The organism is Streptomyces alanosinicus (genome assembly GCF_014650595.1).
Lineage (GTDB): Bacteria > Actinomycetota > Actinomycetes > Streptomycetales > Streptomycetaceae > Streptomyces > Streptomyces alanosinicus.
Genome location: NZ_BMVG01000048.1, coordinates 1 through 51,109 on the forward strand (window position 1 = coordinate 1; position 51,109 = coordinate 51,109).

Below are 51,109 nucleotides of genomic sequence, written 5' to 3' on the forward strand. Positions count from 1 at the left end.
GCCGCCTGCCTGTGGGCCACCGCCGAAGCCGGCGCCGGCTACGGTGCCGCCGCATCCCTGCAGCGAATCATCACCCTCGGCGGACCCGCCCTTGCCATCGCCGGCCTGATCACGGCCGGGGGCGCGGCCTTGTGGATGAAGAAGCGCCACCGCTTCCCGCAACTGCAAGACGTCAGCCCCGCCCGGTGCGGACGTGACTGACCGACAGCCGGTACCTCCAACACGACACAGATCACAGGGCCGCACCATGTCGGCACATCCATCCGAGGTTTCCGGCACAGCGCCGCACTCGTCGCGCCCTGATCTTCCGCGCCGTCAGGCTCACGGAGCAGCCGGAACCGGTACTCCGCGCGCCAACCCCGCCGCGTCCACGCCGTGAGTACACGAGCGACGGGCCGGGGCCACGCGGACTGATCTCGAGCGGCACCGTCTCGTCCAGTACGCCTTCAGGGCCTTCGACAGCACCCCCGGTGCACGGGTGCGCAAGAGCCGCCAGCCGGCGTGCTGATCACAACACCTGAGATCATTTACGAGACAGTTCGTGGAGAACCTGTGCCTGTGCTGCCGTCACGGCTGACCGAACCGCTGTGGGACCAATTCGCCGCCCTGCTGCCCAAGCGGCCGACGTTCGATCCAGCCCACCCGTTGGGCTGTCATCGACGCCGAATCAGTGAGCGGATCGTCTTCGACAAGCTGCTGCAAATCCTGCGATGTGGCTGCTCCTACGAGGCGATCGCCGACTCGACCTGCTCGGCCACCACTATCCGCAACCGCCGCGACGAGTGGATCAGCCTGGGAGTCTTCTCTCGACTGAAGCAGATTGCGCTCGACGCTTACGACCGTGTCGTTGGCCTCGTCCTTGACCAGATCTCCGTGGACGGTGCCATCACCAAGGCCCCCCGGCGGCGGCGAAGCGGCCGGACGCTCACCCGTCGACCGGGGCAAACAGGGTATGAAACGGTCGGGCATGACCGACGGCTACGGCATCCCGCTCGGTCGCGTCCTGGCAGGCGCCAACCGTCACGACTCGCCACTTCTGGCACCAACTCTGGATCTCTTGAACGGACTTGGTCCACTTCCTGACCAGATAACCGTCCACCTCGACGCCGGCTACGACTCGGCCACGTCCCGCTCCGTGCTCAACGAGCGGAATCTGCAAGGTCAGATCGCACGCAAGGGGACCAAAGCGTCCGTCCAGGCAACCCGGCGGTGGCACGTCGAGCGCACCCACGCCTGGCAGAACTCCTTCCACCGCCTCGCCCGCTGCTACGAGCGCCGCACCAGCGTCATCGAAGCGTTCTTTGACCTTGCCGACACGATCATCACCGTACGCAGTCTGCTCCGCCGAGCTTGGACCACCCACCGCTCGGACACACGTCCCCGACGCCGCCCATGACCGGCCACCTATCTGCGCGGCCTCTAAAGGTAGTAACTGCGTGGGGGCATCGAGGACGAGGCCGATTCCTGGACCGCTCGCGGACGCGGTCCTGGACGGTCGAAGAACGCGTCAGCTGACCCGAAGACCGACCGCCAGTGTCAGTTCAAGGACCCGGTGCGGCGATGCGAGGTCCGGAAACAGCTCCCGTAGCTGCGACATCCGGTACCGGACGGTCTGGGGATGGACGAACAACGCGGCCGCCACCTCATCCCGCCTGCCCTGGTGCAGCAGCCACGCCCGCAACGTCTCCTCCAGCCGCCGCGCGGTTGCGACAGGCAAGGTCCGCAACGGTGCGAGGGCTCGGGCACGCAGGTCTGCGAACGCGTCCACGTCGGCGCTCAGCACCAGCTCGGGCAGGTGGTCCTCGGTGTCGCGAATATCAGAGGAGAGGGAGCGCGCGCGTACGGCGCGTGCGTACGAGGCGGACGCACGAGTCCATGGCCGGGCCGGGCCGACCACGGCGGTGCGGTCGGTCAGCCGGCGCAAGAGATGTGATCGGTCGGCATCGGGGACGAGGAGCACACCGGTGGCGTCCGGCAGGTCGTCGAGGACGAGGGTGCTCGGGTCGAGCGCGCGGTAGGCAGGCCGGGCCTGGGCGGCGGGCAGCAGGACCGCGGTCAGCGAAGCCGGAGGCTGCCACCCGGCCCGTTGAGCTGAGACGAGCAGCACGTCCGGGTTCGCGCCGGCGAGGAGGTCACGGGCCAGGTGTTCCAGGTGGCGCTCGTGGGCCCGGCCCCGGGCGGCCAGTTCGTCGGCGTGGCCCGCGGCGCTCGCTGCGGAGAGTTCGTCGATGTAGGCGAAGGTCAGCTCGGCGAACTTGGCGACCTCGGCGGCGGGCAGACCTGCGGGTACGGCACCCGCTGCCAGGCATCGCCAGGCCACGCGGGCGCCGACGCGGTAGGCGCTGAGCAGGGCGTCCATCGAACGGCCGTCCCGGACCTCGCCGCGGCCGAGCTCGTAGGCTGCGTCACCGGCGTCGCCACCTGTGGCGTTCCCGCTGGCGAGGTCCAGGTAGTGCCCCAGAGCGGTGCGGACGGCTCGGCGGATGGTGCCGCCCATGCGGCCTGAAAGGGCGCCTGCGTAGGGCGGGACCTCGTCGATGATCGCCTGGACGACCTCGTCGGCGGTGGTCTTCAGCGCGGCCCGCAGTGCGGTGACCGTCGTCTCATCCAGGGCCAGTTCGCTGGCCCTCCGGATTACAAGGCTCATGTTTTGTTCCCTGCGAACAATTCAGCCGACCAGATTTACGTCCTTCGGTCAGGACTTTACGCCCTGAGGCGCATCAAGCTGGAGCCATGACGAGTACAGCCCTCCGCAGCAGGGCCTGGAAACTGCTGGAGATGGTCACGACGCCGCTGCTGCCGTCGGACTACCTCGACCTGGTCAGCCCGCTGCGTGCGGGCGCTGACCTGCGGGGGCGCATCGAGGCCGTGCACCCCGAGACGGGTGACGCCGCGACCATCGTGATCAGGCCGGGACGGGGCTGGCGCGGCCACACGGCCGGTCAGTACGTGCGCATCGGCGTCGACGTCGACGGGGTGCGCCTGTGGCGTGCCTACTCCCTCACCTCGCCGACAAACCGCCAGGACGGCCGCGTCACGATCACCGTGAAGGCGATCCCGGACGGCAAGGTCAGCAACCACCTGGTCCGCAGGGCGACACCGGGCACGCTGATCCAGCTCGACCAGCCGACCGGTGACTTCGTGCTGCCGCAGGCCAAGCCCGCCAAGGTGCTCTACCTGACGGCCGGCAGCGGCATCACGCCCGTGATGGGCATGCTGCGCGACACCGAGTTCGACGACGTCGTCATGGTCCACTGCGCGCCACAGCCGCAGGACGTGATCTTCCGCAACGAACTGCACGACCTGGTCGCGGACAAGAAGCTGCAGCTCACCGAGGTGCACACCGACACCGACGGCATGCTCGACATCGCCCGTCTCGACGAACTCGTGCCCGACTGGGCCGAGCGCGAGACCTGGGCCTGCGGGCCCGCGGGCCTGCTCGACGCCGCCGAGAAGCACTGGAGCGAGCACGGCGTCCCGGAGCGCCTGCACACCGAACGCTTCCGCCCCAGCATCGTCGTCGCCGGCGACGGCGGCGAGGTCACGTTCAGCGCCACCGGCAAGACCGTCGACGCGGACGGCGCCACGCCGTTGCTTGACGTCGGCGAGGAGGCCGGCGTGCTCATGCCCTCCGGGTGCCGCATGGGCATCTGCTTCGGCTGCGTCTCGCCGCTCAAGGCGGGTGCCGTCCGCGACCTGCGCACCGGCGAGATCACCGAGGCCGAGCCCGGCGTCCTCATCCAGACCTGCGTGTCCGCCGCGGCGGGCCCCTGCGACATCGAACGGTAGGAGCACCTTGACCGCCATCGACCCCACCGCCCACCTGACCGCGGAGCAGATCGAGGAGCTCGGCCGCGAGCTGGACGCGATCCGCGACGAGGTGATCGCCGGCCGCGGCGAGAAAGACGCCGCCTACATCCGTAAGGTCATCTCGGCGCAGCGCAAGCTCGAGCTGGTCAGCAGGGGCGTGCTGCTGTTCTCGATCTTCCCGCCCGCATGGCTGATCGGCACCGCCGGTCTGTCCGTGGCGAAGATCATGGACAACATGGAGATCGGCCACAACGTCCTGCACGGCCAGTGGGACTGGATGCGGGACCCGAAGATCCACTCCACCACCTGGGAGTGGGATCACGTCTCGCCGTCCGAGCAGTGGAAGCACTCGCACAACGAGCTGCACCACACGTACACCAACGTGATCGGCAAGGACAACGACCTCGGCTACGGCATCATGCGCGTCGACGAGGACCAGAAGTGGCACCCGTTCCACCTCGGCCAGCCGCTGTGGAACTTCATCAACGCCTGCTTCTTCGAGTACGGCATCGCCGCGTACGACCTGGAGCTCGGCAAGAACCTGCACAAGCGCCGCCGCAAGAACCCGGAGTTCCGCGCGCGGGCCAAGGCCGTGGGCCGCAAGATCCGCAAGCAGGTGCTCAAGGACTACGTGATCCACCCGCTGCTGTCGGGCCCGTCGTTCCTCCCCACGCTCGCCGCCACGTTCACCGCGAACCTGGTCCGCAACATCTGGTCCCACTCGGTCATCATGTGCGGGCACTTCCCCGAGGGCGTACAGGTCTTCGAGCGCCGGTCGATCAAGGGCGAGACGCGCGGCCAGTGGTACCTGCGCCAGATGATGGGCTCGGCGAACATCAGCGGCAGCAAGGCCATGCACTTCATGACCGGCAACCTGTCGCACCAGATCGAGCACCACCTGTTCCCGGACCTGCCGAGCAACCGGTACGCCGAGGTCGCGGTGAAGGTGCGCGCGTTGTTCGAAAAGTACGAGCTGGAGTACGTCACCGGGCCGCTGCCCAAGCAGGTGTTCTCCGCGTGGCGCAAGGTCTTCCGGCTCTCGCTGCCGAACAAGAAGCCCAAGGTCAAGACGCCGGCCCGCGAGCAGGAGCTCGTCGCGGCCTGATTCCCGGTATTGGTTCAGATCTTTCGGCCGTACCGGCGGCACCGCCGGGTTCGGTGAGATCCGTTGCGAACAATGGGCGACCGCGACATCAGACCGTACAACACGGAATCCGGGTCAGCCCGGTGTCCGGCTGCACTGCTACCTGAACGTGCGCCAGGAGCTCAACACACAGCCCCCGGCGAGGTGTTGTAGTGCGCAGACCTGCCATGGCCGGGCCGATAGTCGGGTGCGTACGCACGCTTTGCCGACGGGCGGGCTGGGTGGAAGGCATGGGGCTGTGACGCGGGCGCTGCCGGAACCGATGCTCGCCGCCCCTGTGTCCGCCCCGGCCCTGCTGCCGGGGTGGGCGGGTGAGCAGAAATTATGGACAGGGTTTGGAATTGTCCGTTGTCCACGACGGAGACCCTGCGGAGCGTCCTCAACTTGAGGGATAGCCGGCCTGCAGCAACCGTGCGTCTTCGCTCACCTCCCCGTCCACAGCGAGTACGACGGCTGGCGCTGTCAAGTTGCTGGTGAGGTAGGCGAGTTGGGGCATGTTGATGGTGCCCGGGTGTCGTGCGGGACCCTGCGGTCAGGCGTGCGCGGGTGCCCCGGTGACGGTCTTCCAGACGCGGAACCGGTGGATCATCTCGGTGCGGTAATCACTCGCTGTGATCAGATGGCGTCGTGGGCCTTGACCGGGCACTGGGTGGTCCCTCGCCGTGGCGTGGTGTCGAGTCCTTCCATGACCGGGGCGGCGAGGATCAGCCGAGGTGCCAGCCGACGCCAATCCAACCACCGAGACCCGAGTGACCCAAAGCTACCAGCGATCGATGAAACAGGCGCGTTGGTCACCGATCTTCGTTGAGCGGTCTCAACGAAGATCGACCGCCTCGGTCTTGGGCGCAGGCAAGCCCGTATGTTGTGAAACCACGAGGCCGATCAAAGGAGCGAGGGTGTCCGCTGTGTACTTCGTCGTGCCCACCGGGTTGGACGACGAACATCGCCCGTCGGGCGGGAACCGGTACGATCGTGAGCTGGCTCGGGAGTTGGGGGAGCTGGGTTGGGACGTGCACCTGCGGCCCGTGGCCGGTGCCTGGCCGCGCCCGGCCGAGGACGGGCTACGCGAGCTGTCCGGCGTCTTGGAGGCGATCCCCGATCACTCGGTGGTGCTCCTGGACGGGCTGATCGCCTGCAATGTTCCGGAACTTATGGCCGCCCACTGCGGGAAGCAGCGCCTGGTGGTCCTGGTACATCTGCCACTCGCCGACGAGACCGGGCTCGACCCACAGGTGGCCCGGGAACTCGACCGTGCCGAGCGAGCGACGCTGGGGTACGCGTCCGCCGCCGTCGCCACCAGTCGCTGGACGGCTGTCCAGCTCACCGAGCGACACGGCCTGCCGGGGGCCCGCGTGCATGTCGCCGTGCCCGGCGTCCATCTCGCACCCCTCGCACCGGGTACCCCCAGCGGCGGTCGGCATCTGCTCTGTGTGGCCAGCATCACCGAACGGAAAGGCCACACCGCGCTCGTGGAGGCGCTCGGCTCCCTCCCGCGTGACCTGCCGTGGCATATGAAGGTCGCCGGTGCGGAGCCGGACTCCGTATACGCCGCCCGCCTGCGGGCCCTGATTGCCGAGGCCGGACTCGTCGACCGGATCTCACTGCTCGGTCCGCTGGCCGGCGCTGACCTGGACGCCGCCTATGCGTGGGCCGACCTGCTGGTACTGGCCTCCGACAAGGAGCCGTACGGCATGTGCATTACCGAAGCACTGGCTCGGGGACTGCCGGTCTTCGCGTCGGATGTCGGAGGAGTGCCAGAGGCGTTGGGCTACGCGGCGTTTCCCGGCGAGACCCATTTGGAGCGTCCGGGACGGCTTATCCCGCCGGGCGACACTACGCTCTGGGCCGACGCGCTCAGTGAATGGATGGGGGAGCGGGTGCCGCGCGACCGGCTCAGGACACTGGCTGAGCAACGTCAGCGCACGCTGCCCACCTGGCGCTCGACAGCCCTGGAAGTGGGGTCCGCGCTGCGAGGGTATCCATCCACGCCTTGGCACGATGAACCGGAGCGGATGCCAGTCAAACTTCGGTGACATCGCTCAAGGTTCAGCAAAGAGCCCCATCATTGGTGACGGTCCGTGGTGATGGCTGGGGCTAGCCTGGCGGCATGCAAGCAATCCTGGTCAGCGCGTGTCTGCGTGGGGTGCCATGCCGATTCGATGGGCAGCACAAGGCGTCTTCGGAGATCGAGGAGGCGGTGGTAGGTCGCGAAGTTGTCTCCTTCTGCCCAGAAGTGGCGGGTGGGCTCGCGACACCGCGGCGGCCCGCGGAGCTGGTGGGCGGCGACGGGCACGACGTGCTCGGCGGGGCGGCACGGGTCGTTGAGGACACTGGACGTGACGTGACAGCGGAGTTCGTGGACGGAGCGCGGCGCGCACTGGCGGCGGCACGGCACGGAGGCTGCACGGAGGCGCTGTTGATGCCGCGCAGTCCGTCGTGCGGACGTGGCGTGGTCTACGACGGGTCGTTCGCAGGGGAGCTGGTGCCAGGAGACGGGGTGACGGCGGCGCTGCTTGAGCGGAACGGGATCGTCGTGCGGCCCGCACCCGGGGTGTGAAGCGATCCCGAGCCAGCCGGATACCTCAACCGGCGTCGCGAGAGGCGCAGCGTGGCGTCTCGATTCCGTCGTGTCGTTCGTGCAGGGGTCGGGTACGGCTTTGGCATCGGTCATCTGGGAGGGGGCCACGGGGTGGGGAAGGCAAGTCGGGGCAAGCGGGAGCGGACCCGCGAGCAGGTTGGGCAGTGGACGGCAACCAGTGCAGCTGGGGCAGCGCAGCGGATGCGGCGGGTGTCGTTGACGAGCCTGTCGGGGAACTCGTGGGTGCAGATGATGCTCGCCAGCAACATCAACAACGTCCTTGGCGAGCTGCAAGGGGTGCTGCTGAACAGCAACTTCACGGACGTGGTCAAAACTGAAGGCCTGGAGTGGCAGGCGGCCATGTCGATGGTGTTGGGCAAGCTGGGGTTCAGGCCGCCGTGGCCGCGATCACCGGCTGAGGCTGCCTCGTGGCAGATGCGGCAGATCGAGAAGTTGCGGCGGCAGACGGAGGTCTTCGTCATTTGCCCGGCCGCGCACGCCGCGGTGATGGCCGCGGCCGCCACCCTCGAGCCGGCCGACCTGAGCACCTTGGACCGCAACCGCGACGTCATCGTGCCCACCGGGTTGCTGGTGTTGCCCGAGCCTGTCGTGGTGGTCAATCGCGCCGGGTCGCTGTCGGACACCGCGGCGTTCGGCTGGCAGTTCGTCACCCAGCACCAGATGTTCCCCACCGCACAGTACGCGGGCGTACGGGTGACCACGTTCATGGACCGCGACGGTCCCGTGCAGCCGGCCGAGTGGCGGCTGGTGGTATCCACGGCCCGCTCCTCCGGCGCCCCGCTTCCCCCGCTGATGCCGGACGGCATGTGCGGGATGCGCGGGGATGCCTGCCTGGGGGAGGAGAGCAGCGAGACGCTCGCCGATATGTCCGAGCAGCACCGCGCACTTGCCGCTGGACGGGGACTTGGTGACGCAGCCGTGCGCGGACAACTCCAACTCCAGCCCGACATTGCGGTCGTAGACGGCGAGCACCGTCCGGGCCAGGCAAGCACCTGCCCCGTCCTTGATCCACTCATCGCGGCGCCGCCGGATCGTGGTCGCCGAGCACGCCTCGTCGGCCACGCGCTTGCGGCCCATCCCCCAGACGAGAGCGAGCACGATCCGGTCGAACACGACCCCAACGGGCTTCTCCGCGTTCGGACGCAGCCTCGAACAGGGCCCACGAATGCGAAGGTCCCGCCCGATGAACCAGATCGGACGGGAGCCCGTCAACCTTCCTTGAGCCAACTTGAGATCAAACGATTTGACTGCACCCTTCGGGGGTTTTGTCGCAGTAGGTGGGGGCGATGCTGTGCGGGCGGTTCAGGGGGTTTTCGAATCCGCCGGGGTCGGCTTCATGTGTCTGGCGCGGTAGACGCTGCACAGCTGCATCCCGAACGACCGAAGCCGCCACATCGTCTTCGACGAGGACTTCCGGATGGTGTCGGCGTTGGGGTAGCCCTTCTCGTCGTGGGCGACGTTGTTGAGCGCGTACACCCTGCCGTCGGGTGCGATGAAGGTGATGGCGAAGCCGCTGTAGGGAGTCGTGTCGCAGCGGACGTCGCCTTCCTCGGCCGTCATGGGCCAGGCGGAGCCGAGCTGGTCGGCCGTGATGTGCTGGGGATTGCTCGTCACTGCCGGCCACTTCGTGAGGGCGTCGCCCTGCTGTGAGGGGCAGCCGGACAGGAGTAACGGGGCTATCAGGCCGGCGGCAGTCGCGAGCAGCGCGCCTGCTCGTGCCGTGCCTGTATGCGTGCGCGTAGTGGGTGTGGTCATGAGTTCTCCGCCGCCTTTCGTGTGGCGTGGGTGATGCCGATGGTGAACAGGACGGTGGCGACGAGGCTCGCCGGGAGTGTCACCGACATGCGGTGCAGGTCCAGGTAGTTGGCCCACGAGTAGGGGATCAGCGGCCACAAGGTCTGCTGCATGGCGGTTCCGCCGACGAGCACGCCGAAGAGGATGCCGATGATCCCGACGACCACCGCGATTGCCTGGGAGGCGCGGACGGTCAGCCAGAGGGTGAACGTGGTGAGCATCGCGCCCACCACCACGCCGGTGACCGCGAGAGGCCAGATGTGTCCGGGCGGGACGCCCGCCGCCAGGTAGAGGAGTGTGCCGCCGCCCATGACCGCATGCCGATTCTGCGCGACGTCCAAGGCCTGCCCTCGGCACGGTGGTCGCGGCGATGTCGGTGCCAGCCAGTAGTCTCGCTGCCCATGAACCTGACAGGCCGTGAAATCGCGCTCTCCGGCAGTTTCGACACTCTCGGGCCGGGCGAGGCCGAAAGACGCCTGGAAGCCGCGGGCGCACACGTGACGGTCGAGCTCACACCTTCGACCGCCGCGATCTTCGTAGGACAGGAGACGTCGAGGGACAAGGGCAACAAGGCGTACGTCCAGGGCATACCGATATACGACGAGGCGGCGCTCCTCGCGGCGCTCGCGGTGCTTGAGGGCCCGACGAGCGAGGATGGTTCCCTGCCCGCTCCCTTACCGGGCCTTTTCGCAGATCCTGCAGCCCTCGCCGCGGCCGGCCCGGCCGAGCTGGAGAACCTACTGACGGACGCGGACTGGACATCCTTCGTTCCCGCCCGCGACCTGCCCCCTTTGCGGGCCCGGCTGACCGCTCTTGAACGCGACCACGGCCTCACCCCGGCGCACCGGCTCGCCACGAACAGGATCCGCGTGCGGGGCACGATGCTCAGCCGCCCCTACGGACACCGTTCGAAGATCATCGCACTGGCGCTCAGCCCCTCTGGCACCCATCTGGCCACTGGGGACTGGGGGGATGGCGAGAGTGGCACCGCGCAGGTCTGGGAGGTCGCGACCGGGCGGTGCGTCAATGTCCTGAAGTGGATCGACGGCGGAGTCGGCTGGGACGGCTACGCGCGCACCATGCAGTGGTCGTCTGACGGCCGGCATCTGGGCATGGCTTTCCGCACCAACACGATCGGTGTGTGGGACCCGTTCGGCGATTCCTCTGAGCCACGTGCAGAGGCCCAGGTGACCAACGGCGCTTCCCGTCCGCCGGCCTGGGCGCTGCATCCCGATGGGCGCAGCGCCTTCGTCGCGACGGGCAACAAGGATCGGGTCGGTGTGCAGGGCTGCCTCGCCCCGTTGGAGCACGGCAAGCTGTTCTGGCTGGCTGAGCACGCCGAGATGCCGCACGAGTACATCCTGGCCAAGGGGCCCATACCGGTGAGCGTCCAGGGCTGCGGGGAGGAGCTGTGGGTCGACTGGTCGCCTGTTTGGTCTCCCGACGGAAGCCAGCTGTACGTCGCCAATCGCTCCGAGGCGTTTGTCGTCGACGTCGCCACGGGTGTTCCGCTCTGGTGCACAGGGACCAGGGTCGACTGGGTTGCCGAGTGGAGCCCGGACGGACGCTACCTTGCTCATATCCACAAACAACGGCTGCACTTCCGTGACGCGGCCACCGGCCGCCCGGCTGCCGACCCCATACCGACCGCCGGGTCGCGCTGGGATCTGTCTCTGCACTGGGGCATGTGCGGTGACACGGCCCGACTCGCCGCCGTGCTGAGTGAGAAGGCGGCTGAGCCCGGCGTGGAGGTTTACGACGACGGGCGGCTCAGCCACCGACTGGCCGTTACCCCTGCAGAGACAGCCCTGGCCCGCGAGAACAAGGACTTCGCGGTATGGGCATGGGCACCGTCCGGAGACCGGGGAGCCGTCCTCACGGCAGCCGGAGACATCGAGGTCTGGTCGCTGGGCAACGGCGAGGCGAGGCGACTGCGCACGCTAGCCGCCCCGGCCGGTACACAAGGCGTGCTGTGGGGCGTTGACGATGTGATCGTCGCGGTGGGCGAGAAGGTGCTGCGGTTCCTGCGAGCCGACAGCGACGAAATCGTGGGCGACTATACGTTTCTTCGAGAAGCGGACGCTGAGCTGCCGCTTCACGGGGACTATGTCTACGACCACTTCGACGGCAGAATCGTCGCGCTCGACGAGCACACCTGGTGTCTACCCGTCGAACCGGACATGGCGATTGCGCCACCCGAGCGCCGCGCCGACATCGAAGCGCATTTGGCCTGGATCGTCGATCGGCGCTTCGCATGGCCGCTCCACTGGGGCCGATTCGCCGTCTGGCCGGACGCGGCTACTGCAGTCGCCAATCTCCCGACGACGTCACCAGACACCGGGGCACTGCGGCAGGCCGTCAGGGAGACAGCCGGATAAGCAACTGTCGCCCGGTCAATCATGCGGACACCACGGCCACACAGCGGTACATCACCAGCAGCTGCAGGAGCTTGTCGAACACGACCGTGTGGTTGATACGCGGGGCGGTGGCAGCGCAGGGGTGGTCTGGGTGGTAGACCGTCCGCTCGGGCAGTAGTACCGCGAATTTGTCCCACAGTGGTTCGGCCAGCCATAACAGCAGTGCAGGCACAGGTTCCTCTGGTGATAACAGAGCGTCGCGACTCTGTGATGCCGGAGTGGGGGCGCGCGCCGACGACGTCGTGGTCGGCGCGGTGGCCCAGTGCGGGGAGGGTGCACAGCCGCGAGAGGCGAGGCGCGGATGGAGGAGGCTTCCTCAGCCCTGCGTGGCGTGCCGCCAGGGACGGACGACGTCGTGGAGGCTCTGCTGCGCGGCTGGCGCGATCACCGGATCGTTGACCGGCGAGCCGGCGGGGTGAAGGAGATGGTCGAGCCCGAGGAGGACCCGCAGTCCTGGGTCGGTGGTGCGAGCGGCGGCGAGGGCCGACAGGAGAGAAGGCATCGTCCGGCAGGGCACATTGGTGTCCTCGGTGCCGCAGGTGACGAGCGTACGCGTGTCGTGCGCGATGCCTCGGGCGACGGATGACGGGTAGAGGGCGTCGTCGCTGCGGACGAAATCCGCGTTGACCGGCCCGAACATGCCCTTGAGGAGGGAGGAGAGGGACGGCAGCAGCCCCGAGGTGTCAACCGGGCGCCGGGCGCGGAAGTCCGCCATGGCCCTGGCCACGCCCCGGTTGTTCAACCATGCCTGCAGCGCCGTGAGTTGCCCCGCGGCGACAGCCCGGTTCAATGCGGCCGCCAGCTGGAGGCGGACCAGGTCCAGCAGCCGCATGTCCTGCGGGGCGATGAGCGCGAGCCCGGCGGGCTTCGGCTGTACGACGCGGTCGACGAGCAATGCTTGCAGGCCGCCCTCACTGTGCCCGACCACAAGCAGCGCGTGCGGGTCGGTTTCAGGCTGGGCGCGCAGAGTGTTGTACGCGGCCACAGCCTGTCGGGTGTAGGCGCCCATGTCGGGAGCGCTGTTGCGTCCGCCCAGGCCCGTGTGCCCGGTGCCATATTTGTCGAACCGCAGGCTCATCACGCCGTCGCCGCTGAGAACGCCGGCCATGAGGGCCAGAGTGTGGGGAGTGTAGTCGGGCGGCTCGTCGCCGTTGCGGTCGGTCGGGTCGCTGCCGGGAAGCAGCAGCGCCGCGGCGAGCCTGCGGCCCGCGCGGTGGGCGGGTATGTGCACACTGCCGTACGCGGTGGTGCCGTCCGCGGTGAAGTGGACCTCACGGTCCATGGCGGATACGAGGGCGGCCCGGGGGGCCGCAGACGCCCAGGCCGTGCCCGGTACCGGCCCGGCCGTGACGAGGGCGACCGCCGCCACGAGCATGGCGATCATCCTGCTGCGCCAGGGGGTGCGTAAACACATGTGTTCTCCTCATGAGCTGAAGTGGTGAGAGAGGGTGAGAGGACCGGGGACGGTGGTTTGCCGGGTGCGGAGTAACACGCCCTGGTCGGACGCCTGAGCAATGGCCCGTTCGGCGGACGCACTTAGTGGACGAGCAGCGGTACGACGAGCGGGGCCAGAATGAGCCCGAGCAGCAGCACGACACCTCGCGGGTTGCCGAAGTTGACGGTCCAGCCGATGCCGAACCGCTTTTGAACAAGCAACGCAGGATCGGCCCGGTTGACGTATACCGTGCCAAGCAGACGCCAGTACTGGTCGTCGTCGCGCCGCACCATGCCGGTGCTCTCCTCCGCCACCGCGCCGTCTTTAGCGGGCAGCCGCAGTCGGCTGCCGCCCTGCCCGGTGCGGACGGCAATGCCGATCACCACGACCAGCCCGTCAGTTGGCCGAGTACCTGGACCGCGCTCGTCACAGCCCCGCCTGACTCGCAAGTTGCCGGCCGCAACTACCTGAGCTGCGTTGGGTCGTGATGGACCGGAATGGTCATTCCCGACTCAGGATTCCCCGGACAGTTCCGCATCCGGCCGACCCGGGGCACAAGCCGGGCTCAGGCGTGAACAACCTCAAAGACCCGGTGGAGACGAAACTGCACACTGCCGTCTGCTCCGGGAAGGTCACCCTGAAGGCGGCACAGCAGGCCATCGTCAGCGACTGGACCACCGCGCTGAGCAGTCTCGGTCTGGGCGGACGGCCACCTGGGCCGCTGTCCGTCCGCCCAGGGCCAGGTGATCTTCTGCTGTTCCGGCATGTTCCCTGCGGCTCGGTTCCTAGCCGTGGGGCAGCAGCCGTTCGTGTAATACGCGGGGTGCCCACAACCACACGTCCCTGGGACTGTCTGACGGGTCCTGTCACTCGCCCACGGGACACTCCTTAGACCGTGTCCTATGTAGTGAGGCGGACGTATCGCTTGTAGCAGCAAAGCGCGGCTGCGAGTCCCAGAAAGCCCAGGTAGTTGCGGGGATTTCGTTCATAGCAGGGGCTGAGTCGGCGGTAGCCGGACAGTCACGACATAGTGCGCTCGATCACCCAACGGTGACGCCCCAGACGCTCGCTGGATTCGATGCCCTTGCGGGCGATGCGTACGCCGATTCGCTTGCCGCGGACCCATTTACGCAGGTCGGGCTGGTCATATGCCTTGTCGGCGTGGAGCTTGCGGGGCTTGTAGTGTCGACCCCGATCGGGATCGTGTTTCGATTGGAGTCCGGCGATCATGGGCTTGAGCCCCTGGCTGTCGTGGGTGTTGCCATTTGAGATACCGACCACGAGAGGCAGTCCCGACCGGTCGGACAGGACATGCATCCTGGAACCTGGCTTACTCCGGTCCACGGGGCTCGGACCTGTGAGTTCGCCCCCCCCTTTTCGCCCTGACATGGGCGGTGTCGAGGACCACGCGGGAGAGGTCGAGCAGGTCTTCGGCCGCGAGTTTGTCGAGCACGGCCTGGTGCAGCCGGCCCCGCACCCCAGCACGAGACCAGATCAGGAACCGGCGGTGGGCAGTCGACTTCGAGACGCCAAAGCACGGCGGCAACGCTCTCCATGCGCACCCGCCAGCCAGCACGTAGATGATAGCCGCGAACAGCGTCTCATCAGGGGCGTTGGCTGTTCCGCCGCCCTGCGGCCGTGTTCGTTGCTCCGGGATCAGCGGCCTCGCGATCTCCCACAGCCCGTCCGGCACGATCCAGCTCCACGTTCCCCGCCCCATAACGGGTGAACGTCCACCTCACCACATAGGACACGGTCTTAGAAGTGATCTCAATTGGTGAGGTGCTTGTGGAGGAACGGAGTTGCTCCGAGTACAGCAGCGCAAAGGCGGTCAGCCTTTGCAGGCCCGGGTTGGGCGAGGAGGCCGCTGTGCTGAATGCGAGTAGGCCGCATACGAGTTAGCGGCGGTGTCGGTCGCCATGATGGCGCAGCGAGGTCGGCTCCGTGGTGTTTCCCGTTGAGCAGGAATGCGGCTGCGAGGGGGTCGAGGACTGCCAACGAGGACCAGTAGAGGTTGAGCCAGCCTGGTACCCAGTCGTACGGACGGCATGGATCATCCCAGTCCCGGCTGGGGCTGTGCCAGGGTGCCAGCCTGCGGTAGCAGATCAGGGCGGCGGCGATGCCGACGAAAGCCAGGAAGTGTTCGGGTTTGCACTCGTAGCGGCGCTGCCGACGGCGGCACCCGGCCGGCCACGCCACCGTCCGTTCCACGGTCCAACGGTGACGGCCCATGAGGCTCAACCCTGCCTCACCTGCGACGCGCCGGGCTGGATGACGAGGGCGGGTGGGCTGTTTCTCGTCGCGCAACTCAGCGATCGCTGGGGCACCCGCTAGAAGGGACCCACGTCAGGGGCCACCTGTGGGCGACTCACCGATGGACATCGACGGCCCCATCGAGGAGAGCCCGTCGCTGGTGGGCGCCCAACTGCCCACGGCTGGACCGGGCCCGCACCACTACGGGGCAGGCCCGTTCACGATAGGGTTCACCAGGCCACGGAGAGTTCCCGCGTCCCGTGGACGGCGCGCCCTTCGAACGCGAACTCCTCCGGGGCGGGGGCGGCGAGACGCAGTCCCGGCAGTCGGTGGAAGACCATCGGCAGCGCGATCTGGAGTTCGGCGCGGGCGAGTGACTGGCCGAGGCAGTGGTGCAGGCCGTGGCCGAAGGCCAGGTGGGGTCCGGCGTCACGGGTGAAGTCGAGCGCGTCCGGGTCGGCGAAAACGGCGGGATCCCGGTTGGCGGCCTGTAGGGCGATCACCACCCCTTCGCCGGCGCGGATGGTGACACCGCCGATCTCGACGTCTTCGGTGGCGATGCGGCGCAGCCCGATGTGGACGACGGTGAGGTAGCGCAGGAGTTCTTCCACCGCGCCCGGCACCAGAGCCGGATCGGCGCGCAGCGCGGTCAGCTGGTCGGGGTGCCGCAGCAGGGCGACGGCGCCGAGAGAGAGCATGCTCGCGGTCGTCTCGTGGCCTGCGATCAGGAGTTGGACGGCCAGTCCGGCCGCTTCCGCCGGGGTGGCCTCGCCGGTGGCGACGCGTTCGGTGGCGAGTCTGCTCATCAGGTCGTCTTCAGGTGCGCGCGACTTGGCGGCGAGTAGTTCCTGGAGGTAGCCGAACAGCGCCGCCCAGCCCGCTCGCATGGCCTCCGGTCCGGCGGAGACGGTGGCGAAGGCGGATGCCTGCTGGTGGATGAAGTCCCGGTCGCTGTAGGGCACACCGAGTAGCTCGCAGATGGTGAGAAGGGGCAGCGGCAGCGTGAAGTGCTCGACCAGGTCGGCGGGTTGGCCCTTTTCGACGAAACGGTCGAGGAGTTCGCCCGCGACACGCCGGATGGCCGGCCGCAGTTGCTCGACCCGGCGGAAGGTGAACTCGGGGATGAGCATGCGGCGCAGCCGGGTGTGTTCGGGCGGGTCCATGGCGAACAACTGGCCGGGCGTGCGCGGTGGCGTCGTCGGCTGGAGTCCGGGGAATCCCGGGCGGACGTTCTCCGAGCTGAACCGTGGATCGCTGAGGACTGCGCGGGCGTCCTCGTTCCGGGTGACCAGCCAGGGGTGCAGGTCGCCCCACAGTGTGATCCTATCCAGGGGACGTTCGGTGATCCAGCGCTTGTACTCGGCGGCGGGATCGAGAAGAGGCCGCGCGCCGGGCAGGGGCGGCGGATTGGTCGTCGAATGCACGTGGGGGGGGGTCCAGCCATGAGGGGCGTCGGGGTTGTTCAGGGCGACGGGACGCCGGCCAGCGTCAGAAGGAGGTCTTTTACCTCGGTCGCGTCGATCTCGTCGCGTGTGGGTCCGGGCCGCGAGCAGATGAGGACGGGGCTGTCCTGCGGGTCGTCGGGCAGACGGCCGTGGCTGCCGCGGACGCCGGAGGGGTCCAGGGGGACGGTCCGGATGCGGTAGCGCATGCCGAGCTTCTTGCGGGCGACCTGCGCGGCGGCGCGGGCCTTCACACCGGGCACGGTGGGGTCGTAGAGGAGTTCCGCGGGGTCGTAGCCGGGCTTGCGGTGGATCTCGACCTGGCGGGCGAAGTCCGGGGCGCGCTCGTCGTCCAGCCAGTAGTAGTACGTGAACCAGGCGTCCCGCTCCGCCACGGCGACCAGCTCTCCCGAGCGTTCGTGCGCGAGCCCGTGGGCTTCCTTGCCTGCGGCATCCAACACCTGTTCAACGCCTGGTAGTTCACCGACGACCTTCGCCACCGCGTCGGTGTCGGCGGGGTCGCGGACATAGACGTGTGCGATCTGATGGTCGGCGACCGCGAAGGCGCGGGAGGTCCATGGGTCGAGGTATTCCATGCCGTCCTGGGTGTGGACTTCGAGCAGCCCGGCCCGGCGCAGGGCGCGGTTGATGTCGACGGGCCGGGAGGCGGGCGCGATGCCGTACTCGCTGAGGATCACGACCGTGGCGTCCTCGCGGCGGAAGTGTTCCAGCAGGGGGCGCAGCGCGTCGTCAAGGCGTCGTGCCTCGCGGGCGGACCGGGGGGAGCCGGGTCCGGAGCGCTGGGGTTCGTAGTCCAGGTGCGGTACGTAGACCAGCGTCAGGTCGGGCCGGTGCTCGTCGAACACCTGCCGGGCCGCGGCCAGGATCCACTGGCTGGAGGGCAGGCCCGCGTTGGGTCCCCAGTAGGTGAAGAGCGGGAAGGGGCCCAGGCGGTCGGTGAGTTCGCCGTGCAGGGAAGGCGGCCAGGTGTAGCAGTCGGGTTCCTTGCGGCCGTCGGAGTAGTAGACGGGGCGCGGGGTGACGGTGAGGTCGACGTCGGCGCCCATGGCGTACCACCAGCAGATGTTGGCGACCTTGTAGCCGGGCCTGGCGCGGCGTGCGGTGTGCCACAGTTTCTCGCCGCCGACCAGGGCGTTGTGCTGGCGCCAGAGGAGGACTTCGCCCAGGTCGCGGAAGTACCAGCCGTTGCCGACGACGCCGTGCTCGGCCGGCGTCGTACCGGTCAGCAGGGTGGACTGCACGGAGCAGGTCACGGCGGGCAGCACGGTGTTGAGGCGGGCCTGGAAGCCCTGTGCGGCGACGGCCGAGACCGCGGGCATGTGGCGCAACAGGCGTGGGGTGAGGCCGACGATGTCGAGGACGACGACTCTCGTCATGGGGAGGGCTCCTTCCGGGTATGTGCGCTGGGTTCTTCGGCGAGGCCGAGCTTCCTGAACCGGTCACGGGCCCAGGCGAGTTCGGCTGCGATGCCGGCGACGAGGCTCTCCCGGTCGTGCGGTCGCAGGTGTTCCGGCAGGACCGACCAGGTGTAGGTCTCGACCTCGACGTGGTCACAGACGGTCTGCGGACCGCCGAGCAACTCGCGTAGACAGGTGGTCAGTTCGGCTGTGGTCGTACGTAGCGGCGGCTCCGGCTCGGCGTGCAGGGGGGCGTGGAAGTGCACCCGCCAGGCGGAGCCCGGGTCGAGCTCTGCGGCCAGCGCGTCCGGAAGGTCGTCGACGCCTGTGACGGCGCCCTGCGGTGCCGTGCGGGTCTGGTGCAGGAAGCGGGGTTCGGCGAACCGGGCCAGGGCGCGGCGCGCCGCGGGGTCGGCCGGGTCGTCGGCCTGCAGGGCGCTGGACGCCTGCACCTTGACCACCGGGAGACCGGCATCGATGAGGCGGTTCAGTGCTTCGGCCGGTTCCTCGAACTGGACGGCGAGGTGGCAGGTGTCGAGGCAGATGCCGAGTCGCTCGGGGTCCACTCCCTCGAGTTCACGGACCGCCTGAACGGTGTTCTCCACCACGCAGCCGGGTTCGGGCTCGAAGCCGACCCGGATCGTACGGCCCGTCTCGCGCTCGACGCCGGCCAGTTCGGCGGCGAGCAGGTCCAGTGCCCGGCGGGCGTGATCGCGTGCCGTCACCGGCCAAGGGGTGCGCCAGGCGAGGGGCAGTGTCGACACGCTGCCACGGCGGGCGTCGTCGGGCAGTAGCCCCGCCAGCACACGGGCACAGTCGACGGTGTAGCGCAGTCGGGCGGGATCGGTCCAGTCGGGCAGGTAGACGTCCTTCTTGACCACTTCCCGGTGGAATCCCTCGTAGGGAAAGGCGTTGAGGGTGACGGTCTCCAGGCCGCGCGCGGTCAGTTCGGTGCGCAGGCGGTGTACGGCGTCGGGCCGGGCGGACAGTTCGGTGACCACGTCGCGGGCCAGCCACAGACCGATGCCGAGCAGGTCGGTGCCCAGGGCTTCCCGGACGGGCTCGGCGTAGGTGGCGAGTTGGTCGATGACTCCCTGGAGGTCCTCGGCCTGGTGGACGTTGCTGCAGTAGGCGAGGTGGACGGTCGTGCCGTCGGTGTGCCGGAAGCGCACGGCGTGGTCACTCTCCGCCGCGCTTGATCGAGTTGCCCTCGAACAGGGCCGTGTCGTCCGGCTCGACGTCCTCTACGTCCAGTCGGCCGCTCTGTCCGTAGAAGTCCACCGGATTGCGCCACATGACCTGGTCGACGGTGTCGTCGTCGAAGCCGGCCGCGAGCATCGTGTCGGCGGTCTTCCGGGTCTTGAGGGGATCGCTGCGCCCCCAGTCGGCGGCGGAGTTGACGAGCATGCGCTCGGTGCCGTGCTCCTTCAGGATCCGCACCATGCGGTCCTCGCTCATCTTTGTGTGCGGGTAGATGGAGAAGCCCATCCAGCAGCCGCTGTCGGCGACCATGGTGACGGTGAGCTCGTTGAGGTGGTCGACGAGGACACGCTCGGGCGGTATCCCCGATTCCCGGACCACGTCGAGGGTGCGCCGGGTGCCGACGGCTTTGTCACGATGCGGAGTGTGGACCAGCACGGGCAGTTCGTGCTGGATGGCGAGTTCGAGCTGGCGGGCCAGTGCCTCGTCCTCCTCGGGGGTCATGGAGTCGTAGCCGATCTCCCCGACGGCCACCACCCGGTTCTTGGCCAGGTAGCGGGGCAGCACGTCCAGCACGCCGGCGCAGCGCGGGTCGTTGGCCTCTTTCGGGTTCAAGGCGATGGTGCAGTGGTGGCGAATGCCGAACTGCTGCGCGCGGTACGGCTCCCAGCCGAGCAGCGCGTCGAAGTAGTCGGTGAAGCTCTCGACGGATGTGCGCGGCTGGCCGAGCCAGAAGGAGGGCTCCACGACGGCGCGGACGCCGGCGGCGTACATCGCCTCGTAGTCGTCGGTGGTGCGGGAGGTCATGTGGATGTGCGGGTCGAAGATGCGCATCATGCGGCTCCTGCGGACGCGGCAAGGGAGTAGGCGGCGAGGGCCCGTGCGGCCGCGGCGCGGCGCTCGGGGACGGGTGACTGGGTTTCGGCGGGCAGGCCGGTGGCCTCCAGCAGGCCGGGGTGGGCGCGTACGACGGGCCAGATGTCCTCGGGTACGTCACGGCCGGCGACGACCCGCTCGTGGGCGAAGCCGGCCAGCATGCGGGCGAGTTCGCGGTCGGCACGCTCGGCCAGGCCCGCGATCCGGTTGAGGGGAATGTCGCAGAAGACACACTTCAGGACGGCCTGCCGGTAACCGTCGTGGTCCAGATGACGGGCGGCGTACGGACCGGCGGCCGCCGCGATCAGATGTGTGTCGTTGGCCCGCAGCGCCTCGTGCACCAGGGGCAGCCCGAGATGGGCGAAAGCGGGGTCCGTGTCCTCCAGCAGGGCCAGCGACAGCAGCACTGCCCGCTGTTCGGCGGCGTCCCCGTGGCGGTACAGAGCGATGATCTCCGCGGCGAGCGCCGCCCCACGCAGCGGTAGCGCGGTCAGCAGCCGGGCACGGGCGGCGTCCGCCACCGTCCAGCCGTCGATGAGCTTGCCGCGCCCGCAGTGGCGGCCGGCGGCCGGAAACACGGCGCGTACGGCCGTCGGGTCCTGGCCGATCCGGGTGACGGCGTCGGCCAGCCAGCGCCGCGCGTCAGCGGTGAGATGTCGGTCGAGGTCGGCGGGAATGTGTGGATCCACGGCCAGTACCTCCTTCTCGGGGTGCGTACGGCAAGGGGCCGTACCGAAGTGGGGGGTGAACGATGTGACGGCAGGCCCTGGCGTCAGAAGTGCTCGGCGGCCTTGAGGAACTCCAGGGAGCGGCGGGCGACTTCGGGAGCGTTCAAGGACGCTCCTTGGATCTCCACCGAGACCGGCCCCTGGTAGCCGGTGGCCTTCAGGGCGGCCAGGACGGGCGGGAAGTCGATCTCCCCCGTGCCGAGTTCGAGGTGCTCGTGCACGCCGCGGCGCATGTCCTCGATCTGCACGTTGACCAGGTACGGAGCCGCCTTTTCCACACAGTCGAGCAGGGGCAGGTCCTCCACGCAGTGGGCATGGCCGATGTCGAGCGTGACGCCGAACAGCCCGGGGCCGCCGAGCCGGTGCCGCAGTTCCAGCACGCGTTGCACGGTGTCGACGAACATGTACGGCTCGGGTTCGAACGCCAGGGCCACGTCGTGCTCGCGGGCGATGTCCAGGACCTCTGCACAGCCCTCGGTCAGTCGCTTCCACGCCTCTTCCTCGGACATGTCCTGCGGTGCCGGTCCGCTGCACAGATGGACGGCGGGGGCACCCAGGTCGGCAGCGATGCGCACCGCGCGCGCCAGCAGGTCGACCCGCAGCTCCGAACCCGAGGCGGACATCAGGGTGGGCACGTGCTTGTGCCAGGGGTCCAGCAGGTACGGCGCCCCGGTCTCCACCATCGCTGCCAGACCGAGGTGGTCCAGCCGTCGTGCGAGGCGGTCGACCTGGCGGGGCAGGTCCGAGGCGAACGGGTCGAGATGTCCGTGGTCGAGGGTGAGCCCGACCGAGTCGTAGCCGAGGTCGGCGAGCACGGTCAGTGCGTCGTCGAGCCGATGACAGGTGAAACCGTTGGTCCCGAAGCCGAACCGGAGCCGTCCCGCGGACACTGGTACCGGGGTCATGTGGGCGACACCTTCCGCGCGAGTCGGCGCGCCAACGGGTGTGCCACGGCCAGGACACCGGCCGCGCGCACGGCTCCACCGCCCGCGGTGAGCGCCGCCTGAAGGGGCATCAACGACAGGATCCCGGTGCCGACGGCACTCCGGACGTTCGCCGCGGAGGGATCCTGTGCCGCACGCGCCTGGGCCGTGCCGTACGAGGTCAGATAGCCGAGCGCGCCGGCAGCCGCGCCGATCCGCGCGGTGCGGCCACGCCCCCGTGTCCACGGAAGTGCTGCCGTAGCCAGGCCGGCAGCGGCACTGGAGCCCAGCGTGGCGGCGGGCACCGCGCGCGGCGCTCCCGACACCTCGTGACGGCTCAGGGCCGTGACGGTGTAGGTGTGCGCGCCGACCAGCAGCGCGGCCGGGAGGGCCGGCACCGTACCGCCGGGCGGCGCTCCGGCCAGTACGTTCAGCGCCCGCGCGCCGGCCATCGCGGCGGGGCCGGCCAAAGTGGACTTCAGACGCAGGTCGTACGCCCACACCAGCCCGGTCAGCGGGAGGGCCGCACCGAGCGCCCGCCGACCGCCGGCCAGGGCTGCGAGGCCGAGGCCCGCTGCGGTGAGCCCGCACGCGGCGGTCAGTGCCGTGCGCCGTGGAACACGGCCTGAAGGTATGGGGCGTTCGGGACGCTCGACCGCGTCGACGGCCGCGTCCGCGAAGTCGTTGAGCGCCATCCCCGCCCAGTACAGGGCGACGGACGACGCCATGGTGGCGACGATGCGCAGGCGGGGGGTCCCGCCGCCCGCGACGGCGCCGGCGAGAACGTCACCGGGCACGCTGAGCGCTGCGGGCATACGAATGAGGTCCGCCAGATCGGCGAGGCGGAGGGATCGAGGAGAGCCGTTCGGGCCGAGCATGAACTGACCCTACGGTAAATAATTGAGACTTCACATATCTTCCGGTTGTCACTCCTGTGAAGAAACTGTGCACAGGAATGCCGTCGATCCCGCCGCCGTCAATGCATGCCGCCTCCTCCATGCCGCCGGACGAACCGCCACTCCTGCGAGCCGTCTTCGGCCGCCTTCTGCAGGGTCAGTGCCGCGCCGCGGGAGGCGCCGGTCAGGTACAGGTCGGTGCTCCTGACAGCCTGGAACCTGTAGTAGCCGCCGCCGGCCCTGATGAGGTTCCACGTGCCGGTGGAACTGTTGTCGACCCACTGACCGATCTTCTGGCCGACCGTGGCGTTTCCCGTCCAGATGGCTGCCGCACGGCCGCCCGACTCGTTGAGCAGGGTGACGCCCCCGTTGGGCTCGGTGGTCACGTGCCAGTACTGGGTGTCCTTGTTCGCCGCTGCGCCCGCATCTTCGAGGAGTACGTCGGGTGCGTCCCCGTTGCCGATGTTCGCGTCGTTGGTGTGGTTTCCCGTGCCGATCACCTGGCCGGTCGCACGGTTCACCAGCTGGTAGTAAGCGCCGGCCGAGTGGCCGAGGTCGATCTCGGCATAGCGAATCGTGGAGGTGTCCTGGTTGTTGAGGACGGCGATGCGGCCGGTTCCCTGGACGTACTGCAGGTTTCGGCTGTAGGCGGCGGGCGAGGTGGTCTGGTACTCCTTCCACACGCCGTCGCCGCGTCCGCTTTCGTTGACCCATACGTCGCCGCTGCCTGCGGCGTTGTACACGAGAGGACCGTCGGGAAGCCGCACGACCACGGGGCTGCCGCCCGTCGCGAGAGGCCGGGAACCGGCGGCGACCGGTAGCGAGGTGACGGGCTCGCCCGTTGCGGAGCCGCGTCGGAAGCGGAGCGGGTCGTCGGCGAGTATGTACCTGGTGTTGGTCCCGCCACCCCAGTACTCGAAGGTGAGCAGCCACTTGCCGTCGGTTGTCGGGACGACGTCCGCCATACCCGGCCGTCCGCCACCGATCTCCGTCTTGCCGCCTCCCCTGTCCTGGGTCAGGCCCGCGACGTCAACGACGGGTTCGCTCCACTGAGCAGTGCGCCCGTTCCAGGTCCGGTGGACGAGGACCTGGCCGTGGGAATCCGGCGCGGTGTCGTTGGCGGGGTCCACGGTGGGCACGCCAGTGACAGGGTCGAAGCCCGTGTAGTCGTTCTCGTCGGAGTAGTAGCAGACGAGCATGCCCTGGTAGACCATCAGGTACGGCTCCCACAGGGGGTCCACCTGCTGGTGCGTGTTGGCCTGCGCAACGTTCCGGCCGATCGCGCCCGCGCTGCCTCCCTGCCACCCGCCTGCAGCGATGACCTCGATGACGTTCCAGGTCAGGCCCTGGTCGGAGCTGGGGTAGAGGGCGATCGCGAGGTCGCTGCGGTCTCCGTCGTCGGACGGTGTCCAGTTGGGGTCGGCTGCTTTGTGCTCGCGGTAGAAGTGATCGTCGCCGGAGACGACGCTCGCCAGGAGCAGCGTGCCCGCCTTCAGCCTGCCGACGTTCTGCGGGAGCACGTAGAGGTAGGGGTTCGTCCAGTTGCTGGTGTACTTCGCGTACCGGGGGTCCTTGGAGAGGTAGGCCGGTGGTTCGACCTCTGAGAGCGGCTGCCATGTCGTGCCGTGGTCGTCGCTCTTGTAGACGGGGAGGGTCTCTCCGTCGGCGCCATCCGTCTGCGGTACGACGGTGGCCTTCTCGAACGCGGCGACCAGGCGCCCGCTCGGCAGCTGCGCCGACTTCGGGTAGATCGCGCAGTTGCCGCGTCCCTTCAGGCAGGGTTCGTTCCCGAGCTGGTAAAGGATCCCGCCCGTCGGGTTGTACGCCCGCGCGCCGGCCATGGGCACCGCCACGATCGCGGACGCCGCGATGAGACACCCCAGGGTCTTGCCGAGTCTTCTTCCGCGCATGTCCTCTCCTTCCAGAGAGGGCCCGGCGCCCGCCCTCGTCCTAGGGCGTGTATCGGAAGTGGATCAGGTCGTAGTGGCCAGTTCGACGAGGTGCCGGGCTGTGCCAGCAGGATCGATGATCTGATGGAGGTGTGCGCCGGGCAGGTGTGCCACACGCCAGCCGCGTTCGCGCGCCTCGTCGGCAAGGTCGTCATACGGAGGACCGAACAGCAAGTAGGAGCAGGGATGATCGTCCCAGCCGTCGGGGACCGGGATGTGCTGCTCGTAGTAGGACAGCGGCAGGGTCGGCTGCTCCTCAATGACTGTCTGCCGCATCATCGGATCGGAGAACATGGGTGCGACGTCTGCCTCGTCCCACCAGTCGGTCCAGCGCGGCAGCCTGCCGTTCACGGCCATCGGGCGGAGGAACTCCATCAACTCGGGTGAGGCGACAGGGGTGGGCCCGGTTCGGGCCGGTAGCGCGGCATCGACGAAGATGGAGCTGGTCACCGGATGGTCGAGGCCCGAGCGAATCGCCGGGAGAAACAGGCCAGCGTTGCTGTGTGCCACCAACGCGAGGGGGCTGCCGGCCGGGACCTGTCGGAGGTCGTCGCGGACGGCGTTGACCATGCGGGGCCAGAAGGGCGGAGCACCGGCGCCTACGTTCAGCAGAGACGGTACCCGTACCTGGTATCCCGCCGCCGTCAGGTGTTCGGCCACAGGGTGCCAGGTCGAGGGGCCCACGGACGGGCTGTGCACGAGAACGAAGATCGGCTGCATGTGACGATCCTGTCGCCCCTGCCATCGGAGCCGCGACTGTCTTGGCTGACAGCAGAACGTTGGCTTTGAAGAAGCTCACGCGCCGCCACGACACGGCCGTTTACAACCATTCGTTGATGGCGGCGACGAGGACGGTGGCCTCGTAGCGGACGGCGAGCCTGTCGTACCGCGGTGGCCACGGCCCGGTGCCGTTTGAGGCGGTTGATGCCGCACTCGACCGCGTGCCGAGCCTTGTAGTCCTGCGGGTCGAACTTCGGCGGCCGTCCGCCGCGCGCGCCGCGCTTCTTGCGGTTGCGGGCCTGGTCGGCCTTGTCGGGGATGGTGCAGCGGATCCCGCGTCGCCTCAGGTAAGCGCGGTTCTTCCGGGAGGCGTACGCCCTGTCGGCGCGCACACGATCGGGCCGGGTGCGCGGCCTGCCCGTCCCAAGACGCGGGACACGGACCTTGTTCAGGACGGGCTCGAACTGCGGGGAATCGCCCCGCTGTCCGGCCGTGATCACGATGGACATGGGCTTCTGGCCCTGTTCGACGGCCAGGTGCAGCTTGGTGGTCAGGCCGCCGCGCGAGCGCCCGAGTCCATGGTCGTCCGGCTCGACGGTGACGCCGCCGGGCGGCTCCTTCTGCAGCTCCCCCTTTTGCGGGCCCCGGCGGCGTGCTGGTGGGCCCGGCACACCGTGGAGTCGACGTTGATGTCCCAGGTGATCAGCTCTTTCGAGTCAGCCTGGGATTGGAGCTCGGTGAAGATCCGATGCCAGGTGCCGTCCCGCTGCCAGCGGCGGAACAGGTCGTACGCCCGGCCCCACGGCCCGTACTCGGCGGGGAGGTCCCGCCACGGGATGCCGGTGCGGACCCGGACAGATGGTCGACGGCCGTCCTGCGGCCGTAGCGCTTGGTGAGTTCGCTGACTTCGATCACGGCACCCACACTGCCGAGAGGAACCCCGTCCGGGCATGGGGCCGTGGGCGGCAATCATGCGGCCGGATTGAACCGTGGGCGTACGTCCCCGGGCTGATGCCGCGCTGTTGGTGGTCCGGCTAGTCTCACGGAGTGAACCCCATGACAACCATTCCGTTGCCTGCGCGCGTCGCGCACCTCGGCTTTGTTCCAGGGAGGGGACACCACCGATGACGAGAACCAAGGCCGTGGCCTGGGCGGGGGGTGCCTCCTACCTCCTCGTGATGGGTCTGCTGGTGGGGGCCGCACCGCGGGCATCGGCACGGTCCACGGTGTCGGGGCGCTGCTGGCTGTGAGCCTGCTCGTCGGTGTGGTGCGACGGATGCCGCTGCTGGCTCTGGTCATGGCACTCTTCGGATCCACTGCTGTGGTGGTGGGCCCTCCGAGTTCCGCCCATGAGAGCCGGGCGGCGTCATATCAGGGCCAGTTCCTGTCGTATCTGGCGGTGGACCTCGTTTTGGGCTTCATCGTCGCCACTTGCGCACGGCGCGCTTCGACTGTTGCTGTGGCCGTGTCTTTCACGGTGCAACTCCTGGTGATCGGCGTCCTCGCGCACGGAGACAGTCTGGCCGTCAACGGGGTTATCGCCCTTCCGGCGTTGGCCGCATCCTGCATGGCCGGTCTGCTGAGCCGCGAGCGTCGAGAGCACGCGGTGGCGCTGCGGGCACAGGAGGTGGCCGAGGCAGTGACCACCGAACGGCTGCTGATCGCACGGGAGTTGCACGACATGGTCGCGCACAGCATCGGCATCATCGCGATCCAGGCCGGGGTGGGCAGCCGGGTCATCCAGACCCAGCCGGCCGAGGCGCGCGATGCCCTGCGCGCCATCGAGGCCACCAGCAGAGAGACCCTGTCGGGCTTCGCCGCACGCTGGTGTCACTCCGTCAGGCCGACCGAGGCGCGACCGCCTCGGAGCAGTCACCGCTCGCACCCACGCCGGGGCTGGCGGATATCGAACGGTTGGCGGCAGCGACCGCGGGCGCAGGGGTACGCGTCGACGTGCGCTGCACCGGGGAGCAGCGTCCCGTGCCGGCCGACATCGACCTGTCCGCCTACCGCATCGTGCAGGAGGCGCTGACCAACGTGGTCCGACACGCGGGCATCGAGCGTTGCCGGGTGACCATCGACTACAGAGACGAGGAGCTGTCCGTGGAGGTCGTCGACAACGGGCGCGGCGCCACCGAGGAGGGCTCGGCCCACGGCTTCGGCCTCATCGGGATGCGGGAACGAGTCGGTCTGCTGGACGGTCACCTCAACGCCGGGCCGCGCCCTGAGGGCGGCTTCCGGGTGGCGGCCCGGCTGCCGCTGCCCGCGTCCGTCGAAGTTCCGGTGGAGGCCCGATGACCGTCCGTGTGGTGCTCGCCGACGACCAGCCGTTGGTTCGGTCCGGTCTACGCGTGATCATGGCCGACTACCCCGATCTGGAGGTCGTCGGTGAAGCCGCCACTGGCGCTGAGGCCGTCCAACTGGTCAGGGATGCCAGCCCCGACGTCGCGGTCATGGACATCCGGATGCCCGGCATGGATGGGATCGAGGCCACCCGCCTGATCACCGCCGGTCCGGCAACCACACGCGTCCTCGTCCTGACCACCTTCGACGAGGACGACCATGTCTACGGCGCGCTCCGGGCCGGCGCGAGCGGCTTCGTGGTAAAAGACATGGCGCTGGACGACATCCTCGCGGCGATCCGCGTGGTCGCCTCTGGTGACGCGCTGATCGCGCCGGGTGTGACGCGCCGTCTGATCGCGGACTTCATCGGGCGGCCCGCAGCTGTCCCGGAGCGCTCCCCAGGGCCGGTCGAGGGCATCACCGAGCGGGAACGGGAAGTACTGACCCTGGTCGGACGCGGCAGGTCGAACACCGAGATCACCGAGGACCTCTTCATCACGGTGGCCACTGCCAAGTCACACGTTTCACGGCTGCTCACCAAACTGGGCGCCCGGGACCGGGTCCAGCTCGTCATCACCGCCTATGAGACGGGGCTCGTCACCCTGCCTCGCTGATGGCGTCCCCGGCCCCCATGGTGAAGCCGGAAGTACCCCCGTCGCTCACGTCTCGTGTACGAGCCGCCGAAGGACCGATACCACGCCATTCCACTGCGGCAGTACACAGGACTGACCGGTCCCGGGCTGGCTCAGTGAGCCTCCGCCAACTTGAAGTCGCAGGTCAAAGGGCTGGTGTGATCGGTTCTCGGAGTGCTCGTGCTGGTCGCAGGCGTGAGTCCGCGCGGTAGATCGTCCGTCTGGTTTCGGCGGAGGCGGCTGCGGGGCAGTCAGCGCGTTTCAGTACGGTTCCTCCATGGAAGATCAGCGTCATCAGGATGGGGCCAGTGTCCAGCTGGGCAGCGAGCAGGCCGCCGTGCCTGACGCCACCATGGTCGGGTGGACCGCGCCGGAGATGACCGTGTTTGCGTGCGCTGCCTGCGGCGCTGCGCTGACGGGGCCGCTGAAGCGTCTGTCAGCGGTGCCCGAGGCTCCCGACTACGCCTGGTGGGAGGCGGAGGAAATGGGGCCATCGCCGGCCACAGTGCCGTCCGGCTGCTACGCGATCGAGACGGAACCGTACGGCCCGCCTCTCGTCGTTGCCGAGGCACCCGGCCCGGTGATGCCACGGCACGGAACTCACTACAACCTCGACGGGCAGCCACTGGTCTCACAGGGGCCACGAGGCAATATCGTCATGAACCCGGATGACTGCCGCGGGTTGACGACGCGGCACGCCTCCGCCGCATGCTGCGGGGCGACTCCCGATGGGGGACTGAACCAGGTCTGCGCCTGCGGGACACTGGTCGCGACCCTCTGCTCTGACTGCTGCCTGCCATATGAGTTGCACCTCTCACCCGACCACGTGCGGGCCTTGTCATTCCCGAGCCCCGGCTCCAACCTGACTGAGTGAGCCCGCGCGCCGCGACTTGAGTCAGAACCGCATCTCGCCTACGAGCCATCCGTCAGCGGTTGGGTTGCCGGTTCTCGCTCCCCGTGGGCGGGTGGTCTTCTGCGATCCGGTGCATGCTGGATGCCGAGTTGCTGGAACGGATCACCGCGCGGCGCGCGGAGCTGGAGGAACTCGAAGAACAGCTGGCCAAACAGCTGGCGGAAGTGCGGGCTGAGCGGGACGAACTCGCCGTCGCCGAGCGTGTCCTTGAACGGATGACCGGGCAGCTCGCCGAGGAACGCGCCTCCACCGGACCAGTGCCCGGGGCAGGTGGCCGGCCGGGCGGTGATGCTGATCCCGCACCGCGAACCGGATATGGAGGAGAACTCGCTCCCGTGGGACTACCAGCGCATCATCACCGCCGTGCGGCAGGCCGCCGGACCGGTCATGGCGAGCGCGGATTCCGACATTCCCGCAGGACCCAGTGCTCACGGGACCGTGGGCCCTACAAATCAAGCCGTTTACGGGCGAACCCATTCGTTTCGGCTTCCTCGCCATGGTGGTGGAGGATGCTGCCGACCGTTTCAGGCCGACGACTCGGGCACCGATATCTGGAAGGTGACGAGCGATCATTGCCTTGAGTTCACCTGTCCACACTGGTGCAGCATGAGCAAGACCCCCGAGGACCACGTCGGCGCTGACGGCGGTGATGTAACTCGGGTGCTGCACATGGGGCCTACAGCGGGCCCCACCCTACCCCACCACGGCCTGATGGCACGCCACGTCGGGTTCGATATGAGCCTCTATGCGTACTCGCTGCCCAACGGTGATCCAGGTCGCCCCTTCGTTCGGTTCGCGGATGACGACGACACGGAGGCCGACTACTTCGATACGCACAGCGTGGAGTCGTTGCGGGAGTTCACGGACACCCTCATCACCTCCCTGGCCGGGTTGGCTCATTTCACGTATGAGATCCAGGCGTGGGATCGGACAGCGAACAGTACGGAGCGGGCTTGGGACGCGGCAGCCCGGCGTCATCGGCCGTGCCAGGGAAACGCGGGTCAAGCAGAGCCGTGTGCCCTGTGCGATCCATCTTCAGCCTCACCTGCTGAGTTGCAGTGGCTGGAGCTGATGCGCTCCGTAACGTGACTCATCCAACCCACCACACGTCGTACACCTCGATGCCGACCGCGTGCGCGGTGAAGGCGATCCATGAGCGCCGCCCGAAGTGCGCGGCTCCGTCCCAGCCCCCAGGCGCCGGCCACGTCTCCCGCCGGACCAGCGCAGCGGCGATCGTCTCCATCACATCGCTGCGGCCGTCGTCCGGTAGCTGGGCGAGGGCGTCTTCCGCTCGGATCGCCAGGTCCACGCTGTACGTCATCGTGCTCCCCGTGATGGTGATCAGCTGGGGCAGCACGGTATGCCCAGGCGTCGCAGCGCGCGCAGCTCTGTGGACAACCCATGACCGGGGCCGTTCAAGCGGAGTTTCGGCGATCGCTCCGAAGCCGGCGGCGGCGTGCGGCGAAGGCGCGGTTTCGGTCGCGGGTGGCAATTGATCAACCCGTGGGGTCGCTGTCGGTCATGGCATCGGCTGCTTGGCAAGCGGCGGAGAAGGGTCAGCCTGCGCCTTGGGTCCGTAGTGGCGGATGAGCCCCTGCCGGCAGGGAGAGCACACGATGGGGAAATAGCGGAGCAGTGGTGGTACGGCGGCGGCTTGGTGTCTTGAGGGGCCGATGCGCTGCGGCATCTCGTTCATGGAGTCTTCGCCATCTTCGAACATGCAGGTCGGAGGCTCTGGCATGGCGCTCGATCGGGATACTCATGCTGATCTCGGGCGGGAGTCTGCGGTCTTGATTATCCGTCATGTCATCAGTCGAGGCTGTCACATTTGGGTCATTGAACCCAACCCAGCCAGCCGGGTTGTTAATGTCAAACAGCCACTCGCGGCGGCGCGGCCCGAAGGGCACATCAGCCCCCAGCGTCATCTCCCGGTGCGGTACGCTCTCGCGGCCCACCGCCTGCGACGGCGTCCGCGAGGGCCGCAGCCAGGTCTCCGTTGTATGTAGTGTGCGGAAATGACAAGAAGCGAGCGACTCGCGGACCAGCTGGATCGGCACTGGCAGAAGAACCTGCGTCCGCGGCTGCACGGTCTTGCCGATGAGGAGTACTTCTGGGAGCCGGTGCGCGGCTGCTGGAGCATCCGCCCACGTGGCACGTCGGCCGCACCGATGTCGAAAGGTTCGGGGGAATGGACGATGGACTCCGCGTCCCCTGACCCGGTGCCGGCGCCGGTGACCACGATTGCCTGGCGGCTGGCGCACATCATCGTCTCCTGCCTGGGCTATCGGGTCGGATGGCACTTCGGCGGCCAGGACGTCGACTCCCAGACATTCGCCTACGCGGGGACCGCTGACGAGGCACTGAAACAGCTCGATGAGATGTACGGGAGATGGAACGCGGGGGTCCGCGAACTCTCGGACGCCGACCTGGAGAATCCGCCCACGGTGGGTCCCGAGCGGTTTCCCATGGAGGGCATCGTCCTGCACGTCAACAAGGAGCTGATCCATCACGGCGCCGAGATTTCCCTGCTGCGCGACCTCTACCGCTGGCAGGACGGAGCCGTACCGGGCCGAATATGACTTTCCGGTAACCGGCGATCGAGCTTCGGAAACCTACGTGGACTCCGTGACGCTCCATGGCTGCGAGCTTCATGCATCCGAAGGTACGTCCGGGTCCTCGTCCGGGCAGGTCGAACGAGGGTAGCGTTGCCTCACGCGACGTCGACACTCGGTATCCGGCCGGCAGAAGTTGCAAGCCGTGATGGTTGGGTCTGTGAGGTCGGCCCGCGCCTCGTCAGGTCTGATCCGATGCGGCGTGCCCTCGATCATGGTGCAGTCGGCCATGTGGATCAGTGTGGGCTCCGGGCCCATCGGGGTGGGCTTCTGCTGGACGACGAACCCGACTGGGACCTGCGCTTGGGCCAGGGCGGGGAGCCCTTTGGCTCCTTTGACTGGCCGGCTTGGGCGTATCAGGGGGCCCGGAGGCGCCTCAGCTTGGCCCAGTGCAGCCTGCACGGCATCCCGTTGGAGCCGCAGATACGTGCCGACGGTCCTGATATCGGCGAGCTGCTCGTCCAGGTGCACGGCGACGGCAGCATTGTCGGCGAGCTGCTTGTCGAGGTGCGCGAGGATCGCCCGGAGTCGGCGGGAATCACGCGGCAGCGGCGGGTCAAGCGGCGGTTCGGACATGGCGTGCACCGTGCAGCGCCGCCCAGCCGGCCGACCGCCGCCCCTGCCAGCACGGGTGAAACAGCACTTGAGACGACAGGCAGATCAGGCGCCGCCGGAGCGCGGTTCGCGGACATACGGCAAGTTGCCGGTAGGTGGCGTGCCAGTCCTTCTGCGCCTGGGCCAGGTCATCGGGGATCTGTCGCATGAGCCGAATTCGAGCACTTGTGCGATTAGTCTCGCTAGTCGTCGTGCAAGCCATGCGAAGCCGGTCGCTCGAGAAGATGCGTCGCAGGGAAGAGGAGCGATTCTCAGCGAAGGCTGCTGACGGCCCCGATCGGTACGCCCGGAGCAGAAGATCCGCCGCGTTCGAGCCAGCGATCGACCCAGGCAGGTACGGAGAGGGCAAGCTGCTGCCGGGCCGCGTAGAGCGATGGGCTTTGCTCCGGGATCCACTTCAGACGGTCGCCGCGGCGATGGATGGCGCGCACCTCCAGCACTCCAGGCCACTCGCACAAGTTGGCGGTGATGGTGGTGCGCTGCTCGCTGTAACCGGGCGGCAGATGGCAGTTGCAGTGGTCGTCCAAGGCAGTGAGGGGCAGGCCCCAGCCGGGTGCCGCGAGCAGCGACACCAGCCGCCGGTGGCCGGTGGCGCCGTGGCCTTCCGCGAACGTGGGGTCGATGATCCGGCGTTCGCCAACGGCGCGTCCGTGGTGGCCGAGCCAGCCCGGTCACGGCCAGCGGGACCCCTAGGGTGCGGATCAGGCCGCCCCGGCGCAGCAGCCCGCTGGTGAGCCGCACGGACGCAGGTGTCGCACGCGGCCGAAGGCCGAGCGTCAAATGGAGGGCGCCGATGCCGGGGTGTACTCGAACCAGTCGAAGGCGACCGCGCCCTCGATGGCGTACATACCGATAACACGGCCGGTGAAGCCGCAGGCGACCTCGGTGGACAGGTAGCGCCCGTCCAGTTCGACGAGTGGCTGGGCGTCCGGGGCGTCGGGATCGCCGAGCCAGAAGGCGACGGTGTCAGGGCCGGTGGTCCCGCCATCGGTGAGTTCGGGCGACGCGGGCACAAGGTCGGACGTGCGGATGGCGACGGTGAGGGTCAGCGGTCCGGACGGGACCGGGCGGCTGGCCACGGTCTGGCGCAGCGGACCGATCCGGGCGACGACGCCGGCCTGTCCGTTCCCGACCTCCAGTTCGTAGTGGTGGGCTTCGTCCAGGTGCACGCTGAGACCGCCGCGTCCCGTACCCGGGTCGATCGCAGCGGTGACGCGGCAGTCGTGGTGTTGCTGGCGGCGGCCGACGAAGGTGTACCCGGGGCGGTCGAGGGTGACGCCGGTGGCTCTGAGGGCCAGCCAGCCAGGGCGCTCGGTGAGCGACCAGGAGCCCTCTGGGCGGGTGAATGGTGAGACCCAGTGGGGCGCGAGAGCGGACTCGTCGAAGTCGTCGCGGGCGGGTAGGGGCGGAACGGGGTGCCAGACCCCGCCCGGGGCCGCGTGACTCTCGGGAACGGGCGCGACGACAGGCCAGCCGTCCTCGTCCCACTCCACGGGGGTCAGGAACGTCTCGCGACCGAGCACGTGCACGTCGGGTGTGAAGCCGCGGGGCCGGACGCCGAGCAGCACCATCCACCAACTGCCGTCGGTAGCCTCCACCAGGTCGGCGTGGCCGGTGTTCTGGATGGAGCGGCCGGTACCGCTGTGGGACAGCAGAGGGTTGGCGGGTGCGCCTTCCCAGGGGCCGCGCGGCGAGCGGCCGCGGGCGATGGACACGCTGTGGCCGCGTTCGGTGCCGCCTTCTGCGATCAGCAGGTACCACCAGTCGCCGATGCGGTAGAGGTGCGGAGCCTCGGGGTACTTGAGGCCGCTGCCCGACCACGTGGCAAAGGGCCCCTCCAGCACCTCCCCTTTGACCGGGTCGATCCTGGCCATGTTGATGCCGCCTTCGGGCCCGGAGAAGGCGCACCAGCAGGTGCCGTCCTCCTCCCAGGCCAGATCGGGGTCGATCCCGGTCAGGTCGATCCACACCGGGTCGCTCCACGGCCCCTCGGGCCGCTCGGCCGAGACGACGAAGTTGCCGCCGCCGTCGATATTGGTGTTGATGACCCAGTAACGGCCGTCGTGGTAGCGGATCGTGGGGGCGTAGAGGCCGCCGGACGCCTTCGCCCCAGGGAGAGGCAGCGGCAGTTGCTCGGGCCGGTCGAGCACGTTGCCGATGCACTCCCAGTGCACGAGGTCCTTGCTGTGGAAGAGCGGCAGCCCGGGGAAGTACTCGAAGCTGGAGCACACCAGGTAGTAGTCGTCACCGACCCGGCACACGCTCGGATCGGGGTGGAACCCGCTGATCACAGGGTTGTCGTACGTAGGCACAGAATGTGTTCCTTTCGGGCCGCCTGGCGTCGTGGAGCGAGTCCAGGAGGTGCTGTGGCTGCTGGTCGCAGGTTTCGGGTTGAGTCCGCGTCAGTTCGGAAAGCTGATCAGCGCTGCGGCTGGAGGGGGGCGGACCCCTCCACCTCATAGCCCTGCCCGCGCGTGTCCATCTGGAGGTGGGCGTACTCGGCGGCCCCCGAGCAGGTTCTCCGGCACATGTCCCCGTCCCTCGCCACAACCGACGTACTGCACGACGGCCGGAAGCGGTTCGGTCGCCGTCCCCGGCAGGCGCAGCCACGCCTTCACCGGCTCCCCGCCGCCAGGGAAGTGACGTCGAAGGTGTCCACGGTGCTCAGTCCGGTGCTGACCGGTGCCGGCCGGACCTCGCCGCCGTACGTCCGGTTCGGTCTGGCTGCTGTGGCAGCGCCGCAGCAGGGCCTCGGGCAGGTCGGTGTACGCGTGCGGCCTCTCGTTGCGTCAGCGGCACTCGACCGTGACCACGGGGTGCAGCATGCGGGTGTGGTCGACCTCCCGGACCGGGCCGGTCAGGTGCAGCGGGACCGTGATGCGGTGGTCGGTGCTGCTGGCGGAGATCCGCAGCTCCAGCTCGCCTGGTTCGACGATGCGACGGCCTCCGCGGCCGGTGAAGGAGGCCAGGTCCGCGGGCAGTTCCAGGAGGACCCGGCAGACCTCCCCGGTTTCGAGCGGGAAGCGCCGGTAGCCGACGAGGCGCTGCACCGGCTGGACCACGGAGGCCACAGGGTCGTGCAGGTAGAACTGCACCACCTCGCAGCCCGAGCGTTCGCCGGTGTTGCGGACCTCGAAGGCGATGCGGAAGCTGCCGTCGGTGCCGGTCTCTGAGACGCCGACGTCGAGCGCGGACCACTCGAATTCCGTGTAGCCGAGCCCGTGGCCGAACCCGTAGGCCGCGCTGGTACTGGTGCTGGACACGTCGCTGTCCTGGGCCAGCCTGGCGGCCAGGTAGGTGGAGGGCTGGACACCCTTGTGCCGCGGCACACTCACGGGCAACCGTCCGGAGGGGTTCACCCGCCCGCTGAGCACGCCGGCGATCGCCTCGGTGCCCGCCTCCCCAGGGAAGAAGGACTGCAGGATCGCCGCCGCCCCCGTCTCGGCGCGCCCCAGTGTGTAAGGGCGGCCCGCCAGCATGACGAGCACCACAGGCGTGCCGGCATCCAGCAGGGCGTCGAGCAGTTGCTCCTGCACGCCGGGCAGTTGCATCGACTCGACATCACATCCCTCGCCGCTGGTCCCGCGGCCGAACAGGCCGGAGCGGTCCCCGAGGGCGAGCACCACGACGTCGGCGACACGGGCCGCCGTGACCGCCTCGGCGAAGCCGGCCGTGCTGTCGCCGTCGACTGCCGCACCGGGCGCGGAGAAGATCTCGGCGTCGGGGAACTCGGCCGCCAAGGTCTCGTGCAGCGTGGGCAGCGCGATGCCGGTCGGAACCTCGGGGTGTTGTGAGCCGACATGCACGGGGAAGGAGTAGCAGCCCAGCACGGCCGTCGGGGTGTCGGCGTTGGGGCCGATCAGCGCTATCCGGCGGGGGCGGCCGAGCGGCAGCAGGCCGTCGTTGCGCAGCAGCACGACGGCCTGCTCTGCCAGCTCGCGCGCCAGCCGCCGGTTGGCCGGGGAGTCGAGGTCGACGCTGCCGCGCAGCGCCTCGGGATCGGTGAGATTCGCTCCGGAGATCGCCTGCGGAAGCGGGTTCCAGTCAGGGTCGAGCAGGCCGAGCTGTGCCTTCTGGATGAGGACCCGGCGCAGGGCGCGATCGATCAGTTCCTCAGGGACAGTGCCAGCCTCGACCGCGTCGAGCAGCGGCTGTCCGAATGTCTTGATGGTCGGCAGCTCGACGTCGACGCCGCTGGCGAGGGCGAGTCCGGCCGCCTCGTCCCAGCTTCCGGCGACGTTGTGCAGGAGCTTGAGGAAGGCGATGCCGAAGTAGTCCGCCACCACAGTCCCGTCGAAGCCCCAGGTGTCCCGGAGCAGACCGGTGAGCAGTTCCTGGTCGGCGGCTGAGGGGATGCCGTCGGTGTCGGTGTAAGCGTGCATGACCGAGCGTGGTCGGCCCTCGCGTAGCGCCATCTCGAACGGGGGAAGGATGACGTCGGCGCGCTCGCGGGTGCCCATGGTGACCGGCGCGAGGTTGCGGCCGGCCCGCGAGGCGGAGTAGCCGGCGAAGTGCTTGAGCGTGGCGACGATCCCGGCGGACTCCAGGCCCTGCACATAGGCGGTGGCGATGGTGCCGACCAGGTACGGGTCCTCGCCGATGGTCTCCTCGACGCGGCCCCAGCGGGCGTCGCGCACCACGTCGAGTACGGGGGCGAGGCCCTGGTGGACGCCGACGGCGCGCATGTCGGTCCCGATGGCGGTGGCCATGGTGCGCACCAGCTCGGGGTTGAAGGTCGCTCCCCAGGACAGTGGGACCGGGTAGGCGGTCGCCCCCCAGGCCGCGAACCCGGCCAGGCATTCCTCGTGGGCGATCGCCGGTATGCCCAAGCGGTTGGCGGCGGCGATGCGCTGTTGGGAGCGGGCGAGCGAGAGCGCACCGACGGCGGCGTCCACGGGAACGGTGCCGAACGGCCGGGTCAGCTGTCCCAGACCGTGCGGCAGCAGCTCGTCCAGGTCCGGCGGCTCCTCCATCTCGTGTTGGTGCGGGGCGACCTCGCCGCCCTCGTCGGAGGCGCCCACCCAGACGCCGACCAGCTGTGCTGTCTTCTCCCGCAGTGTCATCGCCGCGATCAGGGCGTTGGCCCTGATCGCGGGGTCGAGCGAGACGTCCTGCCACACAGGGGTGCTGGGTTCGACGGCGGGGTTCATGTTGCCGGTCACTTTCCTCCGACCCCCATGAGCCCCTGGACCAGGGCGCGGCGGGCGAACAGGTAGACGACGAAGATGGGCAGCATGGACAGCACCACGGCGCTGAGCAGTCCGGGGACGTCGACGCCGTGTTCGGTCTGGAAGTTGTACAGACCGAGGGTGATCACCTTGGTCGAGTCCGACTGGGTGAGGATCAGTGGGAAGAGGAAGCCGTTCCAGGCCTGCAGGGCCGAGAAGACGACGATGGAGGAGAGCCCGCCTTTCGACAGCGGCAGGACCAGTTGCCTGAAGACCCGCCGCGGGGAGGCTCCGTCCATCGCCATGGCTTCGTACAGGTCGGGGGTGATGTCGCGCATCGCCCCGGTCAGCACCAGGGTGCACACCGGCAGCGAGAACGCGGCGGTGGGCAGGATGACGCCGATCAGGTGGTCATAGAGCCCGGCCTGGCTGATCACGTAGAACATCGGAACGATCACCGCCTGCGCGGGGATCGCGAGTCCCAGCAGGAAAAACCGGAAGACGACGGTGATGGTCCGGCCCTGGGCGCGCACGATGGCGTAGGCGAGCGGCGGCACCACCACCAGCACGATGCCGACGACGCTGACGGTGACGATCAGGGTGTTGAGGAAGTCCTGGCCGAAGCCGTTGGAGAACGCGTCGAAGTAGTTGCTCAGGGTCAGCTGCGACGGAAAGCTCAGCGGGCCCTGGCTGGAGTAGTTGGAGGTGGTGCGCAGGGTCGCGATCAGCAGCACGTAGAGCGGCAGACCGACCAGAGCGAGCCATATCAGGGAGCCCAGCCCGGCAAGGTAGTTGGGGCGCTGTCGCATCAGATCCCCTCCGCCGTGCTGCGCATCTTGTCGTAGCCGGAGAGCCGGACCACGGCCAGGGAGATGAGGGTGGCGACCACGACCAGGAGCAGCGCGATGGCCGAGCCGGCGCCGAAGTCGAATTCCTTGAAGCCCTGTTCGTACATGTAGTAGGCGCTGACGGTGGTGTCCGTGCCGGGGCCGCCTTGAGTGAGGATCAGCACCGTGTCGAAGGTGGTGAGCCCGCCGACGACCATGAGGATCATCGAGGTGATCATGGTGTTGCGCAGTTGCGGCAGGGTGATGTGGAAGAACTGCCGCACGGTTCCGGCCCCGTCGATCGCCGCGGCCTGGTAGAGCACCTGCGGAACCGCGCGGGCGCCGCCCTGGTAGAGCAGTGCGTGCAGGGGGGTGAACTGCCACATTCCGACGAAGGTCAGCACCGCGATCGAACCGGCTTGGCTGCCGAGCAGGTTGCCGTTGCCGAACAGCGAGGGAAGCTGGCCCGGGATGCCGAAGTTGGGGTCGAGCAGGGCGCGCCACAGCACCGAGACCGCGGTCGCCGAGAGCAGCAGGGGGACGAAGAAGATCGCGGACAGCACGGCCCGGTTGCGCTGGGGTCCGGCCGCCCAGACGCCCAGCAGGATGCTGACGGGCGTCTGCGTCACGATCCCGAGCACGGTGAGCACGAGGGTGAGCCAGATGCTCTGGGTCATCACCGGGTCGTGGATCAGCTTGGTCCAGTTCGCCAGGCCGTTGAAGTGCGGCGCGGTGACGCCGTCCCAGTTGGTGAAGGACAGCACCGCGACCAGCACCAGCGGGAGGATCGCGAACAGCAGGAAAAAGAGGGTCGCGGGTATCGCCCAGGCGAAGCCCGGGCGGGTCACCCCGATGCCGGCCCGGCGCTCCTTGGGACGGCGGCCGGACACGGCTGCGAGAGAAAGTGAACTCATCGGTCCTACTCAGGAATTGGACAGCGACTGCATCGCCTGGATGAAGCCGTTGGCGTCGCTCTTGCCGTCGAAGAACTTCTGAACGGCCGTGTGGAGTGGCGTGGCCGCCGCCGGCGGGTAGGCCTGGTCCCAAGACAACTGGAACGACGGCGCCGCCTTGACCAGGTCGAACTGGAATCGCGAGTAGTCCGGGCTGGCCGAGGTGGACAGGAAGTTGGCCGTGTTGGTGGTGGTCGGCAGGTTGCCTATGCCGAGCTGTGCCTTCACGAACTCGTCGGAGTACATGAGCCTGAGGAAGGCCGCCACGGCGTCGGGGTGCCGGGTCTTCTTCACGACGGAGTAGAAGTTGTTGGTGTTGCCGACGACGTCCTTCGGGTCGCCCTTGCCGCCGCTGACGGTCGGGAAGGCGCTGTAGCCGAGGTCGTTCTTGGCGAAGTCGGGGTTGTTGGACTGCTGGGTGGAGTACTCCCAGGAGCCCATCAGCTCGAAGGCGGCCTTGCCCTTGGCCAGCAGCGCCGGGGACCCGCCGTCGGTGAACTTCACCGAGTCGAAGTGGCTGCCGAATGCGCCGGCGTCGATCAGCTGCTTCAGCATGCCCAGAGCCTTCTGGCTGTCCGGGCTGGCCCACGCGCTCTTGTCACCTGCGAGCGCCTTCTGGAACAGGTCCGGTCCGGCGACCCGGTCGAAGACGTACTCGAACCACATGAGGCTGGGCCACTGGTCGCCGCCGCCGAGCGCGATCGGTGTCAGGCCCTTGGCCTTGAGTGCCTTGACGTCGTTGATCAGGTCGTCCCAGGTCCGCGGGATGTTCAGGCCGGTGCTCGCCAGGACCTTCTTGTTGTTGAAGAGCAGCACGGGCTGCGTTCCGCGCATCGGGACACCGTAGGACTTGCCGTCGACCACCGCGGTGTTGAATACCGAGGGGAGGAAGTTGGACTTGAGCCCCGGGTCCTTGGCGATCATGTCGTCCAGGGGGAGCAGGAGGTTCTTCTTGGCGAAGGGCGCGATGCTGCCGCCGCCCCAGTTGAAGAAGATGTCCGGGGCCTGCGGGGTGTTGATGATCGTGTTGAGCTTCTGCTGGTAGTCGGCGCCCGGGATGGTGTCCAGCACCGCCTTGACCTTCGAGGTCTTGTTGAACGTGTCGACGATCTGCTTCTCGACCTTGTTCGCGGCGTCCCCGTAGACGAGGACGTGGATCGTCCCGGAGTTGGAGCCGCCGCTGGACCCGCACGCGGCGGTCAGACCGAGCAACAGCGCGGTCGTTGCCGCTACTGCGGCGAATCTGTTCCGGGTTGCACTGTTGTGAACGGTCACGCGAAGAGAACCCATGGCTTGCCATCCGTCGAAAGTTTCGAAGCAAGTTCCGAATGATGCGGGAAACCTAGGCGTCACATCGACCGCCGTCAAGGATTTGGAAGGCCCATCTCGATACGGGCGTAGCGGCGAAGCCCTGACCAGCTAGCATCCGTCCCGTACAGTCGCAATGACTTCGTACGTCGCACACCAAGGGCAGCACAGGAGGGATCGTGACCAGAGCGGCGACACTCGCCGAAATCGCGCGCGAGGCGGGTGTGTCCACACCGACTGTTTCGAAAGTCCTCAACGGCCGCGCGGACGTCGCCTCCTCCACCCGGGAGCGGGTGGAGGAGCTGCTGCACCAGTACGGTTACCAGCGGCGACGCAGCAACAGCGCCCCGTCCAGCCCATTGCTGGAGCTGGTGTTCCACGAGCTGGAGAGCGCCTGGGCGATGGAGGTCATCCGCGGGGTCGAGAACGTCGTCCGCGAGGAGGGAATGAGTGTCGTCCTGTCAGAGTCCTCGGGCCAGCTCAGCCTTGGGCAGTCCTGGGTGGACGGGGTGCTCGCCCGCCGCCCCACGGGCGTGCTCCTGGTGCTGTCCGGGCTCGACAAGGCCCAGCAAGCGCAACTGACCAGTCGTGACATCCCGTTCGTGGTCATGGACCCGGCAGGGGACCCTGGTCAGGACACGCCGGCGGTCGGGACGACCAACTGGAACGGCGGCCTCGTCGCCACCCGCCACCTGCTCGACCTGGGCCACCGGCGCATCGGCATGGTCGCCGGACCACGGCGGATGATGTGCAGCCGCGCACGGATCGACGGCTATCGGGCCGCGCTGGAGACGACCGGCGTCGCCTTCGATCCCGCACTGATCCGCGAGGGCGACTTCCACCACGAAACCGGCTACCGGGAGGGCCTGGAGCTGCTGCGCCGCAAGGACCGGCCCACAGCGATCTTCACCGGCAACGACCTGCAGGCGCTCGGCCTCTACGAGGCCGCGCGGGAGCTGGGCCTACGCATCCCGGAGGATCTCAGCGTCGTCGGCTTCGATGACCTGCCCATCGCCCGCTGGGTCGGCCCACCCCTGACCACCGTCCGCCAGCCGCTGACCGAGATGGCCGAAGTCGCCGCGCGCATGGTGATCGACCTCGCCCGCGGCAACCCACCGTCCGCGCTGCGTGTGGACCTGGCCACCAGCCTGGTCGAGCGCAGCAGCACAGCCCGGCCCCCGGCCACCACTGAGCGCCGGCACCTTCGAAATTTCGAAAGCACGTGACGCATCGCTCCGGTCGTGTACCGCGAGCCCCGGGGTCATTGAGCGACTCTGTGACGGAGTGTGTCCTGAACACGACGAGGAGCTCTATTGATCCGAAACGGTCGGTGTTCTGGCTCGTTTATCCCTATGTGAGCGAACTGGTGGGGGATGCACGGCAGTTGTCGCCGTCGGCGCAGGAGGCCCTTCGGCTGCTGGCGGTGGGGGCGTTGGTGGCGGCCGGAGTCGCGAGGATGTCGCGGCGGTGTTCCAGGTCTCGCTCGGCAACTGGTGGATGAAGTGGCCGGCCGGCGGACGTGAGGCGCTCGTGGCCCAGCCGCGTGGGCGGCGGGTCGGCGAACACCAGGTTCCCGATACGGTCGAGCAGCAGGCGATCCGGCAGGGCGTACTGGATCACCGGCCCTGTGACCTGGGTCTGGGCGGGCAGCCGTGAACGCGCGCCGGGGTGGGGGACCTGATCGCGAAGCTGTAGCGGGTGCGCCTGACCGAGCAGGGGGTGGGCAAGTACCTGCGTCGGTGGGGACTGTCGTTCCAGCGGCCGGACGAGCGGGTCCTGGAGCAGGACGCGGAAGCGGTCCGCGTCTGGCGCGAGGAGACCTGGCCGGCGATCCATGCGCGGGCGAAGGCCGAGCAGGGCGAGGCGCTCTTCGCCGACCAGGTCGGCATCCGTTCCGACCAGGTCATCGGCCGCACCTGGGGCACCAAGGGGTGTGTACCCGTCGTGCGCCGCATGGGCAACAGGTTCTCCGTGAACGCGATGACCGCGATCAGCACGAACGGCGGATGCACTTCATGGTGTTCATCGAGACCTTCGACGCGGACGTGATGTGCCGCCGCAAGGTCCGCGCCTGGCTCGCCGATCACCCCGACCGGATCGAGCCGCACTTCCTGCCGTCGTACTCACCCGAGCCGAACCCCGACGAGCTGGTCAACGCCGACCTCAAACGGAGCCTTCCGATGCACAGCCGGGCCCGCGACCAGGCCCAGCTCGCCGCCGAGACCCGCAGGTTCTTCCACCGTCGCCAACGGCAGCCACACATCGTCCGCGGCTGCTTCGACGGCCCGCACGTCCGCTGCATCTCGAATAGAACCCTTGCGTTTCGGATCAGTAGGCCGCTTCTGACGGTTCTTGCTGGTTCGGTGGATCAGCTCTGCGGCTGGGCAGGTGCGCTTCATGGTGCGGCGACATGAGCTCACGGACGCGCAGTGCGCCGATCACCGCAAAGTGATCAACGGGGTGCTGTTCAGAGCCCGCACGGGGGTGCCCTGGCCGGACCTGCCTGACCGCCCGGCGCAGGATGTCACGTTCCTTCTCCAGCTCGCGCACCTGCTTGCGCAAGGCCGCGATCTCCGCGTCCTTCGCCGACTCCGCAACCGCCTCGGGCCGCTCAGCCTTCTCCGCCGTCTTGATCCACTGCCGCAGCGTCTCGTGGTTCACACCCAGCTCGGCGGCAACGCGCGAGGCGGGCCGGCCCGACGAACGGGCCAACGCCACCGCGTCGGCCCGCCGAGTACTTGTAGGTCCCCACCTGGGACTCCTCTCCCTGGACTCAAGATCCAGTGTCGAGGTGTCCACGATGAAGGTGGAGGGCCCGTCTTAGCCTTCATCGAGACCTTCTACAACCGGCGCCGCCTGCGCAGACACAAGGTCTTCGGCTACCTCACACCAGCCGAGACCCGACAGCGCCCACGACACACCCTCGCAGCATAGAGATCGAGTGTCCAAGACCACGGGGAAACTTCACGACAGCGGCTGGCCCGGCGCCTGTGACACACGACCCACCACACCACCGCACTGCGGGATCGTGACTGTCGCCATACCACCTCTTGACCCATTCCGGGCAGAGCTGGAGATTCACCTAGCTTTCCGGCCCTCATGATGGGCACGCCCGCCGGTGCGGCACGCACACGCCCGCCCGCTTGGAGAATCATGAGGAATACAGCCATGGGCAGTACATATCAACGCGCCATCACTCCGGACGAGTGGATGTACCTGGGTCTGCCCATGGCACAGGACATCCAGTACGTGATCCAGGGCGAGGGCGACCTCCGGCCCGAGGACGTCGTCACCGCACTCGGCCGGGCGTCGGAGGCCTCTCCGGGCGTTCGCCTGGTCCGGCGGGGCAAGCTGTGGGTGGACAGCGGGATCAGCCCGGCTGTGCATGTCATGGACGGCCCTCTGGACCGGCGGCGCCTGGATGCTCCCGCGCTGCAGACCTGGGTCGGCGATCCGCAAACCACCTTCGAGGTGCTGCTCTTCCCGGGCGACCCGGCCTCCGTCGTGCTCAGGGGCCGGCACACGGTGACCGACGCCGGGGGACTGGCCCTGTGGGCGGCCGATGTCTTCCGGGTCCTGCGCGGACAGGAGCCGCTGGGTGCGGTGTCACCACTGAACAGCACCGCGTTCCTCGAAGGGGTGTGCCCGGACGGTCTGCCCCCGATCCCGCCGCTTGCGGGCGCGCTGAACTGGCCGTCGCCGCTCGGTCCCGTGCCCGCCGGCATCCGGAAGGTGGTGTGGCGGAATCGGACTGTCGACGGCACGCACCCGGCCGCCACCGCGAAGGTCGCCGCCGCGCTCGCGGCCGCGTACGGCCCCGAGGGCCGGGGCCGTTTCTTCGTCCCGGTGGACCTGCGCCGACACGACCCGGACATCCGGTCCACGGCCTGGCTGTCGCAGGCGCTGATTCTCGACGTGGACAGCGGCGAGGAGTGGGAGCACGTCCACCGGACCCTGCTCGCCGCGCTGGCGGAAGGGAAGGAGATCGCGCTGCGTACCGACCCGTCGATGATGCGTATGCCGCTGCCGTTGATCCGGCTGATCTCCAAGGCGGTCGCCCGCACCGCCGCCCGCTCGGACCGCTACTGTGCGCTGGGCTTCCTCACCCACCTGGGCACCTTCGACCTCGCCGACTTCTCCACCGACGGCTTCCGGGCCACCGCGATGTACACGCTCGGCGGTACCGGCCCCGGGACTCCTCCGGCCGTGGACCTCATGGATGCCGGCGGCCGCACCGAGATCACGGTGACGTGGCTGGACGGCCCCGGCGTCGCGGACCGCGCCGAGGCACTGCTGGACACGGTGGAGGAGGCGCTGTCCCCGTCCCGGAACCGCCGGTGGGAGGGCAACCTGACCACGCGCACGGTGCCCGCCCAGGGCGTGATGGAGCTGATCAGGGCCCAGGAGCGGCAGGAACCCGACCGGGTGGCGCTCACCGGCCCCGAGGGCGAGGTCACGTACCGCGAACTCAGCCGCCGTGCCGACGCTGTGGCCCACGAACTGCGTCGCCGCGGCGTCGGCCGGGGCTCTGTCGTCGCACTGCTGGCCGACCGTACGGTGGCGGCCATCGCGGGAATCTGGGGAGTCCTCCGGGCAGGGGCAGCCTTCCTGCCCCTGGACCCGCTGCACCCGGACCGCCGGCTCGCCGATGTCCTGACCGATGCCGAGGCGCGCCACTGCCTGGTCCAGCAGGAGTACGGGGGACGGGGCCTCTTCGCGTCCGGTTGCGAGCCGCTGCCGCTGGACGACCTCAGCCGTGCGGCCCAGGACCAGCCGGAGTTCCCGGACGCGAAGGCACGGCCGGACGATCTGGCGTATGTCATCTACACGTCCGGATCCACGGGCCGGCCCAAGGGCGTGCAGATCGAGCACGGGAGCCTGCTCAACTATCTGCACTGGGCCCTGGACATGTTCCACATCGACGCGGAGACCAGGCTCACCCTGATGACCTCGCTGTCCTTCGACGTCTCCATGACGTCGGTCTTCGGGCCGGGCATGGTGGGCGGGTCCATCGTGCTGGTACCCGACCGGATCAACCACCTCACCCTGCGCAGGCTGCTGGAACACTCCGGCGCCACGATGCTCAACCTCACCCCCTCCCACCTCGATCTGATCGGCCAGCTGGATGTCCAGCCCGTCGGTTGCACCGGGGTGATCGTCACCGGCGAGCAGCTTCGGGTGGAGGTCGCTGCCCGCGCGCAGCGGATGTTCGGGGAGAAGTGCCGGATCATCAATCAGTACGGCCCGACCGAGGCTACCGTCGGATGCACCGCGCACGTCTTCGACGAGACGGGCGACGGCGAGGCGACCGCGGTGCCGATCGGACGTCCCGGGTACAACACCACGGTGCACCTGCTGGACGAGCGGCACCGGTTCGTTGCGCCCGGCGAGACGGGTGAGTTGTACCTGGGAGGTGCGCAGTTGGCACGCGGCTACCTGGGCCGCCCCGGCCAGAACGCCGAGCGATTCGTCCGGCTGGCCGACGGCACCCGGGTCTACCGGACCGGGGACCTGGTCAGAGTCCTCCCCTCAGGAGAACTCAGCTACGTGGGCCGCAACGACGACCAGGTCAAAGTGCGCGGCAACCGCGTAGAGCCCGCGGAGGTGGCCCGCGCCCTGGAGCGGCACCCCGCAGTGGACCGCGCCGTGGTGGTGGCCAGGGCCCGGCCCGGCGGATCGGGCAAGATGCTCTACGCCTACGTGCTCGCCCACGCGGATGTGCCCCCGGAGGAGCTGGAAGTGCACACGGCCCGGCTGCTGCCGCCCTACATGGTGCCCGCGGCATTCCTCACCGTGGCCGAACTGCCCTACACCGTCAGCGGAAAGGTGGACGCCCACGCCCTGCCCGACCCCTTCGCCACCGACGATGCGCCCGTCGACACGGGCCCTTCGGCGGGCCCCGCGACCGCAATCAGCGACCCGGTCACCCAGGCGGTCGCCATGGTCTGGTCTCGGGTCCTCGACATCCCCAAGGAACAGCTGGACGAACAGGCTGACTTCCACCGGCTCGGCGGAGACTCCCTGGCGCTGCTGTCCATGCTCGCCGAGGCCAGCCGCGAACTCCTGTCCCAGGGCGGCGAGGAGACTTTCATGGCCAACCTCCACAAGATCATCGACAAGCCGACGCTGGAACATGTGGCCGCGCTTGCCCGCGAGGCCGGGGCCGGGGGCGGATGACACGTCCACGCGTTGCTGCGCGCGGCACTGGCCTAGCAGGCGAGCACGGCCGGTAACGCGACCTTCGTCTTGCGGGCAGGCAGTATCTGACCGCACTGCGCGGGAAGGACCAGATGCGGGCCATCCAGCCCCGGCCGCGCCGCGAGATCCACGGCAATGCTGTTGGTGATGCTCAGGGTCAACTTCCGGCAGAAGCACTGAATTGACCGGGCGGCCGGGAGCGTGAACGCTCCACAAGTTCACGTTCGCGCCGGGGCTGTCCGGCTGGGACGGCGTCTACGGGTTCGTCGGTCCGTCGCTGCGCAGTGACTACCAGCCGCTCAACGGCAGCGCCCTGGTCCTGGGCAACCCGGAGGACGCCCCCACGCAGCAGTACGCGCACTACGTGATGCCCAACGGTCTGGTGGAGAGCTTCATCGACACCGTCCCGACCGGAGACGGCGGAACCCGCTTCGGCGGCACCCTCGACCGCACCCTCGTGCTGTCCCTGCGCGGCAACACCACGCGGCTCACCAAGCAGTTGGGCTACGGCTACATCCCGTAACCGACCTCGATCGAGCAGCAGCCGGGCTGGCCACGTCGGTCGTGGTCGGCTACGGCCGTTCGAGCGCCCGCTCGCATTCCTGCCCCGGTTCCCCGTCCGATCCGTCGGCGGCTGTGACCGCGTCCGGGGCAAAGAAATTTCGTAACGCCTCCGGCGTCTTCGCGATTTTCCTTTTATGCCCGCGGCTTTTTCGGGAAAATATTTCGCGCCCCGGCGGCTCGCGTGGAAGTGAGCACACGGACCGCCCCCTCTCGGTGTCAAACCGGCAGGCCGATATCGTTATCGGATCGTTATCAGGCCTGGTCGGAGGGTGGTGTGTGTGACGTTTTCGCACGTCGGCGCCCGGCGGGCGAGCATCTCGCGCGACCGGTGCATACGTGACCGTACCGCGCCCTCCCCACCGAACCACTTCTACGCGCGATGACCGAACCGTCGTGCGGGGGGCACCGCAGTGTTTTCCTGTCTGCCCATGTCAACGTTGACACCGCTATGCGGCCCACCTAATGTCGCCGCCAGTGGCGCAGAAAAGGGTTGGATTTATCGCGACGGCCTTCTGTTTCTGTTCACCTGCTGTCGAATCGAATTTTCCGTGTTGATGTTCAGGAGAAGACTTCGATGCTCCCCCACGCCGACCGCCCGACCACGGTCAGCGGCCATCCGGAATTCCCGCGCAACACCCGCCGTGGAGAGCGGAGGCCGAGCGCCCCGCAGCACGTCACCTGCATGGCGAGCCTGGACGTGGGCCTCAAGATAGAAGCGGCGAACGCCGACTTCTTCCGTCATGTCGCCCGGCCCTCGACGGAGATCTGCGGACGCAGCATCTACGAAGTCCTGCATCCGAGCGCTCGCAACATCCTTCCGGAACACTTCTCGCGTCTGTCCGACGGTCATGGCAGCCGCTTCGTGGAGCGCGTGGTCGCCATGCGTGGCAACGACCGGGTCTTCTCGGCGGAGATCACCGGCATAGCCGTCAAGGGAGAGAAGGACGACCTTTCCGGTGTGGTCGTCCTGATGAGCCCGCAGGCCGAGGCGGCGGAGCAGCCCGCCAAGCCGACTCCGATGCTCACGGCCCTGGACGCCCGCATTCTGGAGTGCGTGGCCACCGGTGCCTCGACCGTCCAGATGGCTTCGCGCCTCTACCTCAGCCGCCAAGGCGTGGAATACCACGTCGGCCTGATGCTCCGCCGCTTCAAGGCCCCCAACCGCGCCGCGCTCGTGTCCCGCGCGTACTCGATGGGCGTCCTCACGGTCGGCAGCTGGCCGCCCCGTGCCGTACCCGACTTCGTGAAGTAACCCTCCCGGCACCCGGTGCCGTGCAGCTTGCCCAGGGCACCGCGCAGGTCCGCGAGTTCCGCGTCCGGCATGCATCCCTCCGCTATTCCCGCTGCCGGACACGTCACCGATGTCCCCCAGGGCGATATTGCGCGAGAACGGACGAACGCAACACCCGGCGGCTTCCACCGCGCCATGTCTGGGCGTTTCCCGAAAGCACCATCCGAAGACGGCCCTTGCCCTCACGGATGCATCGCCGGACAGCGGGAATCTAGGGGCCGCCCTAGTCCATGCGCCCCTAGCGTGGGGAGCCCGGCGGTCCGTGATCAGCTGCCCGTCCCTGACGGGCGGCTACGGCCGTCACCTACGCGTGCGTCGTATGCATGCCGTGCACACGCCGTACCCGACGTCTGCGGTCCACACAGGATGGGCCGACAAGCTGGTGGAGTGGAATGAGCGAGTCAGAACGCACACGGTACGAGCTCAACGCCGCGCCCGAGCGTGCCATCGCCGTCATCGGCCTGGCCTGCCGCCTGCCCGGCGCCCCGAACCCGGACGGCCTCTGGCGCCTGCTGCGCGCCGGAGACAGCGCCGTGCGTCCAACTCCCGCCGACCGGCTGAGGCTCGCCGGAGCCTCCGTCGAGCACGAGTCCGTCGAGGACACGTCCGACGGCGAAGCACCCCGCTGGGGCGGATTCCTCGACGGGGTCGACCGTTTCGACGCCGGCTTCTTCGGTATCTCGCCGCGCGAGGCCAACGCCATGGACCCCCAGCAGCGCCTCGTCCTCGAACTCGCCTGGGAGGCCCTGGAGGACTCCCGCATCATCCCCGCACACCTCGGTTCCACCAGCACCGGCGTGTTCATCGGGGCCGCCCACGACGACTACGCCACCCTGCTCCACGGACTCGGACCCGAGAGCGCCACCCACCAGTCCTTCACCGGAACCCATCGCGCCCTCGTCGCCAACAGGCTCTCCTACCTGCTCGGCCTGCGCGGCCCCAGTCTCACCCTCGACTCGGCGCAGTCGTCCTCCCTGGTCGCCCTCCACCTCGCCTGCCAGAGCCTGCGCAGCGGCGACAGCGACATCGCCCTCGCGGGCGGCGTCAACCTGCAACTCGCCCCGGAGAGCAGCCTGTACCCGCACCGCTTCGGTGCGCTCTCGCCCGACGGCTGCTGCTACACCTTCGACGCCCGCGCCAACGGGTACGTCCGCGGCGAGGGCGGAGGCCTCGTCGTACTGAAGCCCCTCGACCGGGCCCTCGCCGACGGTGACCCCATCCGTGCCGTCATCCGCGGGAGCGCCGTCAACAACGACGGCGGTGGTGACACCCTCACCGCCCCCGACCCGCGCGCTCAGGAAGACGTTATCCGTCGTGCCCTGAGCAAAGCCGGGGCGGCTCCGCACGACGTCCAGTACGTCGAACTCCACGGAACCGGAACGCCGGTCGGAGACCCGGTGGAGGCGGCCGCCCTCGGTGCGGCCCTGGGCGAAGGAAGGGCCCCCGGCGAGTCCCTGCGCGTCGGCTCGGTGAAGACCAACGTGGGCCATCTGGAAGGCGCGGCCGGAATCGCCGGCCTGCTCAAGACGGTACTGGCGCTCCAGCACCGCGAACTTCCGCCCAGCCTCAACTTCGACACGCCCAACCCCGACATCCCCCTCGATGCTCTCCACCTGCGGGTGCAGGACACCATCGGCCCCTGGCCCCGTCCTGACGTGTCCCTCATCGCTGGGGTGAGCGCCTTCGGGATGGGCGGGACGAATGCGCATGTGGTGCTGGAGGAGCCACCGGTTGTGCCGGGGGGCGGGTCCGGTGATGAGCCGGGTGCGGCGCCGGTGTTCGTGGCTGGTGGTGTGGTGCCGTGGGTGGTGTCGGGTCGTGGTGGGGACGGGCTTGCCGGCCAGGCGAGCCGGTTGGCGTCGTACGCGCAGTCCGCTGCGGGTGAGTTGCGGCCGGTGGATGTGGCGTGGTCGCTGGCGGCGACTCGTACGGCGTTCGGGGACCGTGCGGTGGTGTTGGGCGCCGAGGGCGCTGAACTCGCTGAGCGGTTGGGGGTGTTGGCTTCCGGTGAGGTGACTGTCGCGGGTGTGGTGCGGGGTGCGGTCGCTGGTGGTGCTGACCGGGTTGCGTTCGTGTTTCCG

At 68.7% G+C, this 51,109-nt stretch carries 45 protein-coding genes and 7 pseudogenes; 23 read left to right on the forward strand and 29 right to left on the reverse strand.

Annotation, left to right across the window (positions count from 1 at the left end):
- Positions 1 to 201, forward strand: a pseudogene (locus IE277_RS41015) (DedA family protein); the annotation flags it as partial.
- A gap of 351 nt (positions 202 to 552) precedes the next feature.
- A pseudogene (locus IE277_RS41020) lies at positions 553 to 1,396 on the forward strand (IS5 family transposase).
- A gap of 111 nt (positions 1,397 to 1,507) precedes the next feature.
- Here IE277_RS41020 and IE277_RS41025 read toward each other — a convergent pair.
- A complete protein-coding gene (locus IE277_RS41025) occupies positions 1,508 to 2,647 on the reverse strand; it encodes a PucR family transcriptional regulator (protein WP_189958821.1) in 1,140 nt (379 codons plus the stop codon).
- Positions 2,648 to 2,733: 86 nt separating this feature from the next.
- Between IE277_RS41025 and IE277_RS41030 the strand changes: the two genes are divergently transcribed.
- The 5 genes from IE277_RS41030 (at position 2,734) to IE277_RS41045 (ending at position 7,511) form a co-directional block, all read left to right on the forward strand.
- Positions 2,734 to 3,789, forward strand: a complete 1,056-nt coding sequence (locus IE277_RS41030) for a ferredoxin reductase (protein ID WP_189958822.1) — start codon at positions 2,734 to 2,736, stop codon at positions 3,787 to 3,789.
- Positions 3,790 to 3,796: 7 nt separating this feature from the next.
- Positions 3,797 to 4,915 carry a fatty acid desaturase family protein gene (locus IE277_RS41035; protein WP_189958823.1) on the forward strand — a complete coding sequence of 373 codons (1,119 nt, stop codon included), beginning with the start codon at positions 3,797 to 3,799 and terminating at the stop codon, positions 4,913 to 4,915.
- A gap of 58 nt (positions 4,916 to 4,973) precedes the next feature.
- A complete protein-coding gene (locus IE277_RS48225) occupies positions 4,974 to 5,342 on the forward strand; it encodes a DUF6207 family protein (RefSeq protein WP_229882384.1) in 369 nt (122 codons plus the stop codon).
- A 325-nt stretch (positions 5,343 to 5,667) separates the two neighbouring features.
- A complete protein-coding gene (locus IE277_RS41040) occupies positions 5,668 to 6,987 on the forward strand; it encodes a glycosyltransferase family 4 protein (protein ID WP_189958824.1) in 1,320 nt (439 codons plus the stop codon).
- 74 nt (positions 6,988 to 7,061) lie between these two features.
- Entirely contained in the window at positions 7,062 to 7,511 is a 450-nt protein-coding gene (locus IE277_RS41045) for a 2-thiouracil desulfurase family protein (RefSeq protein ID WP_189958825.1), read from the forward strand.
- 429 nt (positions 7,512 to 7,940) lie between these two features.
- Here IE277_RS41045 and IE277_RS49905 read toward each other — a convergent pair whose 3' ends face one another.
- The 3 genes from IE277_RS49905 to IE277_RS41060 all read right to left on the reverse strand — a co-directional run bounded on the left by IE277_RS49905 (position 7,941) and on the right by IE277_RS41060 (position 9,688).
- Positions 7,941 to 8,666 carry a hypothetical protein gene (locus IE277_RS49905; RefSeq protein ID WP_189958826.1) on the reverse strand — a complete coding sequence of 242 codons (726 nt, stop codon included), beginning with the start codon at positions 8,664 to 8,666 and terminating at the stop codon, positions 7,941 to 7,943.
- Between the two features lie 189 nt (positions 8,667 to 8,855).
- The gene (locus IE277_RS41055; protein WP_189958827.1) at positions 8,856 to 9,308 is read right to left on the reverse strand and encodes a hypothetical protein; all 453 of its coding nucleotides are present in this window, start codon (positions 9,306 to 9,308) and stop codon (positions 8,856 to 8,858) included.
- The gene (locus IE277_RS41060; RefSeq protein ID WP_189958828.1) at positions 9,305 to 9,688 is read right to left on the reverse strand and encodes an ABC-2 transporter permease family protein; all 384 of its coding nucleotides are present in this window, start codon (positions 9,686 to 9,688) and stop codon (positions 9,305 to 9,307) included. The genes IE277_RS41055 and IE277_RS41060 overlap by 4 nt, the downstream gene beginning before the upstream one ends.
- A 60-nt stretch (positions 9,689 to 9,748) precedes the next feature.
- Here IE277_RS41060 and IE277_RS41065 point away from each other — a divergent pair, with 60 nt between their 5' ends.
- The gene (locus IE277_RS41065; RefSeq protein WP_189958829.1) at positions 9,749 to 11,725 is read left to right on the forward strand and encodes a hypothetical protein; all 1,977 of its coding nucleotides are present in this window, start codon (positions 9,749 to 9,751) and stop codon (positions 11,723 to 11,725) included.
- Positions 11,726 to 11,780: 55 nt separating this feature from the next.
- On the opposite strand, the pseudogene IE277_RS41070 reads toward IE277_RS41065, so the two are convergent.
- The 15 genes and pseudogenes from IE277_RS41070 to IE277_RS41140 all read right to left on the reverse strand — a co-directional run.
- Positions 11,781 to 11,936 (reverse strand): annotated as a pseudogene (locus IE277_RS41070) (IS5/IS1182 family transposase); the annotation flags it as partial.
- A gap of 144 nt (positions 11,937 to 12,080) precedes the next feature.
- Entirely contained in the window at positions 12,081 to 13,178 is a 1,098-nt protein-coding gene (locus tag IE277_RS41075; protein WP_229882378.1) for an alpha/beta fold hydrolase, read from the reverse strand.
- 122 nt (positions 13,179 to 13,300) lie between these two features.
- Positions 13,301 to 13,585, reverse strand: a complete 285-nt coding sequence (locus tag IE277_RS41080) for a DUF5808 domain-containing protein (protein WP_189958831.1) — start codon at positions 13,583 to 13,585, stop codon at positions 13,301 to 13,303.
- Positions 13,586 to 14,099: 514 nt separating this feature from the next.
- Positions 14,100 to 14,919: pseudogene (locus IE277_RS41085) on the reverse strand (IS5 family transposase).
- A gap of 368 nt (positions 14,920 to 15,287) precedes the next feature.
- Positions 15,288 to 15,431, reverse strand: a pseudogene (locus tag IE277_RS41090) (IS5/IS1182 family transposase); the annotation flags it as partial.
- 251 nt (positions 15,432 to 15,682) lie between these two features.
- Entirely contained in the window at positions 15,683 to 16,876 is a 1,194-nt protein-coding gene (locus IE277_RS41095; protein ID WP_189958832.1) for a cytochrome P450, read from the reverse strand.
- 38 nt (positions 16,877 to 16,914) lie between these two features.
- Complete coding sequence (locus IE277_RS41100) at positions 16,915 to 18,291, reverse strand: alkaline phosphatase family protein (protein WP_189958833.1); 1,377 nt, start codon at positions 18,289 to 18,291, stop codon at positions 16,915 to 16,917.
- The gene (gene eboE, locus IE277_RS41105) at positions 18,288 to 19,484 is read right to left on the reverse strand and encodes a metabolite traffic protein EboE (RefSeq protein WP_189958834.1); all 1,197 of its coding nucleotides are present in this window, start codon (positions 19,482 to 19,484) and stop codon (positions 18,288 to 18,290) included. Before eboE ends, IE277_RS41100 begins: the two co-directional genes overlap by 4 nt.
- A gap of 7 nt (positions 19,485 to 19,491) precedes the next feature.
- Entirely contained in the window at positions 19,492 to 20,346 is an 855-nt protein-coding gene (locus IE277_RS41110; RefSeq protein ID WP_189958855.1) for a TatD family hydrolase, read from the reverse strand.
- Positions 20,346 to 21,077 carry an EboA domain-containing protein gene (locus tag IE277_RS41115; protein WP_189958835.1) on the reverse strand — a complete coding sequence of 244 codons (732 nt, stop codon included), beginning with the start codon at positions 21,075 to 21,077 and terminating at the stop codon, positions 20,346 to 20,348. Before IE277_RS41115 ends, IE277_RS41110 begins: the two co-directional genes overlap by 1 nt.
- 83 nt (positions 21,078 to 21,160) lie before the next feature.
- Positions 21,161 to 22,021: a sugar phosphate isomerase/epimerase family protein gene (locus IE277_RS41120; RefSeq protein WP_189958836.1), complete on the reverse strand. Its 861-nt coding sequence runs from the start codon at positions 22,019 to 22,021 to the stop codon at positions 21,161 to 21,163.
- Positions 22,018 to 22,917: an SCO3242 family prenyltransferase gene (locus IE277_RS41125; RefSeq protein WP_189958837.1), complete on the reverse strand. Its 900-nt coding sequence runs from the start codon at positions 22,915 to 22,917 to the stop codon at positions 22,018 to 22,020. The genes IE277_RS41120 and IE277_RS41125 overlap by 4 nt, the downstream gene beginning before the upstream one ends.
- Positions 22,918 to 23,015: 98 nt before the next feature.
- Entirely contained in the window at positions 23,016 to 24,845 is a 1,830-nt protein-coding gene (locus IE277_RS41130) for an RICIN domain-containing protein (protein WP_189958838.1), read from the reverse strand.
- Positions 24,846 to 24,908: 63 nt separating this feature from the next.
- Complete coding sequence (locus IE277_RS41135) at positions 24,909 to 25,454, reverse strand: alpha/beta hydrolase (RefSeq protein ID WP_229882379.1); 546 nt, start codon at positions 25,452 to 25,454, stop codon at positions 24,909 to 24,911.
- 250 nt (positions 25,455 to 25,704) lie between these two features.
- Positions 25,705 to 26,457 (reverse strand): annotated as a pseudogene (locus tag IE277_RS41140) (IS5 family transposase); the annotation flags it as partial.
- Positions 26,458 to 26,728: 271 nt separating this feature from the next.
- Here IE277_RS41140 and IE277_RS49050 point away from each other — a divergent pair.
- The 6 genes from IE277_RS49050 to IE277_RS41160 all read left to right on the forward strand — a co-directional run bounded on the left by IE277_RS49050 (position 26,729) and on the right by IE277_RS41160 (position 30,581).
- On the forward strand, positions 26,729 to 26,854 hold the full coding sequence (locus IE277_RS49050) for a hypothetical protein (protein WP_268252720.1): 126 nt from the start codon (positions 26,729 to 26,731) through the stop codon (positions 26,852 to 26,854).
- Positions 26,851 to 27,636 (forward strand): histidine kinase, encoded by a 786-nt coding sequence (locus IE277_RS41145; RefSeq protein ID WP_229882380.1) that lies wholly within the window; start codon positions 26,851 to 26,853, stop codon positions 27,634 to 27,636. The genes IE277_RS49050 and IE277_RS41145 overlap by 4 nt, the downstream gene beginning before the upstream one ends.
- Positions 27,585 to 27,902, forward strand: a complete 318-nt coding sequence (locus IE277_RS48240; protein WP_229882381.1) for an ATP-binding protein — start codon at positions 27,585 to 27,587, stop codon at positions 27,900 to 27,902. Before IE277_RS41145 ends, IE277_RS48240 begins: the two co-directional genes overlap by 52 nt.
- Positions 27,899 to 28,561 (forward strand): response regulator transcription factor, encoded by a 663-nt coding sequence (locus tag IE277_RS41150; protein ID WP_189958840.1) that lies wholly within the window; start codon positions 27,899 to 27,901, stop codon positions 28,559 to 28,561. The genes IE277_RS48240 and IE277_RS41150 overlap by 4 nt, the downstream gene beginning before the upstream one ends.
- A gap of 295 nt (positions 28,562 to 28,856) precedes the next feature.
- Entirely contained in the window at positions 28,857 to 29,453 is a 597-nt protein-coding gene (locus IE277_RS41155) for a hypothetical protein (protein WP_189958841.1), read from the forward strand.
- A 645-nt stretch (positions 29,454 to 30,098) separates the two neighbouring features.
- On the forward strand, positions 30,099 to 30,581 hold the full coding sequence (locus IE277_RS41160) for a hypothetical protein (RefSeq protein ID WP_189958842.1): 483 nt from the start codon (positions 30,099 to 30,101) through the stop codon (positions 30,579 to 30,581).
- A 1-nt stretch (position 30,582) separates the two neighbouring features.
- On the opposite strand, the gene IE277_RS41165 is transcribed toward IE277_RS41160, so the two are convergent.
- Positions 30,583 to 30,813, reverse strand: a complete 231-nt coding sequence (locus IE277_RS41165; RefSeq protein ID WP_189958843.1) for a hypothetical protein — start codon at positions 30,811 to 30,813, stop codon at positions 30,583 to 30,585.
- 694 nt (positions 30,814 to 31,507) lie between these two features.
- Between IE277_RS41165 and IE277_RS41170 the strand changes: the two genes are divergently transcribed.
- Positions 31,508 to 32,071 (forward strand): DinB family protein, encoded by a 564-nt coding sequence (locus tag IE277_RS41170; protein WP_189958844.1) that lies wholly within the window; start codon positions 31,508 to 31,510, stop codon positions 32,069 to 32,071.
- A gap of 69 nt (positions 32,072 to 32,140) precedes the next feature.
- Here IE277_RS41170 and IE277_RS41175 read toward each other — a convergent pair whose 3' ends face one another.
- The 8 genes from IE277_RS41175 to IE277_RS41210 all read right to left on the reverse strand — a co-directional run bounded on the left by IE277_RS41175 (position 32,141) and on the right by IE277_RS41210 (position 40,957).
- A complete protein-coding gene (locus IE277_RS41175; RefSeq protein ID WP_189958845.1) occupies positions 32,141 to 32,680 on the reverse strand; it encodes a DUF6233 domain-containing protein in 540 nt (179 codons plus the stop codon).
- Positions 32,661 to 32,867 carry a DUF8825 domain-containing protein gene (locus IE277_RS41180; protein ID WP_189958846.1) on the reverse strand — a complete coding sequence of 69 codons (207 nt, stop codon included), beginning with the start codon at positions 32,865 to 32,867 and terminating at the stop codon, positions 32,661 to 32,663. The genes IE277_RS41175 and IE277_RS41180 overlap by 20 nt, the downstream gene beginning before the upstream one ends.
- 103 nt (positions 32,868 to 32,970) lie before the next feature.
- Positions 32,971 to 33,291, reverse strand: a complete 321-nt coding sequence (locus IE277_RS41185) for a hypothetical protein (protein WP_189958847.1) — start codon at positions 33,289 to 33,291, stop codon at positions 32,971 to 32,973.
- A 204-nt stretch (positions 33,292 to 33,495) separates the two neighbouring features.
- Entirely contained in the window at positions 33,496 to 35,031 is a 1,536-nt protein-coding gene (locus IE277_RS41190) for a glycoside hydrolase family 43 protein (protein WP_189958848.1), read from the reverse strand.
- A gap of 477 nt (positions 35,032 to 35,508) precedes the next feature.
- Positions 35,509 to 37,869 (reverse strand): beta-xylosidase/alpha-l-arabinosidase, encoded by a 2,361-nt coding sequence (locus tag IE277_RS41195; RefSeq protein ID WP_189958856.1) that lies wholly within the window; start codon positions 37,867 to 37,869, stop codon positions 35,509 to 35,511.
- 8 nt (positions 37,870 to 37,877) lie between these two features.
- The gene (locus IE277_RS41200; protein ID WP_189958849.1) at positions 37,878 to 38,696 is read right to left on the reverse strand and encodes a carbohydrate ABC transporter permease; all 819 of its coding nucleotides are present in this window, start codon (positions 38,694 to 38,696) and stop codon (positions 37,878 to 37,880) included.
- Positions 38,696 to 39,628 (reverse strand): carbohydrate ABC transporter permease, encoded by a 933-nt coding sequence (locus IE277_RS41205; RefSeq protein WP_189958850.1) that lies wholly within the window; start codon positions 39,626 to 39,628, stop codon positions 38,696 to 38,698. The genes IE277_RS41200 and IE277_RS41205 overlap by 1 nt, the downstream gene beginning before the upstream one ends.
- 9 nt (positions 39,629 to 39,637) lie before the next feature.
- Positions 39,638 to 40,957 carry an ABC transporter substrate-binding protein gene (locus tag IE277_RS41210; protein ID WP_189958851.1) on the reverse strand — a complete coding sequence of 440 codons (1,320 nt, stop codon included), beginning with the start codon at positions 40,955 to 40,957 and terminating at the stop codon, positions 39,638 to 39,640.
- Positions 40,958 to 41,154: 197 nt separating this feature from the next.
- Here IE277_RS41210 and IE277_RS41215 point away from each other — a divergent pair, with 197 nt between their 5' ends.
- From IE277_RS41215 to IE277_RS50205, 4 genes are all read left to right on the forward strand, one after another.
- Positions 41,155 to 42,201, forward strand: coding sequence for a LacI family DNA-binding transcriptional regulator (locus IE277_RS41215; RefSeq protein WP_229882382.1), 1,047 nt, complete (start codon positions 41,155 to 41,157; stop codon positions 42,199 to 42,201).
- Positions 42,202 to 42,442: 241 nt separating this feature from the next.
- A complete protein-coding gene (locus IE277_RS50195; protein WP_444544857.1) occupies positions 42,443 to 42,631 on the forward strand; it encodes a hypothetical protein in 189 nt (62 codons plus the stop codon).
- 42 nt (positions 42,632 to 42,673) lie between these two features.
- Positions 42,674 to 43,024, forward strand: a complete 351-nt coding sequence (locus IE277_RS50200; RefSeq protein WP_444544858.1) for a winged helix-turn-helix domain-containing protein — start codon at positions 42,674 to 42,676, stop codon at positions 43,022 to 43,024.
- Entirely contained in the window at positions 43,024 to 43,389 is a 366-nt protein-coding gene (locus IE277_RS50205; RefSeq protein ID WP_444544859.1) for a transposase, read from the forward strand. Before IE277_RS50200 ends, IE277_RS50205 begins: the two co-directional genes overlap by 1 nt.
- Here the strand turns inward: IE277_RS50205 and IE277_RS41225 are convergent.
- On the reverse strand, positions 43,304 to 43,774 hold the full coding sequence (locus IE277_RS41225; RefSeq protein ID WP_268252722.1) for a transposase: 471 nt from the start codon (positions 43,772 to 43,774) through the stop codon (positions 43,304 to 43,306). The two genes, IE277_RS50205 and IE277_RS41225, sit on opposite strands and share 86 nt — an antisense overlap.
- A gap of 369 nt (positions 43,775 to 44,143) precedes the next feature.
- Here IE277_RS41225 and IE277_RS41230 point away from each other — a divergent pair, with 369 nt between their 5' ends.
- The 4 genes and pseudogenes from IE277_RS41230 to IE277_RS41245 all read left to right on the forward strand — a co-directional run.
- On the forward strand, positions 44,144 to 47,152 hold the full coding sequence (locus IE277_RS41230) for a non-ribosomal peptide synthetase (RefSeq protein ID WP_189958853.1): 3,009 nt from the start codon (positions 44,144 to 44,146) through the stop codon (positions 47,150 to 47,152).
- Between the two features lie 244 nt (positions 47,153 to 47,396).
- Positions 47,397 to 47,696 (forward strand): annotated as a pseudogene (locus tag IE277_RS41235) (glycoside hydrolase family 68 protein); the annotation flags it as partial.
- A 615-nt stretch (positions 47,697 to 48,311) separates the two neighbouring features.
- Positions 48,312 to 48,989 carry a LuxR C-terminal-related transcriptional regulator gene (locus IE277_RS41240; RefSeq protein WP_229882383.1) on the forward strand — a complete coding sequence of 226 codons (678 nt, stop codon included), beginning with the start codon at positions 48,312 to 48,314 and terminating at the stop codon, positions 48,987 to 48,989.
- A gap of 431 nt (positions 48,990 to 49,420) precedes the next feature.
- Positions 49,421 to 51,109, forward strand: a 1,689-nt coding sequence (locus IE277_RS41245; protein WP_268252723.1) for a type I polyketide synthase, incomplete at its 3' end; no start/stop codon positions are given.

Excerpts from the sequence above, each read along its gene's own strand:
- IE277_RS41025 (WP_189958821.1), bottom strand. The coding sequence starts at position 2,647 with ATGAGCCTTGTAATCCGGAGGGCCAGCGAACTGGCCCTGGATGAGACG.
- IE277_RS41030 (WP_189958822.1), top strand. The coding sequence starts at position 2,734 with ATGACGAGTACAGCCCTCCGCAGCAGGGCCTGGAAACTGCTGGAGATG.
- IE277_RS41045 (WP_189958825.1), top strand. The coding sequence starts at position 7,062 with ATGCAAGCAATCCTGGTCAGCGCGTGTCTGCGTGGGGTGCCATGCCGA.
- IE277_RS41055 (WP_189958827.1), bottom strand. The coding sequence starts at position 9,308 with ATGACCACACCCACTACGCGCACGCATACAGGCACGGCACGAGCAGGC.
- IE277_RS41065 (WP_189958829.1), top strand. The coding sequence starts at position 9,749 with ATGAACCTGACAGGCCGTGAAATCGCGCTCTCCGGCAGTTTCGACACT.
- IE277_RS41075 (WP_229882378.1), bottom strand. The coding sequence starts at position 13,178 with ATGTGTTTACGCACCCCCTGGCGCAGCAGGATGATCGCCATGCTCGTG.
- IE277_RS41100 (WP_189958833.1), bottom strand. The coding sequence starts at position 18,291 with ATGACGAGAGTCGTCGTCCTCGACATCGTCGGCCTCACCCCACGCCTG.
- IE277_RS41110 (WP_189958855.1), bottom strand. The coding sequence starts at position 20,346 with ATGCGCATCTTCGACCCGCACATCCACATGACCTCCCGCACCACCGAC.
- IE277_RS41120 (WP_189958836.1), bottom strand. The coding sequence starts at position 22,021 with ATGACCCCGGTACCAGTGTCCGCGGGACGGCTCCGGTTCGGCTTCGGG.
- IE277_RS41125 (WP_189958837.1), bottom strand. The coding sequence starts at position 22,917 with ATGCTCGGCCCGAACGGCTCTCCTCGATCCCTCCGCCTCGCCGATCTG.
- IE277_RS41130 (WP_189958838.1), bottom strand. The coding sequence starts at position 24,845 with ATGCGCGGAAGAAGACTCGGCAAGACCCTGGGGTGTCTCATCGCGGCG.
- IE277_RS41135 (WP_229882379.1), bottom strand. The coding sequence starts at position 25,454 with ATGGTCAACGCCGTCCGCGACGACCTCCGACAGGTCCCGGCCGGCAGC.
- IE277_RS49050 (WP_268252720.1), top strand. The coding sequence starts at position 26,729 with ATGACGAGAACCAAGGCCGTGGCCTGGGCGGGGGGTGCCTCCTACCTC.
- IE277_RS41150 (WP_189958840.1), top strand. The coding sequence starts at position 27,899 with ATGACCGTCCGTGTGGTGCTCGCCGACGACCAGCCGTTGGTTCGGTCC.
- IE277_RS41155 (WP_189958841.1), top strand. The coding sequence starts at position 28,857 with ATGGAAGATCAGCGTCATCAGGATGGGGCCAGTGTCCAGCTGGGCAGC.
- IE277_RS41160 (WP_189958842.1), top strand. The coding sequence starts at position 30,099 with ATGAGCAAGACCCCCGAGGACCACGTCGGCGCTGACGGCGGTGATGTA.
- IE277_RS41165 (WP_189958843.1), bottom strand. The coding sequence starts at position 30,813 with ATGACGTACAGCGTGGACCTGGCGATCCGAGCGGAAGACGCCCTCGCC.
- IE277_RS41170 (WP_189958844.1), top strand. The coding sequence starts at position 31,508 with ATGACAAGAAGCGAGCGACTCGCGGACCAGCTGGATCGGCACTGGCAG.
- IE277_RS41175 (WP_189958845.1), bottom strand. The coding sequence starts at position 32,680 with ATGTCCGAACCGCCGCTTGACCCGCCGCTGCCGCGTGATTCCCGCCGA.
- IE277_RS41180 (WP_189958846.1), bottom strand. The coding sequence starts at position 32,867 with ATGCGACAGATCCCCGATGACCTGGCCCAGGCGCAGAAGGACTGGCAC.
- IE277_RS41195 (WP_189958856.1), bottom strand. The coding sequence starts at position 37,869 with ATGAACCCCGCCGTCGAACCCAGCACCCCTGTGTGGCAGGACGTCTCG.
- IE277_RS41200 (WP_189958849.1), bottom strand. The coding sequence starts at position 38,696 with ATGCGACAGCGCCCCAACTACCTTGCCGGGCTGGGCTCCCTGATATGG.
- IE277_RS41205 (WP_189958850.1), bottom strand. The coding sequence starts at position 39,628 with ATGAGTTCACTTTCTCTCGCAGCCGTGTCCGGCCGCCGTCCCAAGGAG.
- IE277_RS41210 (WP_189958851.1), bottom strand. The coding sequence starts at position 40,957 with ATGGGTTCTCTTCGCGTGACCGTTCACAACAGTGCAACCCGGAACAGA.
- IE277_RS50205 (WP_444544859.1), top strand. The coding sequence starts at position 43,024 with ATGTGCCGCCGCAAGGTCCGCGCCTGGCTCGCCGATCACCCCGACCGG.
- IE277_RS41230 (WP_189958853.1), top strand. The coding sequence starts at position 44,144 with ATGGGCAGTACATATCAACGCGCCATCACTCCGGACGAGTGGATGTAC.
- IE277_RS41240 (WP_229882383.1), top strand. The coding sequence starts at position 48,312 with ATGCTCCCCCACGCCGACCGCCCGACCACGGTCAGCGGCCATCCGGAA.